The organism is Shewanella sp. 4t3-1-2LB (genome assembly GCF_017368415.1).
Taxonomy (GTDB): Bacteria; Pseudomonadota; Gammaproteobacteria; order Enterobacterales; family Shewanellaceae; genus Shewanella; species Shewanella fodinae.
Genome location: NZ_JAFNJD010000029.1, coordinates 1 through 55,693, shown reverse-complemented (window position 1 = coordinate 55,693; position 55,693 = coordinate 1). Strand labels below are relative to the sequence as shown.

Annotated in this window: 50 protein-coding genes, 3 tRNA genes and 1 rRNA gene; 29 read left to right on the top strand and 25 right to left on the bottom strand. The window is 48.6% G+C overall.

Going from position 1 to position 55,693, the window contains the following annotated elements:
- Positions 1–146: 146 nt before the first annotated feature.
- The 5 genes from J3L11_RS11910 (at position 147) to J3L11_RS11890 (ending at position 1,583) form a co-directional block, all read left to right on the top strand.
- A tRNA-Val gene (locus tag J3L11_RS11910) sits at positions 147–222 on the top strand.
- Between the two features lie 36 nt (positions 223–258).
- Positions 259–374 (top strand): 5S ribosomal RNA (rrf, locus tag J3L11_RS11905).
- 55 nt (positions 375–429) lie between these two features.
- Positions 430–506 (top strand) — tRNA-Asp (locus J3L11_RS11900).
- A 353-nt stretch (positions 507–859) separates the two neighbouring features.
- Positions 860–1,114, top strand: coding sequence for a YkgJ family cysteine cluster protein (locus J3L11_RS11895; RefSeq protein WP_189618980.1), 255 nt, complete (start codon positions 860–862; stop codon positions 1,112–1,114).
- A 16-nt stretch (positions 1,115–1,130) separates the two neighbouring features.
- Positions 1,131–1,583: an Rrf2 family transcriptional regulator gene (locus J3L11_RS11890; RefSeq protein ID WP_133038979.1), complete on the top strand. Its 453-nt coding sequence runs from the start codon at positions 1,131–1,133 to the stop codon at positions 1,581–1,583.
- Between the two features lie 13 nt (positions 1,584–1,596).
- Here the strand turns inward: J3L11_RS11890 and J3L11_RS11885 are convergent, their stop codons facing one another.
- The 4 genes from J3L11_RS11885 to gpmM are packed head-to-tail and all read right to left on the bottom strand — an operon-like array spanning position 1,597 to position 6,297.
- Positions 1,597–2,352, bottom strand: coding sequence for a divergent polysaccharide deacetylase family protein (locus J3L11_RS11885; RefSeq protein WP_207571121.1), 756 nt, complete (start codon positions 2,350–2,352; stop codon positions 1,597–1,599).
- Positions 2,353–2,363: 11 nt separating this feature from the next.
- Positions 2,364–3,572: a S41 family peptidase gene (locus J3L11_RS11880; RefSeq protein WP_207571120.1), complete on the bottom strand. Its 1,209-nt coding sequence runs from the start codon at positions 3,570–3,572 to the stop codon at positions 2,364–2,366.
- Positions 3,573–3,608: 36 nt separating this feature from the next.
- On the bottom strand, positions 3,609–4,745 hold the full coding sequence (locus J3L11_RS11875) for a peptidoglycan DD-metalloendopeptidase family protein (protein WP_207571119.1): 1,137 nt from the start codon (positions 4,743–4,745) through the stop codon (positions 3,609–3,611).
- Positions 4,746–4,755: 10 nt separating this feature from the next.
- Positions 4,756–6,297, bottom strand: a complete 1,542-nt coding sequence (gene gpmM, locus J3L11_RS11870; RefSeq protein ID WP_207571118.1) for a 2,3-bisphosphoglycerate-independent phosphoglycerate mutase — start codon at positions 6,295–6,297, stop codon at positions 4,756–4,758.
- Between the two features lie 227 nt (positions 6,298–6,524).
- Here gpmM and J3L11_RS11865 point away from each other — a divergent pair, with 227 nt between their 5' ends.
- The 3 genes from J3L11_RS11865 (at position 6,525) to gpsA (ending at position 8,622) form a co-directional block, all read left to right on the top strand.
- Complete coding sequence (locus tag J3L11_RS11865) at positions 6,525–6,959, top strand: rhodanese-like domain-containing protein (RefSeq protein WP_133038974.1); 435 nt, start codon at positions 6,525–6,527, stop codon at positions 6,957–6,959.
- Between the two features lie 158 nt (positions 6,960–7,117).
- Positions 7,118–7,600 (top strand): protein-export chaperone SecB, encoded by a 483-nt coding sequence (gene secB, locus J3L11_RS11860; protein ID WP_207571117.1) that lies wholly within the window; start codon positions 7,118–7,120, stop codon positions 7,598–7,600.
- A 5-nt stretch (positions 7,601–7,605) separates the two neighbouring features.
- Complete coding sequence (gpsA, locus tag J3L11_RS11855; protein ID WP_207571116.1) at positions 7,606–8,622, top strand: NAD(P)H-dependent glycerol-3-phosphate dehydrogenase; 1,017 nt, start codon at positions 7,606–7,608, stop codon at positions 8,620–8,622.
- A 51-nt stretch (positions 8,623–8,673) separates the two neighbouring features.
- Here gpsA and J3L11_RS11850 read toward each other — a convergent pair whose 3' ends face one another.
- From J3L11_RS11850 to J3L11_RS11825, 6 genes are all read right to left on the bottom strand, one after another.
- Complete coding sequence (locus J3L11_RS11850; RefSeq protein ID WP_207571115.1) at positions 8,674–11,814, bottom strand: efflux RND transporter permease subunit; 3,141 nt, start codon at positions 11,812–11,814, stop codon at positions 8,674–8,676.
- Positions 11,795–13,336: an efflux RND transporter periplasmic adaptor subunit gene (locus tag J3L11_RS11845; protein WP_207571114.1), complete on the bottom strand. Its 1,542-nt coding sequence runs from the start codon at positions 13,334–13,336 to the stop codon at positions 11,795–11,797. The genes J3L11_RS11850 and J3L11_RS11845 overlap by 20 nt, the downstream gene beginning before the upstream one ends.
- Before the next feature lie 26 nt (positions 13,337–13,362).
- Complete coding sequence (locus tag J3L11_RS11840; RefSeq protein ID WP_133038969.1) at positions 13,363–13,698, bottom strand: heavy metal-binding domain-containing protein; 336 nt, start codon at positions 13,696–13,698, stop codon at positions 13,363–13,365.
- 110 nt (positions 13,699–13,808) lie between these two features.
- On the bottom strand, positions 13,809–14,234 hold the full coding sequence (locus J3L11_RS11835) for a hypothetical protein (RefSeq protein ID WP_133038968.1): 426 nt from the start codon (positions 14,232–14,234) through the stop codon (positions 13,809–13,811).
- 126 nt (positions 14,235–14,360) lie between these two features.
- Entirely contained in the window at positions 14,361–14,810 is a 450-nt protein-coding gene (locus J3L11_RS11830; protein ID WP_165900111.1) for a DUF2057 family protein, read from the bottom strand.
- A 75-nt stretch (positions 14,811–14,885) separates the two neighbouring features.
- Positions 14,886–15,254, bottom strand: coding sequence for a hypothetical protein (locus tag J3L11_RS11825; RefSeq protein WP_133038966.1), 369 nt, complete (start codon positions 15,252–15,254; stop codon positions 14,886–14,888).
- A gap of 332 nt (positions 15,255–15,586) precedes the next feature.
- Between J3L11_RS11825 and J3L11_RS11820 the strand changes: the two genes are divergently transcribed.
- The gene (locus J3L11_RS11820) at positions 15,587–16,150 is read left to right on the top strand and encodes a NapC/NirT family cytochrome c (RefSeq protein ID WP_207571113.1); all 564 of its coding nucleotides are present in this window, start codon (positions 15,587–15,589) and stop codon (positions 16,148–16,150) included.
- Positions 16,151–16,313: 163 nt separating this feature from the next.
- Positions 16,314–18,683 carry a Tex family protein gene (locus J3L11_RS11815; RefSeq protein ID WP_207571112.1) on the top strand — a complete coding sequence of 790 codons (2,370 nt, stop codon included), beginning with the start codon at positions 16,314–16,316 and terminating at the stop codon, positions 18,681–18,683.
- A gap of 49 nt (positions 18,684–18,732) precedes the next feature.
- Here J3L11_RS11815 and J3L11_RS11810 read toward each other — a convergent pair whose 3' ends face one another.
- The gene (locus J3L11_RS11810) at positions 18,733–19,233 is read right to left on the bottom strand and encodes a hypothetical protein (protein WP_133038963.1); all 501 of its coding nucleotides are present in this window, start codon (positions 19,231–19,233) and stop codon (positions 18,733–18,735) included.
- A 37-nt stretch (positions 19,234–19,270) separates the two neighbouring features.
- Positions 19,271–20,056, bottom strand: coding sequence for a pimeloyl-ACP methyl ester esterase BioH (bioH, locus tag J3L11_RS11805; protein WP_207571111.1), 786 nt, complete (start codon positions 20,054–20,056; stop codon positions 19,271–19,273).
- Between the two features lie 24 nt (positions 20,057–20,080).
- On the opposite strand from bioH, the gene J3L11_RS11800 reads away from it, so the two are divergent.
- Positions 20,081–20,809, top strand: a complete 729-nt coding sequence (locus J3L11_RS11800; RefSeq protein WP_207571110.1) for a ComF family protein — start codon at positions 20,081–20,083, stop codon at positions 20,807–20,809.
- Positions 20,810–20,951: 142 nt separating this feature from the next.
- Positions 20,952–21,530, top strand: coding sequence for a Fe-S biogenesis protein NfuA (gene nfuA, locus J3L11_RS11795; RefSeq protein WP_207571109.1), 579 nt, complete (start codon positions 20,952–20,954; stop codon positions 21,528–21,530).
- Between the two features lie 53 nt (positions 21,531–21,583).
- Here nfuA and J3L11_RS11790 read toward each other — a convergent pair whose 3' ends face one another.
- Positions 21,584–22,945, bottom strand: coding sequence for an MATE family efflux transporter (locus J3L11_RS11790; RefSeq protein WP_207571108.1), 1,362 nt, complete (start codon positions 22,943–22,945; stop codon positions 21,584–21,586).
- Between the two features lie 19 nt (positions 22,946–22,964).
- On the opposite strand from J3L11_RS11790, the gene J3L11_RS11785 reads away from it, so the two are divergent.
- The 4 genes from J3L11_RS11785 to J3L11_RS11770 all read left to right on the top strand — a co-directional run bounded on the left by J3L11_RS11785 (position 22,965) and on the right by J3L11_RS11770 (position 27,367).
- Positions 22,965–24,020, top strand: coding sequence for a polysaccharide deacetylase family protein (locus J3L11_RS11785; protein WP_207571107.1), 1,056 nt, complete (start codon positions 22,965–22,967; stop codon positions 24,018–24,020).
- 215 nt (positions 24,021–24,235) lie between these two features.
- Positions 24,236–24,964: a glycosyltransferase family 2 protein gene (locus J3L11_RS11780; RefSeq protein ID WP_207571106.1), complete on the top strand. Its 729-nt coding sequence runs from the start codon at positions 24,236–24,238 to the stop codon at positions 24,962–24,964.
- The gene (locus J3L11_RS11775; RefSeq protein WP_207571105.1) at positions 24,945–25,649 is read left to right on the top strand and encodes a VTT domain-containing protein; all 705 of its coding nucleotides are present in this window, start codon (positions 24,945–24,947) and stop codon (positions 25,647–25,649) included. The genes J3L11_RS11780 and J3L11_RS11775 overlap by 20 nt, the downstream gene beginning before the upstream one ends.
- Positions 25,646–27,367, top strand: a complete 1,722-nt coding sequence (locus J3L11_RS11770) for a glycosyltransferase family 39 protein (protein WP_133038956.1) — start codon at positions 25,646–25,648, stop codon at positions 27,365–27,367. Before J3L11_RS11775 ends, J3L11_RS11770 begins: the two co-directional genes overlap by 4 nt.
- A 70-nt stretch (positions 27,368–27,437) precedes the next feature.
- Here J3L11_RS11770 and J3L11_RS11765 read toward each other — a convergent pair whose 3' ends face one another.
- On the bottom strand, positions 27,438–27,923 hold the full coding sequence (locus J3L11_RS11765) for a SulA-like leucine-rich domain-containing protein (protein WP_133038955.1): 486 nt from the start codon (positions 27,921–27,923) through the stop codon (positions 27,438–27,440).
- Positions 27,920–28,540, bottom strand: a complete 621-nt coding sequence (lexA, locus tag J3L11_RS11760; protein WP_133038954.1) for a transcriptional repressor LexA — start codon at positions 28,538–28,540, stop codon at positions 27,920–27,922. Before lexA ends, J3L11_RS11765 begins: the two co-directional genes overlap by 4 nt.
- A gap of 151 nt (positions 28,541–28,691) precedes the next feature.
- Between lexA and plsB the strand changes: the two genes are divergently transcribed.
- The 5 genes from plsB (at position 28,692) to J3L11_RS11735 (ending at position 35,373) form a co-directional block, all read left to right on the top strand.
- On the top strand, positions 28,692–31,109 hold the full coding sequence (gene plsB, locus J3L11_RS11755; protein WP_207571104.1) for a glycerol-3-phosphate 1-O-acyltransferase PlsB: 2,418 nt from the start codon (positions 28,692–28,694) through the stop codon (positions 31,107–31,109).
- Positions 31,109–32,356, top strand: a complete 1,248-nt coding sequence (gene mtr, locus J3L11_RS11750) for a tryptophan permease (protein ID WP_207571103.1) — start codon at positions 31,109–31,111, stop codon at positions 32,354–32,356. Before plsB ends, mtr begins: the two co-directional genes overlap by 1 nt.
- 105 nt (positions 32,357–32,461) lie before the next feature.
- Positions 32,462–32,535: transfer RNA gene (locus J3L11_RS11745), tRNA-Gly, on the top strand.
- Between the two features lie 279 nt (positions 32,536–32,814).
- Complete coding sequence (locus tag J3L11_RS11740) at positions 32,815–34,161, top strand: HEPN domain-containing protein (RefSeq protein WP_207571102.1); 1,347 nt, start codon at positions 32,815–32,817, stop codon at positions 34,159–34,161.
- Between the two features lie 435 nt (positions 34,162–34,596).
- Positions 34,597–35,373 (top strand): VOC family protein, encoded by a 777-nt coding sequence (locus tag J3L11_RS11735; RefSeq protein ID WP_207571101.1) that lies wholly within the window; start codon positions 34,597–34,599, stop codon positions 35,371–35,373.
- On the opposite strand, the gene J3L11_RS11730 is transcribed toward J3L11_RS11735, so the two are convergent.
- The 3 genes from J3L11_RS11730 to J3L11_RS11720 form a co-directional block, all read right to left on the bottom strand.
- Positions 35,370–36,386 (bottom strand): ribonuclease T, encoded by a 1,017-nt coding sequence (locus J3L11_RS11730; RefSeq protein WP_207571100.1) that lies wholly within the window; start codon positions 36,384–36,386, stop codon positions 35,370–35,372. The two genes, J3L11_RS11735 and J3L11_RS11730, sit on opposite strands and share 4 nt — an antisense overlap.
- A gap of 190 nt (positions 36,387–36,576) precedes the next feature.
- On the bottom strand, positions 36,577–37,071 hold the full coding sequence (gene greB / locus J3L11_RS11725) for a transcription elongation factor GreB (RefSeq protein ID WP_133038949.1): 495 nt from the start codon (positions 37,069–37,071) through the stop codon (positions 36,577–36,579).
- A 23-nt stretch (positions 37,072–37,094) separates the two neighbouring features.
- On the bottom strand, positions 37,095–37,874 hold the full coding sequence (locus J3L11_RS11720) for a TOBE domain-containing protein (RefSeq protein WP_207571099.1): 780 nt from the start codon (positions 37,872–37,874) through the stop codon (positions 37,095–37,097).
- A gap of 169 nt (positions 37,875–38,043) precedes the next feature.
- Here J3L11_RS11720 and modA point away from each other — a divergent pair, with 169 nt between their 5' ends.
- The 5 genes from modA (at position 38,044) to envZ (ending at position 42,849) form a co-directional block, all read left to right on the top strand.
- A complete protein-coding gene (gene modA / locus J3L11_RS11715) occupies positions 38,044–38,814 on the top strand; it encodes a molybdate ABC transporter substrate-binding protein (protein WP_207571098.1) in 771 nt (256 codons plus the stop codon).
- Positions 38,815–38,827: 13 nt separating this feature from the next.
- Positions 38,828–39,526: a molybdate ABC transporter permease subunit gene (modB, locus tag J3L11_RS11710; protein WP_207571097.1), complete on the top strand. Its 699-nt coding sequence runs from the start codon at positions 38,828–38,830 to the stop codon at positions 39,524–39,526.
- Positions 39,520–40,608 carry a molybdenum ABC transporter ATP-binding protein ModC gene (modC, locus tag J3L11_RS11705; RefSeq protein WP_207571096.1) on the top strand — a complete coding sequence of 363 codons (1,089 nt, stop codon included), beginning with the start codon at positions 39,520–39,522 and terminating at the stop codon, positions 40,606–40,608. Before modB ends, modC begins: the two co-directional genes overlap by 7 nt.
- A gap of 199 nt (positions 40,609–40,807) precedes the next feature.
- On the top strand, positions 40,808–41,533 hold the full coding sequence (gene ompR, locus J3L11_RS11700) for a two-component system response regulator OmpR (protein WP_133038944.1): 726 nt from the start codon (positions 40,808–40,810) through the stop codon (positions 41,531–41,533).
- Positions 41,530–42,849: a two-component system sensor histidine kinase EnvZ gene (gene envZ / locus J3L11_RS11695; RefSeq protein ID WP_207571095.1), complete on the top strand. Its 1,320-nt coding sequence runs from the start codon at positions 41,530–41,532 to the stop codon at positions 42,847–42,849. Before ompR ends, envZ begins: the two co-directional genes overlap by 4 nt.
- Before the next feature lies 1 nt (position 42,850).
- On the opposite strand, the gene J3L11_RS11690 is transcribed toward envZ, so the two are convergent.
- The 3 genes from J3L11_RS11690 to J3L11_RS11680 all read right to left on the bottom strand — a co-directional run bounded on the left by J3L11_RS11690 (position 42,851) and on the right by J3L11_RS11680 (position 44,759).
- The gene (locus J3L11_RS11690) at positions 42,851–43,324 is read right to left on the bottom strand and encodes a peroxiredoxin (RefSeq protein ID WP_207571094.1); all 474 of its coding nucleotides are present in this window, start codon (positions 43,322–43,324) and stop codon (positions 42,851–42,853) included.
- Between the two features lie 30 nt (positions 43,325–43,354).
- Positions 43,355–43,876, bottom strand: coding sequence for a DUF2937 family protein (locus tag J3L11_RS11685; RefSeq protein WP_133038941.1), 522 nt, complete (start codon positions 43,874–43,876; stop codon positions 43,355–43,357).
- A gap of 259 nt (positions 43,877–44,135) precedes the next feature.
- A complete protein-coding gene (locus J3L11_RS11680) occupies positions 44,136–44,759 on the bottom strand; it encodes an efflux RND transporter permease subunit (protein ID WP_207571093.1) in 624 nt (207 codons plus the stop codon).
- Positions 44,760–45,240: 481 nt separating this feature from the next.
- Here J3L11_RS11680 and J3L11_RS11675 point away from each other — a divergent pair, with 481 nt between their 5' ends.
- Positions 45,241–45,525, top strand: a complete 285-nt coding sequence (locus J3L11_RS11675; RefSeq protein ID WP_133038939.1) for an EF-hand domain-containing protein — start codon at positions 45,241–45,243, stop codon at positions 45,523–45,525.
- A gap of 184 nt (positions 45,526–45,709) precedes the next feature.
- Here J3L11_RS11675 and J3L11_RS11670 read toward each other — a convergent pair whose 3' ends face one another.
- The 3 genes from J3L11_RS11670 to J3L11_RS11660 are packed head-to-tail and all read right to left on the bottom strand — an operon-like array spanning position 45,710 to position 52,918.
- Entirely contained in the window at positions 45,710–48,754 is a 3,045-nt protein-coding gene (locus J3L11_RS11670) for an efflux RND transporter permease subunit (RefSeq protein ID WP_207571092.1), read from the bottom strand.
- A 2-nt stretch (positions 48,755–48,756) separates the two neighbouring features.
- On the bottom strand, positions 48,757–51,813 hold the full coding sequence (locus J3L11_RS11665; RefSeq protein ID WP_207571091.1) for an efflux RND transporter permease subunit: 3,057 nt from the start codon (positions 51,811–51,813) through the stop codon (positions 48,757–48,759).
- 13 nt (positions 51,814–51,826) lie between these two features.
- On the bottom strand, positions 51,827–52,918 hold the full coding sequence (locus J3L11_RS11660; RefSeq protein WP_207571090.1) for an efflux RND transporter periplasmic adaptor subunit: 1,092 nt from the start codon (positions 52,916–52,918) through the stop codon (positions 51,827–51,829).
- Between the two features lie 253 nt (positions 52,919–53,171).
- Here J3L11_RS11660 and J3L11_RS11655 point away from each other — a divergent pair, with 253 nt between their 5' ends.
- Together J3L11_RS11655 and J3L11_RS11650 are read left to right on the top strand one after the other, a co-directional pair.
- The gene (locus tag J3L11_RS11655) at positions 53,172–53,894 is read left to right on the top strand and encodes a response regulator (protein WP_133038935.1); all 723 of its coding nucleotides are present in this window, start codon (positions 53,172–53,174) and stop codon (positions 53,892–53,894) included.
- Positions 53,887–55,209 carry an ATP-binding protein gene (locus tag J3L11_RS11650; RefSeq protein WP_207571089.1) on the top strand — a complete coding sequence of 441 codons (1,323 nt, stop codon included), beginning with the start codon at positions 53,887–53,889 and terminating at the stop codon, positions 55,207–55,209. The genes J3L11_RS11655 and J3L11_RS11650 overlap by 8 nt, the downstream gene beginning before the upstream one ends.
- 367 nt (positions 55,210–55,576) lie before the next feature.
- Here the strand turns inward: J3L11_RS11650 and J3L11_RS11645 are convergent.
- Positions 55,577–55,693: IS3 family transposase (locus tag J3L11_RS11645; protein WP_207571122.1), on the bottom strand; the 117-nt coding region annotated here is incomplete at its 5' end.

Genomic DNA, 55,693 nt, shown 5'->3' with positions numbered 1-55,693 from the left:
TAAAATGCTCCAAGCATTTAAAGTATTTCCTACATCCTTGTAGGTCACCACATTTTCTAGCACTTCCTCCATCCCTGGAGGTCGTCCCTTGAAAGAATTGCAAGACTTGGTTGAAGTAAGAGAACCAACTACTACAGACAATATAAGGTCGCTTAGCTCAGCTGGGAGAGCACCTGCCTTACAAGCAGGGGGTCACTGGTTCGAACCCAGTAGCGACCACCATTATCAAAGCAACAGCTTTCCGAATTAACGAATTTGCTTGGTGACAATAGCATTGTGGTACCACCTGACTCCATCCCGAACTCAGAAGTGAAACACAATCGCGCCGATGGTAGTGTGGGGTCTCCCCATGCGAGAGTAGGTCATCGCCAAGCGCCTATTTTGTCAGATGCGTAGCGTCTGATAGTAAGAATTGGGCTTCGGCCCAGTGGGGTGGTAGTTCAGTTGGTTAGAATACCGGCCTGTCACGCCGGGGGTCGCGGGTTCGAGTCCCGTCCATCCCGCCACTAATAGCAAGGCCTCGTCAACAGACGAGGCCTTTTGCTTTTTATCCTTTCTATTTTCAGCATGCCTATTTTCCAGTTACAAACCATACCTAAATAATCAAAACCGCTGCCGATTGCCTTTAAAGGTCATTTTGGGTTAATAACAAGATTTTCTAGTCCTGTATGCTGCGGTTTGTGGCAAAATCATACATTTGCGGATTTTTATATAACGTTAATGCTTTCAGTGTCAAAAAACTCTGTTACAAATCAGATGAGTTATTGGCGTATGTTATATAACAACACTGTGACTTACATAGTTATCCACCAACTTAAAGGCGCTATAATGCCTTCAACTGAATTAAGGTAGTGCTCAAGTGGATTGCCGATTAGGGTGTGGTGCATGCTGTATTGCACCATCAATCACCAGTGCGATACCAGGAATGCCAAATGGTAAGCCTGCTGGCGTGCGATGTGTTCATCTGGATCAGCGCAATTTATGTCGTTTGTTTGGTAAGCCAGAACGTCCGGATGTTTGCAGCCGGTTTCAGGCTTCGACGGATGTTTGCGGTGATAGCCGTGACCAGGCACTATGGCTGTTAACTAATCTTGAACAGCAAACTTGTTCTTAACTGTGTAGGGTGAGTCATGCAATTAACACGTTATACCGATTTCGGCGTGCGCACTCTGATGTATCTTGCGATGCAGCCTAATCGGGAAAGTCTATTCCGAATCGCTGAAATCACGGATGTTTTTGATCTGTCCTCTAACCATGTTTCTAAGATTGTGCATCATCTAGGTAAGCTGGGGTATCTACAGACTGTTCGTGGTAAATGTGGTGGTTTTCGTTTAGGGATGGCTCCCGAGGCGATTAATATCGGGCAGTTGGTACGTTCGCTGGAACATTCGTTAGCACCTATTGATTGTGGTAAACCATACTGCCGTTTTGCTCCTGCCTGTAAGCTGCAGGGGATTCTTGGCCGAGCGGTGAAGGCCTATCTGGCGGTATTGGATCAATATACCTTAGCTGATATTGTGACAAACCGTGATGAGCTAGCGGCACTGTTGCCTGAGTTCACCTTGCTTGAGCTTGAGGACTAATCCTCCTTTCTGTTCATAGCCGTTCTTTATTTTCTTCTGGCATCTCAGTTTTTTGTGCCATTTGTAATGGTAGCAAGCTGGATGCCCGGACGAGTTGTATTCCTTCAGTTGATAATTTCTTTAGCTGTGTTTTGAGAAATGAGATTGTTTCTGGATAGGGATGCGCAATCAGCACGACCTGTCCTTCGGTTTTTGCTAGATGAACCGCTTGCTGCAGTTGTTGTGTCAAGGCGGATGTCGAAGTCTGATTATCTAGGAACACTTGACGACGCAGCAAAGGCACTCTGTAAGCATCAGCTTCTTCGCCGGCTTTGGTGTAACGGGTCGTGATACTGTCAACAAAGTAAAGATCCTGTTGTTTAAGCACCGACATTAACCAACTCATTGGTTGATCTAATTGTGTAAGCAGGCTCCCCATATGATTATTGCTACCCTTGGCAAAGGGAACACTACTGATGGCATCCTCCACCCGTTGTTTAAATTCGCTTTCGCTTAGTTGATTGTCGAGTCCGCCTGGCCCCATTGTTTTGCCATTCAGTGCTTGCATAGGTAAATGCACCATGATCTCATGGCCTTTGGCATGAGCTGCTGTGGCTAAACGTGCCCCAAGTGGGGTATGGGGTAACACAGAAAAAGTGACATCTGCGGGCAACGACAGCGCCGCCACATCGGTATGGCGGTAGCCAATATCATCCATAATAATCGCCAACTTGGCGGCCATTAGTTGGGTGCTGCAAGTGAGCAGCAGGCACAAAAGCAATAGGCGCACGTAGATTTTATTTATTGGTTGTGGGTTTCAATCCAACTGATGGCGGCATTGAACTGCTGATCCTGTTTTACAGGATAGCCGGCTCTAGCGATATTGGTTGCCATCGTCAGTGAATCATCACCGTCTTGTAATGTGACTTTTATATCAGGTTCTATCCCCTGAGTGTCAAGCATTTTACCATTAGGTGTAGTGTATCGGGCGGTAGTCAGTTTAATCATGGAGCCACGATCATAAAGATTTGGGATTAAGCTTTGCACCGTGCCTTTGCCAAAGCTGGTCTCACCAACAACTGTCGCGAGCTGGTGATCATGTAGTGCTGCGGTGAGGATCTCAGCCGCTGATGCGGAGCCTTTGTTGATAATGATGACTACGGGTACCTTTGATATCTGTGTACCAGCGGAAGCATAGAAAACTTCGTTAGCATTTATGTATCGTCCTTGTGTCGCCACTATTATCCCTTGGTCAAGAAACATATCGGCAATAGCCACAGCTTGTTCCAGCAAACCACCGGGATTGTCCCGCAGGTCCAGCACCAATCCGCTTATTTTGAGTTGCTGCCAGAGCTGCAGCCAGCGTTGGACATCTCGAGCAGTATCTTGTTGGAAATGAGTAATGCGTAAGTAACCAATATTATCGGCGAGTAATTTTGCTTGAACGGAATGCAAGCGGATGCTGGCAGGCTTAATAGCAACCTCAAACGTAGTTTGACCGCGTGCCATTTGTAAAGTGATCGGTTGCTTTTGTTGCGCTGCAAGTTTTATCTGCTCCAGAATTTGTTGCTGATTGTTCCCGTTGACTGCTTGTTGGTTACAGGCGAGGACTTTATCTCCTGTTTGCAGCCCCGCTGTTGCAGTTGGGGAGTCAGGGAATGCGGTTTGAATAATGAGCGCTTGTTTATTTGCCGCTAGCTCAAAACCGAAACCATAATATTCACCTCGATTGCTGCTTTGCATATCATTGGCTTGCTCAACATTCAGAAAGGCAGAATGACTGTCGAGCATGTTAAAGATGCCGCCAATTGCTGCGTTGACCAGTTGCTCATGGTTTAGTTGATCAACATAGTAGGTTTCGACGGTATCAATGACTTCACGCAGCAATATCAAGTCGCCGGCTGCAGTTGTGTGACGTGGATTTTGGGGGCTATAGCTGGCAACACTCAGCGATATCCCTATCACAATGCCGGTCGTCAGGATGAGCACATAGCGCATCAGTCTGGTCATATGCAGCTCCTGATAGGTTGTGTGAAATTATGTGGGTCAGCGGCGACAGTATTGCGCCGGATCGACGGCTTCCCCCTTGTGACGTATTTCAAAGTATAGGCCAGGTTCGGCTTGACCTCCTGAGCGTCCGACCAGTGCAATAGCATCTCCTGCATGAACTGTGTCACCAACGTCTTTCAGCAGTGCCTGCGCGTGGCCGTAGAGACTCATAAAACCTTTGCCATGGTCAATCACCAGCAGTAAACCAAAACCGCGGAGCCAGTCGGCGTAAATTACTTTGCCAGGGGCAATGGCGTTGATGGCTTGACCTTCAGCGGCACCAATTATCACACCTTTCCAGTTAACGTTGCCGGAACGACGACTACCGAAACTGCTTTTCAAGCTGCCTTTGGTTGGCCAAGATAGCTTACCGCTCAGTTGATCTAATCCGCTCATTGATGGTGTATCACGCATCGCCTTCATGGCTGCTTCAACCACCCGTTTCAGCGAGGCTTCTTCTATCTGTAACTGCTCCAAACCGGAAGCCTTACTGTTGATGACTCGCTGCAGTTCACTCAAGGTATTTTGTCGTTGTTGCTGCTCTTGTTTCAGTTGTGCTGACTGGGCGCGTTGTTTCATTGCCAGTTGATTGAGCTGCTCATTCTCCTGCTGTTGCTGCTGCTGTACGCTAACTAACTCTTCACGTGTCTTTTTCAACTGGTTAATCGCATCCATTCGCGCCTTATTGAGAAACTCATAATAAGCCAGCATACGTTCTACAGTGGTGGGATCTTCCTGATGTAACAGCATTTTGCTGTAGTCGTGATTGCCAGCAAGAAAAGCACTTTTCAGCTGTTTGGCAAGCGTCTGTTGCTGACCCTTTTGTAATTTATCCAGCTCAACAGCGCGCTGGTCCAACGCCATCAGTTTTTTCTGGCTGTCAGCTAAACGTGATTCGGTCTCTGTCACTTGCCGAGCGGCTGTGCCAATCGCCTGTTCGTCTTGTTTGAGCAATGCCAGCAACTGTTCACGTTGCTTACTGCTATCTTTAAGTGCGTTTTGCTGGGCAGCAATCTGCTGCTGAATTTGCTTCAGTTCCGATTGCCTACGCTCCAGATCTGACGCCAGCAGCGAGTGGCTGAATATAAGAAAGCCAGCAATAATGCTGGCTTTGGCTATGACATGCTTATGCACCAGTCTGTATTTACTCTTCTGTATGGATCAATGGATGACCGGTCATCTCCGCCGGAATTTTCTGTCCCAGTAATGTTAATATGGTCGGTGCGATATCACTTAAACGACCACCCTCGTCGATACGGGCTTTACGTCCCATATAGATAAACGGCACTAAGTCACTGGTGTGTGCTGTATGCGGCTGACCCGTGATCTCGTCTACCATCTTTTCAGCATTGCCATGGTCTGCGGTGATAATGCATTCTCCGCCCACGTGCTGTAGCGCGGCTACCACACGTCCCAGACAGGCATCTACCGCTTCACAGGCTTTGACTGCAGCATCAAAGTTGCCGGTGTGGCCTACCATATCACCGTTGGGATAATTGCAGATGATGACATCATATTGAGTTGATTCAATGGCTTCAACCAGCTTGTCGGTTAATTCTGTAGAACTCATCTCCGGTTGCAGATCATAGGTCGCCACTTTGGGGGAGTTGATCAAAATACGATCTTCTCCGTCAAAGGGGCGCTCCAGCCCACCATTGAAAAAGAAAGTGACGTGGGCGTATTTTTCTGTCTCGGAAATACGTAACTGGCGCATCCCCAGTGTCTGCAGGGTTTCACCAAGGGTATTGACCAGTTCTTCCTTAGGGAAAGCGATCGGCGCTTTGATATCAGCGGCATATTCTGTCAGTGTGACAAAATGCAATTGGCATACGCGCTGTCGTTGGAAGCCATCAAAATCTGGGTTGATAAAGGCCCGGGTTAACTGTCGCGCACGGTCGGCTCGGAAATTCATAAAAATCAGCGCATCGCCGTCATGTAATGCGGCGGTCTTTCCCGCTGCCGTGATAGCGGTAGCTGCGACAAATTCGTCATTTTCATCACGTTCATAGGCCGCGTCCAACGCTGCAACAGCGGTGTCAGCTGTATATTTGCCTTTGCCATCGGTGATTAACTGATAGGCCTGTGCCACACGGTCCCAGCGATTGTCTCTGTCCATGGCATAGTAACGGCCAATAACAGAGGCGACGCGACCAACGCCCAGTTCGGTAAATAACTGCTCAAAATGTGCCAGACTGGGGCGGGCGCTGCGTGGCGGCGTATCGCGGCCATCAAGGAAAGCATGCAGATACACCTGCTTGGCTCCTCGCCGCACCGCCATGCGACACATAGCCTCGATATGCTCCTCATGACTATGTACTCCGCCTGGCGACAGCAATCCCATAATGTGCACTGCACCGTTGGCCTGAATGGCATCATCTATTGCTTGCACCAGTGCTGGATTTGTAAAAAATTCACCATCATCAATCGCGTTACTGATGCGGGTCAGTTCTTGATAAACGATACGACCGGAACCGATGTTGATGTGGCCAACTTCAGAATTGCCCATCTGTCCTTCCGGCAGCCCCACATCAATACCTGAGCCGGAAATCAAACTGTGCGCATACTCGGCGTTTAACTTGTCTAGCACGGGGGTTCGCGCATGGTGGATAGCATTGCTGCGAGTTTGTTCTGAATAACCCCAGCCATCAAGGATCAATAACGCCAGTGGTCCTTTAATCGTCTTCATGTGGATACCCGTTAAAATCAAAAACTGTATATAAACTGCCAGCATGGTACTACAGACCTGACAATATAAAAAAGTCATCTGCAAGCGATTGTCCTGATAGCTTTAGTCGCATTGCTCTGTAAGTCAGACCGCTATTCTGCGGCTTAAACAGCTGCAATCTACATTGGCTATGGGTATACTCTGCGCTGGTTCTTAGCTGCCCAATAACAACACAGGCTGTCATAAACATGCAGGAATATATCGAATTTTTCAAAGCCCATCCGATTTTGAGCATGGCATGGGTGGGATTATTTATCGCGCTGCTGGTTACTTGGTTTAAAGGCGCTGTATCCAAAGTTAAACATGTAAACCCCCAAGAAGCCGTGCTAATGGTCAATAAGCAGGATGCGCAGATGGTGGATGTGCGCTCGAAAGAGGATTTTCGCCGTGGACATATTGTTAACGCCGTTAACATTCCGATGGCAGAAATTAAAAATAATACCAACACTCACCTTGAAAAGCTTAAGGACAAACCCATTATACTGGTATGCAATGCTGGGATGACTTCAGCGCAAGCTGGGGAATTGTTGGTGAAGCAAGGTTTCGAACAGGTATTCAGCCTTAAAGGCGGAATGGGTGAGTGGCAATCTGCTAACCTGCCAGTGTCGAAAAGCAAACGTTAATTTTTGTCGGTGGCCGTATGGCGGCTGGCGTCCAGCGCTGTTCCGGCAAACCCGGAGCGGCTAATCAAAGGATGGTGGCCGTTTCTCGGTATCTTTAACACCGTCTTCCGTAATAACAACGGCTCAAGAAAGCCGGGACCAATTGGATAGGTAGCATTATGGCTGAAGTAGCAAATAACGAACAACAAGCCCCACAGTTCAACATTCAACGCGTATATATCAAGGATGTTTCTTTTGAAACACCTAACAGTCCAGCGGTGTTCCAGAAAGAGTGGGCCCCTGAAGTGAAATTGGATCTGGATACTCGCAGCGCTAAGCTGGCAGATGATGTTTATGAAGTGATCCTGTCATTGACAGTCACTGCGCAAAATGGCGAAGAAACAGCGTTTTTGTGTGAAGTTCAGCAGGCGGGTATTTTCACTATTTCCGGTCTGACCGAGCCACAGATGGCTCACTCCTTGGGGGCTTTTTGCCCGAACGTACTATTCCCTTATGCGCGCGAAGCGGTTTCCAGCCTGGTTTCTCGTGGCACATTCCCACAGTTGAATTTGGCTCCGGTTAACTTTGACGCGCTATTTGCCCAGTACGTGCAGTCTCGTCAAGCCGATAACGCCCCATCGACTGAAACTGCTGACGCTTGATACTGATGGCTGATACTGCAGATATCACAGTGCTTGGCGCAGGTTCCTATGGGACTGCGCTGGCCATTTCTCTTGCCAGTAATGGCCATAAGACCGTGCTTTGGGGCCATGAACCCGAGCATGTTGCAAGATTAACTGCTGCCCGTAGCAACGAAGAGTTTTTGCCAGGTATCCATTTCCCAGCGCAACTGGTCATGGAAGCGGATCTTGGCAAGGCATTAGCGGCATCTCGCAACATCCTGTTGGTGGTGCCTAGCCATGTGTTTGCAGACGTGCTGCGAACTGCCAAACCATTATTGCGGCAAGATGCGCGTATTGTCTGGGCGACCAAAGGCTTGGAACCGCACACTGGCAGATTATTGAAGGACGTTGCCCGAGATGTGCTTGGTGATGAATACCCGCTAGCGGTACTGTCTGGTCCCACTTTTGCCAAAGAGTTGGCGGCGGGGCTGCCAACGGCCATTTCGATTGCGGGGACCGATGCTAACTTCACTGCTGATTTGGTGGAGTTGTTGCACAGCCCAAAAAGTTTGCGTGTATATGCCAATGATGATTTTATCGGCCTGCAGCTTGGTGGTGCGGTAAAAAATGTGATTGCCATCGGTGCCGGTATGTCTGACGGTATAGGTTTTGGTGCCAATGCACGTACAGCGCTGATCACTCGAGGTTTGGTGGAGTTAACTCGTCTTGGCTGTGCGCTGGGCGCTAAAAGCGATACTTTTATGGGAATGGCAGGCCTGGGCGACTTGGTGTTGACCTGCACTGACAATCAATCCCGCAATCGGCGTTTTGGCTTGGCGCTAGGGCAGGGTTGTGATGTAGACTCCGCGCAGCAGCAGATTGGTCAAGTAGTTGAAGGCTATCGCAATACCAAGGAAGTCTACACATTAGCGCAACGATTAGGCGTGGAAATGCCGATTACTGAACAGATTTACCAAGTCTTGTATCAGGGCAAATCACCATTAGATGCCGCTAAAGAATTACTGGCTCGTGAGAAAAAATCAGAGACGCCTGGTGAGTAACAGCACAATAAAAAGGATGCTCAAGGCATCCTTTTTATTGTCTGACAGCACTCAATCAGCGCTTTTTTGTAATTTTCGGCGATATAACAGCAGGTATAACGCTGGCAACACAAACAATGATAGCAGCGGTGCCGTGATCATCCCGCCGACCATCGGGGCGGCAATTTTCTGCATCACATCATTACCTGCGCCAGCTCCCCACATGATGGGCAACAATCCAAAGAAGATGGTCGCTACTGTCATGGCTTTCGGGCGAACACGCATGACGGCACCTTCTATCAAGGCAGCCTTTAGGTCGCTGACGCTGTGATACATATTGTGTTGCTGGCGATGCTTAATGGCATTATCGAGGTACACCAACATCACCACTCCAAATTCTGCAGCGACACCTGCCAATGCGATCATTCCCACCGCCACTGCGACAGACATGTTGTAATTCAGTGCGTACAGTACCCAAGCACTGCCTACCAGCGCAAATGGCAGCGACAACATAATCATGCTGGCCTGCAGCGCTGAATTAAAGGTCAGCATTAGCAGGATGAAGATCACCGCCAATGCCATTGGGATAACCTGCTCCAACTTATCGGCCACACGCTGCATGTACTCATATTGTCCGGCAAAACTGTAACTGTAGCGTGGCGGTAGTTGCACCTGACTGGCGAGGATTGGTTTTACTGCCGCAATGTACTCACCGATGGAAGTGCCCTTGATATCCACAAAAACCCAGGAGATCAGGCGGCCATTTTCACTTTTGAGCATTGGTGCGCCGTCAGTGATTTCAATATCGGCCAGATTGCGTAGTGGTAGATAGTTGCCGGATTTTGTGATCACCGGCAAGTCCCGCAACTTTTCGATGTTATCACGCAGATCTCGTGGATAACGCAGATTGATCGGGTAGCGCTCTGCGCCCTGCACTGACTCACCAACATCGGCACCGCCAATGGCATAGCGCACTACATCCTGAATATCGCTCAGCGTCATACCGTAACGTGATGCCACATCCAACTTGGGCGTAATGTCGATATAACGGCCACCACCCACACGTTCGGCATAGGCTGAACGGGTATGGGGCTGTTGTGATAACAAGGCTTCTATCTGCGCCCCAATACGCTGTAACTCTTCAACGTCATCGCCGGTGATCTTGATCCCGACCGGGGTTTTAATGCCAGTAGACAACATGTCTATACGGGTTTTAATGGGCTGAACCCAAGCGTTAGTTAATCCCGGCACTTTTACCGTTTTCTGCAGTTGCTCAATGATGTCATCCAGCTTTATGCCTGGACGCCACTCATCTTTGGGTTTCAGCATAATAGTGGTTTCCAGCATAGTCAGCGGTGCTGGGTCAGTTGCGGTTTCAGCTCGGCCTACTTTGCCAAATACCCGTTTAACCTCGGGCACCGTTTTTATCAGGCGGTCTGTTTGCTGCAGCAGTTCTGACGCTTTGCCTGCACTGATGCCAGGTAGTGTGGTTGGCATATACAGCAGATCACCCTCCTCCAGATCTGGCATAAATTCACTGCCCATATGGCTGGCGGGATACCAAGCACTGGCCAATGCGATTAATGCGGCCAAAATGGTGGTTTTCGGAAAGCGCAGTACCAGCGTCAGCAACGGTTTGTATCCGGCTATTAGCACCCGGCTGATAGGGTTGGCGGTTTCCGAGGGAATTTTCCCTCGGATGAACAGTCCCATCAGCACCGGCACCACCGTGATTGACAGTATTGCCGCAGACGCCATCGCAAATGTCTTGGTGTAAGCCAAGGGTGTAAACAAGCGGCCTTCTTGATCTTCCAAGGCAAAGACTGGCAGGAAACTCAATGTAATAATCAACAGTGAGAAGAACAGCGCCGGCCCTACCTCTTTGGATGCTTCAGCCACAATTTGCCAGTGCTCATTTCCTTGTGGCCCTCGCTCATGCTCATGTCGGAAATGTTCCAAGTGCTTGTGCATGTTTTCAATCATCACGATTGCCCCGTCCACCACCGCGCCAATGGCGATAGCGATACCCCCTAGGCTCATGATATTGGCATTAACGCCCATATGGCTCATCACAATGAACGCCATCAGGATAGACATTGGCAGGGTGATAATGGCTACTAATGTGGAGCGGGCATGCAGCAGAAATAGCAGACACACCAAACTGACCACAACCATTTCCTCAATCACTTTGTGAACCAGATTGTCGACGGAACTCTGGATCAAATGGGAACGATCGTAAGTCGGTACTATCTCCACTCCTGCGGGCAGACCCGCTTTTAACTGTTCCAGTTTTGCCTTAACCGCTTTTATGGTTGCCAACGCATTTTCGCCGTAACGCATCACAATGATGCCGCCCACGGTTTCGCCTTCGCCATTGAGTTCAGCAATACCACGGCGAGCCGCCGGGCCTTTGCGAATCGTGGCAATATCGCGAAGCAATAGTGGGGTGCCAGATGGACTGGTAACCCCCAGCGGAATTTCACCAAAATCTTGTAAGGTTTGGCGGTAGCCCTTGGCGCGAACCATGTACTCGGCCTCCGCCATCTCTACTACCGAGCCACCCACTTCGCTGTTGGCCTTGTTAATCGCCGATTTCACGCTGGCGATATCCAGTTTGTATATCGCCAATTTATCTGGGTCCAACACTATCTGATAGGTTTGTTCCATGCCGCCAACGGTGGCAACTTCAGATACCCCAGGCACGCTCTGCAACTCGAGTTTCAAGTACCAATCTTGTAGGCTCTTGAGCTGTGAAAGATCAAATTTGCCGCTTTTGTCCACTAATGCATATTCAAAAATCCAGCCAACGCCGGAGGCATCAGGCCCTAACGACGGTTGTACACCTTCCGGCAGTCTGCTGCTGATCTGGCTTAGGTATTCCAGTACCCGAGAACGAGCCCAGTAGATATCGGTGCCATCTTCGAAAATCACATAGACATAGGAATCACCAAACATGGAGTAACCGCGGACGGTTTTGGCGCCAGGCACTGCCAACATGGCGGTGGATAGTGGATAAGTGATTTGCTCTTCCACCAATTTTGGGGCTTGCCCAGGATATGCAGTCTTGATGATCACCTGCACATCAGACAAGTCCGGCAACGCATCCAAAGGGGTCTTTTGTAGGGCATGAACACCCAGTGCTGCCACTATCAGCGCAATGATAAGGACCATCACCCGCTGGCGGATGGCCGCATCAATGATGGTCTTCAGCATTGTGTGCCTCCTGATGTTGGCTGCTCAAACGCATCAAGCTGCCTTTCAGGCTGGCTTCTGAATCCAGCAGGAATTGCCCAGAGATCACCACATTTTCACCATCACTGAGGCCGTTGAGGATCTGTACCATGCCTCGGCTCATCATGCCGACATCAACACGACGGGCAACAAAGCTGTTATCGGCAGCTTTAACGATGACGCGGTTCTCTTTGCCGGTTTGGATCAGTGCTTCTTGTGGGATCACCAAAGCATTTTCGTTGGCACCCCCGAACAGCGAAACCTTGGCAAGGGTGTTGGGTCGCAGGTGTGAGCCTTTATTGGATAACACTACCCGAACCCGTAAACTACGGGTAACCGGGTCCAACTCTGGATAGATGTAGTCGATTTTGCCTTGTAATCCCTTAATACCCATGGCGGGAACACTAACCTCTGCTGGTTGTCCTACCGCCAGCCAGCTTTGCTCATTCTCGAACACATCCGCTATTACCCATACCTTGTTGAGATCCACCATCGACAGTATCTCGGTTGCGGGTTGCAGATACATGCCATCACGAATGTCCAGCGTTTTCACGTAGCCGCTGGATTCTGCATAAAAGGGGACTCGATATAAGGTCTTACCGGTTTTAGCCAGTTGTTTTATCTGCTCTTGATTCAGCCCCAGCAATTCAAGGCGCAACCCGGCTTTGCGCAGCAGTTCTTGGTAACGTTCACTGTTACCAGAACGTTTCAGCGTATCTTGGGCTAACAGAAAGTCATCCTGTGCATTGACCAGATCCGGCGAGTAGATTTCGTAAAGTAGTTGACCTTGTTTTATCTCATCGCCTGCCGCTTGTACCGAGAGATTTTCGACCCAGCCATTGACGCGGGAATGTATGTGGGTGATCTGACTTTCGTCATAACCGACTTCACCTACCGTATCGACAAAACGCCACATGGTTTGCCGCTGAGCCTTGGCCACTTTCAGTGCCAGCGCTTGCTGCATTTGCCCAGAAACATCGACCTTCACGGTATCCTGGTGGGCTCCCATTTCTACTTTTTCCAGCGTCATGCCACAGATGGGACAGGTACCGGGAGTATCGCTGACGATCTGGGGGTGCATTGGGCAAACATATTTAATAGTGCCGCCATGTGTTCCCTGGGTACTGTCAGCATTGCTGAATACTTTTTGGGTATTGGCAGCTTGTTTAGTTGTCATTGACTTATTGCCGGACATATCCATTGCTGGTTGCGTAGCGGACTGTTCAGCGGAGTTTGTCGCGTTGACGGATGTAGGCGACTGCTCTGGCTCAGTGGCTTCATCCTTTACCAGAAACATACCACAAATTGGGCAACGACCTGGTTTATCACTGCGTTCTTGCGGATGCATCGGACAATAATATTCTCCTTGGGCGGTTGCACTGGCTTGGTGCTGATGTTCCTGATGTTCATCAGTCACCGCCTGTGCTTGCAGGCTCCATTGCGAGCCTGTAGCCAGCATCAAGCTCAGGATACAGGCTAGGTTACGACGGTTGTTGTTGCTCATATGCCTCATCTCCACCTGCTGTATGATTAGTGCTGATGCATATGCATGCTGTCTTCGCTTGGTGTTTCAGCCGGTACCAGTTTCATGCCGCATTTAGGGCAGGAGTCGCCTTTGTGGCCAGTGACTTCAGGATGCATCGGACAGTGGTAAACCACGGCATCGACTTTAGCCTTAACCAGTTTCATGCCGCATTTGGGGCAGGAGTCGCCTTTGTGACCGGTGACTTCAGGATGCATCGGGCAATGATAAACTTCTGCAGTATTAGCAGTTGCATGCTGGTGTTGGGTATCAGCAGCGTAGCTGTAACCGGTCAGACCCAAACTCAATAGCACAGCAAAAAATAGGGTAATTACAGATTTCATATGTCACTCCATAAGCGGGCCGCACTGAGCGTTAATATGTCAGTGAGCAACCCAAAAAATTAATTCAGCTTGTGTTTTAGTAGATTTCAGGCACACGTGTGCCGTAGCAGTTACGCAATAGGTGGTTTGAAGCTGGGATTAATATCAACAGAGCGGAAATGAGGCATCGGCGTTGCAACGGCAACTTCAGGCTGTTTGGCTGTCGGCCAGGAAACGGCAGCCAATAGTGTGCCTGCTACAGATATCACCAGACAGTGGCCCCCTTTGCAGAATCCATTGCCGTCACAGCAGTGATGGGTTGCAGCGTTGGGAAGCACTTTTGCAACATTATGCCCATCACAACATTGGGGAGCTGTGGTCTGTTGAGGATGACAATCCATAGATGCGGCCATTTGGTGATGACCGGTTGCCGACATCATCATTGCGGAATCTGCTTTTGCAACAGGGATCATCCAATGGTCGTTAGATAGCAGTCCCTGCCCGACAAATGCGAGCAAGGTCAGTATCAACCCCATATGACGACGAACCAATTGCATAAGATTCCCCAAAATAATGATCGTCTAAATCATACCATGTCAGCATATAGCTACCTTGATGAAATTCACAGTTATTTGAATTTCATCAAGTAACTCAGAACCATGCAACGCCAAGCCTCCTGACTATTAGCGTTGGGCGGATAACAGCTCGGCAATCACGCTGGCTTGTGTCCGTAGCGGCAACTGGTCAGTATGGCCGTTTGCTGTGCCTACGGTTAAGTACGGTTGATGGAGATAAGTCTTAGCTGCACTGGCATCATCAATTACCGGTATGTGTAGTTGAACAGGTTGCTGGTCTTTTATGGCAAGATTTAAATACAAAGGTTCGGACGTTACCCAAGCACCTGAATCATCGGCACTATCAGCAAACAGATCGCGGTAGCGAACCACCAAGACGTGCGTGCCGTTCGATAGCTGTAAATCGGTATGAGCGGCGTTTTGTGGCTGGCCATCAATATCAAGAACTTGTAATGATGCCGGGACAGTGACCTGGGCTGCCAGAGTCTGTGGGATAACGAACAAGTAGCTAGAAAATATAGCAGCGCTAAGTGCTGCGAAAGCAGTTTTTGAGAACATAATGTGACTCCAGATATTTCTGTAAACAACAATCATTTGGTGTAGGCAAATTGCCTAAGGTTTTGCGATTGAATGTTACAGACTATCGGGCGGTGGCGTTTGCACACCGAGAGTCGTGGTCTGGCTGCTCCAACCTTTATGTAAAATGACGTCACTGGATGCAGACATCTTGGTGGTTTGCGGCAGAAGTGTGATAACTGATGCCAAATGACTACAGTGATTCAGACAATTATTCATCTGGTTACAGTGTTCAACACTCATATCACAGTGCTGACAGGCGATGTTACCCGAGCAACAAGAATAAGGTTCGCTCGCGTTAATAGCGTTACTGACTGATTGGGTTGCAACATGCTGTGACATCGGCATAGCTGCCGCGAGTCTAGGCGCAACCGCCTGACTTAACAGCATTACTAGCACGGTAAATGTCAGCAGCAGATTTCGCATGCAATCCTTCAAATTATTTTTTAAGCCCATGCTTAAGATGTTCTAAACTCAAAAAGGTTTCATGTATAAAAAATAAATCTTAAAGGGTGATTGTTTGAGCAAGATCACTGAATAATTTTTCGCTTAAGGTAGGCATGCAGATAATTGGCATAAGCAAAAAAGTAAGCAGTAGCACCTACTTACTAAATTAGCTAAGTTAACATTGTAGAGTTAGAGGTCTGTCGCATTTTAGCTTATTTAGGTCAGATTAATTAAAGAAAGTTGGTTTATAATCCGAACCGGATAAAGAGTCAGCCCAATTATTAAAATAAAGTATTTATTGGAGAAGAGTGATGAATTGGCGTGCACTATTCAAACCCAGCGCAAAGTATTCCATCCTGTCACTGTTGGTCGTCGGTATCGTCGTCGGTGTGATAGGTTACTTTGCAACACAGCAAACATTACATGCAACAAGCTCTGATGCATTCTGTATGACTTGTCACAGCAACCATTCATTAAAAGATGAAGTGCTCGCTTCAGCCCACGGCGGCAATGAACATGGTTTCACTGTACAGTGTCAGGACTGCCATCTGCCACACAGTCCAATCAAGTATCTGATGAAAAAAATCGTGGTATCCAAGGACCTGTATGGTTTCCTGACTATCGACGGTTTCAACACTCAGGCATGGTTGGATGAACATCGTAAAGAACAGGCTGACAAAGCACTGGAATACTTCCGTGCGAATGATTCTGCTAACTGTCAGCACTGTCATACTCGTATTTATCAGAACCAGCCGGAATCCATGAAGAAGATTGCTGTAAGAATGCATACCATGAATTTCCAGAAAGAGCCTGATAAGCGTAAGACTTGTGTGGATTGCCACAAGGGCGTAGCTCACGTCTATCCTAAGGGCTAAGCGATTATTGCTCTTCATTGAAAGCCGGTGCAGCGCACCGGCTTTTTTTTATGTGGCGCCACCAACACTCTGTTATCTGCGATAAACAAGCCATAAAACTTTGTTGAACTCTGTGGTATCGTTGGCGCATTTATCGTTAATCAACAAACTAATTGTTGGATTTATGCACAATATTGCTCAACTCATTGCTCAGGAACTGGATGTTCGCGAGCAGCAGGTCGCAGCGACTATCACGCTGCTGGATGAAGGTGCTACGGTTCCGTTTATTGCCCGTTATCGTAAAGAAGTGACTGGTGGTTTGGATGATACCCAATTGCGAACGCTGTTCAGCCGTTTGGGCTATCTGCGAGAACTGAACGAGCGGCGAGAGGTCATCCTCAAGTCGATTGACGAACAAGGCAAGTTGACCCCCGAATTGGCCAAAGCACTTCATGACGCTGACACCAAGACGCGCCTCGAAGACCTCTACTTACCCTTCAAACCTAAGCGTCGTACCAAAGGCCAGATAGCCATCGAAGCGGGAATTGCACCATTGGCTGAACAGTTGCTGGCAGCGATTGGTGACGCCAGTGTTGAGCCTGAACGCGAGGCAGCCCAATACCTTAACGCTGACACCGGCTTTACTGATGAGAAGTCCGTGTTGGACGGTGCACGTTATATCCTGATGGAACGTTTTGCTGAAGATGCGGATTTGTTAGCTAAAGTACGCCATCATCTGGCAGAACATGCGTTACTGGAAAGCAAAGTGGTCAGTGGTAAAGAGCAGGAAGGTGCCAAATTCCGCGACTATTTCGCCCACGCCGAACCTATCAGCCAAGTTCCATCACATCGGGCGCTGGCGATGCTACGCGGTCGCAATGAAGGCGTGCTGGCGTTGGCGTTAAATGCCGATCCGGGGAGTGAAGCCAAAGAGGGCAGCTATTGCGAGCAGATCATCACTGACCATCTGGGTTGGCAACTGTCTGACACCGCAATTGATCGCTGGCTAAGAACCGTTGTGACCGCAACTTGGCGCATCAAAATTGCGCTGCAGATGGAAACTGAATTCATTGCCCAGATGCGTGAGGCTGCTGAAGCTGAGGCCATCAAGGTATTTGCGCGCAATCTTGGTGATCTGCTGATGGCACCGCCAGCGGGGGCCAAGGCAACGATGGGGCTCGATCCCGGATTGCGTACCGGCGTGAAAGTGGCGGTGGTAAACGATACCGGTAAGCTGGTGGCGCATACCACCATTTTCCCTCATGCACCGCAAAACCAATGGGATAAATCAGTTAGAACGCTGGCAACCCTGGTCAATATGCATCAGGTTGAACTGATTGCCATCGGTAACGGCACCGCTTCCAGAGAAACCGACAAACTGGCCGCAGATGTGATTGCGGCGGTTAAAGAGCAGCAACCAAGACTCACTAAAGTGGTGGTGAGTGAAGCGGGGGCTTCGGTTTATTCTGCGTCTGAGTTAGCGGCCAACGAGTTTCCAGATTTGGATGTCTCGCTACGCGGAGCTGTGTCCATTGCCCGACGATTGCAGGATCCGTTGGCCGAGTTGGTGAAGATTGAGCCTAAGTCCATTGGTGTGGGACAGTATCAGCATGATGTGAGTCAGAGTCAGTTGTCCACATCGCTAGAAGCCGTGGTGGAAGACTGTGTTAACAGTGTCGGCGTGGATGTCAATATGGCCTCGGTGCCACTGCTAAGTCAGGTGGCGGGGCTCAATCGCACGCTGGCAAAAAATATTGTTGATTACCGCGATGAAAATGGCCGTTTTAATGATCGTAAGACCTTATTAAAAGTACCACGGCTCGGGCCGAAGGCGTTTGAACAGGCGGCGGGCTTTCTACGAATTCACGGCGGTGATAATCCATTGGATGAATCTGCGGTGCACCCAGAAGCCTATATGCTGGTGGAAAATATCTCTCGCGCTAAAAATACACCGCTGACTCAGATGATAGGTAACTCCACGCTATTAGCGAGCTTGAACCCTGCCGATTTCATTACCGCGGAATTTGGTTTACCGACAATCACGGATATCCTGAAAGAGCTGGATAAACCCGGGCGTGATCCCCGCGGTGAATTCAAAACCGCACATTTTAAAGATGGGGTGGAAGCGATAACCGATCTGCAGCCCGAAATGGTGCTTGAAGGCGTAGTTACCAACGTGACCAATTTTGGCGCTTTTGTCGATATTGGGGTACATCAGGACGGATTGGTACACATCTCATCGCTTACGGATAAATTTGTCAGCGATCCCCATACCGTGGTGAAAGCTGGCGATGTGGTAAAAGTGAAAGTGCTGGATGTTGATGTTCCGCGCAAACGCATCAGTTTAACGATGCGGCTTGATGAAAAGCCTGAGCAGCCTAAGTCAGTGTCATCGAAACCTGCGACTAAAGCTACGGCTAAACCAGCGGCAGCTAGAACAGACACTAAGCACAGTAAACCACAACCTCATAACAAGCCGCAGGAAAAAACAAAACCGACGAATGCGGCTATGGGAAATGCGTTTGCGGAGGCATTTGCCAAGTTGAAGAAATAAGTAGCTATGATGAATAAACCGGGGATTACCCCGGGTTATTCATGGTTAGCTAGGCTTTTGCGTCAAGGCTTGCGGCGGATGCCGGCGATGTTTGCTGCCGGTAATAGTCACCGATGCGACTGCCGAGATCACGGTAGAAATCATCGGATTGTCCAGGCAGGGGATGTTGTTGCTTATCCTGTTGTTGGGCTGCCTGAGCCGTTGGTGTATTTACCGCGTTACGAATATCTTTTCTATCTAATGCGGGCTTAACCAGCATGGCGGCAAACAAGGATTTGCCTTGCTGTTTCTGTTCTTGAGAGTTTTGTTGCTGTTGCTGCTGGTTAGATTGCTGTTGCCGTTCATGCACTTGTGAGGCTAAACGCGCATTTTGCTGGGCGGTATCGGCCGTACGTTCGTTTTGTGGGTTAAAGGCGCGTTCTTCATGGCCCTTCGCTGGTTGCTGCGGCGGAATAACCGGAGGCCGTTGCTGCCCCTCAACCCTTGCGGCATCAGTCGCCGGGTTGCTGGTGGCAAGTGGAACTTGTGGGTAGTTAGAAACAAGTTGCATGGCAATTCCTTTCGGTTATTGCACAAATTGTAGGCAACTATTGTCCAGAATTAAACCCCTTTATTTGCAGCCAACTACGCAAATTGTATAAAAAATCCTCAGAATGCGAAATGAAAGGGGCATGAGACGCCTTCGGTAGGAGAATATCCTGCGATTGTGGCGTTTGCGGCAACAGGGTCGCTATCTTCCTCGGCACTAAACCGTCAAGTTTCCCCCAAAGTCTTAGCCACGGCAGCGTTATCAGTGATAGATCGCTGCGCAAGTCAACCTGTTGCAGCATGTTTAATCCCTGAGCCAAGGCCAAGGCATCGGGCTGCGGTTTTGATAAAACCAACTCTTTGATATGGCGAATATCATCCCGGGCAGTGGCGCTGCCCATGGCCTGCAGTGCTAGGAATCTTTCTACCGTCCGTTGTAAATCCTGCTGTAATTGCTCAGCAAACTGCTGCATTACCGCTGCAGCGATGCCAGGCCAAGGCGGTGTTGCTTGCGCCATAAAGCGGGGGGAGGATGCAATGGTGACTAAACCGCGTACTTGTTGTGGCCAACGCTGAGCGATACGGGTGGCGACTAGCCCGCCGAGCGACCAACCGAGCCAAATAGCGTTAGTTGGCAGCTGCTCGAACAGCCGCTCTGCCCAGTCATCCAGGGTTCCCGGCTGTGGTTGGCTGTCACCAAAACCCGGCAGATCAACACAGTAGCTTCTATACTGGGGAAGTTGCGCTACTGTAGGCAGAAAAATACTGCCATTGACGCCCCAACCATGCAGCCACACCAGTGGCTGGCCGTCTCCAGAAACGTGATAAAACAAGGAAGATGTCATGATTTACGGCCTGAATACAACACAGTGAATATCTTTGACTCATTAGTGGCAGGATGCCGCGCATTAATCGCCAGTTTACCTAATCGTTGTCTGTTGTGTCATCAACAGCTGTGTCCGCCTGGGTCCGGTATCTGTAAAACTTGTCTGCAAGCCTGTCTTTATCCCTGCCCAGTTTGTCTCGGGTGTGGCCGACCGCTGCAAACGTTACAACGTTATTGCGGCGATTGCTTAACATCGCAGCCCGTACCCGTGGTCGCGCCAGCGAGTTACCACTCGCTGCTGGGGCCTTTAATTCCTAGGATAAAATATCAGGCGCAATTTACTGCATTACCCCCCTTGGTACGGGCTTTGGCAGATAGCGTATCAACGTTGGTTTCCCATAACATTATTGCGTTACCCCAGGTGCTACTACCGGTGCCTTTGCATCCGCAAAGAATACGCGAACGAGGCTTCAATCAAGCGTGGATGATTGCCAATATGCTGGGGCAACAACTACAGCTGCCGGTGGACGATAGTCTATTGCAGCGAGTGGTGGCAACCGTGCCGCAGGCTGGACTGGATGGTCAAGCGCGCCGGCGTAATCTGCGCGGCGCTTTTGTACTGAAAGCGGCACTGCCTTATCAACGTATCGCCTTAATTGATGATGTGGTCACCACCGGCACCACGGTTGACGAAATTGCCAGGACACTAGCGCCCTGGACGCCAGATCTGCAGGTGTGGTGTCTGGCTCGGGCAGAAGCTCCTGGAATGTGATCAAGATGCCAGGATAGTTCAAAGCTCAACGGGAAAAATAAAACCTGAGATTAAAGGGACTACAAAGCCAGCGTTATCAGGAGTATCATTAGCCTAATTCTTACCAATTCACTCAGGTTTATCCTGACGGAGCAGGTTTTTCATGATTAGTATTTCCGAATCAGCACAGGCCCACTTTGTCAAACTGTTGGCTGACCAACCGCAAGGTACCAACATCCGCGTATTTGTTATCAGCCCTGGTACCGCCCAAGCTGAGTGTGGCGTGTCTTACTGCCCACCAGACGCGATTGAAAGCGATGATATTGAACTGGAGTTCAATGGTTTTAAAGCCATGGTGGATGAAAAAAGCGCGCCATTTTTGGAAGATGCGAGTATCGACCTAGTGACCGATCAGCTCGGTTCGCAGCTAACGCTGAAAGCGCCAAATGCTAAGATGCGTAAAGTGGCAGACGATGCGCCACTACGTGATCGGGTGGAATATCTGATCCAATCTGAAATCAATCCACAATTAGCCAGCCATGGTGGTCATATCATGCTGGTGGAGATCACCGATGATGGTATTGCAGTGTTGCAATTCGGCGGCGGTTGTAATGGATGTTCTATGGTCGATGTTACCCTGAAAGATGGTATCGAAACTCAGATGCTGGAACGTTTCTCTGGCGAGTTGACTGGGGTTCAGGATGTGACTGAACATCAACACGGCTCACACTCATACCAGTAAAAGTTGGGTTTCGTGGAGAATGGTGCCTGATGGCACCATTTTTTTGGGTGATGCTAAGTTAGGCTCGCTGTGACATGGCTTTTACCGCGAGTAAAGTGATTGCGGTTAAGCCAATAGTGGCCGCCCAGTGTCAGGCTGCGTGCTAACATAAAACAGCTGAGCGCCGCCCATAATCCATGATTGCCGAATGGCTGTAATAACCACCATACTGGCAAAAAACAGCCCAGCGTAGCCACCAGCATACTGTTGCGCATCACCGCCCCATTGGCGGCACCTATGTAGACACCGTCAAACAGATAGCAGCCGAACGCCAACAAGGGCATTAGGGCTAACCAGGGCAGATAGTTGTCTGCCGTTTCTCGCACGCTGCTGATATCTGTTAGTAGCCCTATCAACGGTTGCCCTGCCGCAAAAAACAGCACACAAAAACCGCATGCTGCCAGTAGCGACCAACTAAATGCCAGTGTTACTGCAGCTTTCACTGCTTGGTCTTGCCCTTTACCACAGGCTTGGCCTACTTCTGCTTCAGCATAATAGGCAATGCCATCTAACGCGTAGGCGATCAGTAACAGCAGATTCAGTAATACCGCATTGGCGGCAACTGTTTGGTCACTGATGCCAGCGCCTTTGAATGTCATAAAAGCAAAGGTGCCTTGCAAACATAAGCTGCGGATAAAGATATCGCGGTTGAGCTTTAACAATTGCATGAAGCCTTGCAGGTGCAACTGTTCTAATAAGGTGTTGAGTTTGACTACTGGCATCAGTCGGAACTCTTTTAGTACCACATAAAGAGCCACCGCACAGGCAATGATATCCGCCGCGACTGATGCCAGCGCCGCACCAGCGACGCCGAGATCTAGGCCAAGAACCAGCCACAGATCCAAAAAAATATTGGCAATATTGGCGATAATCAGCTGCCACATGGCGGCTCTTGGTCGTTGTCGCCCCAGTAGCCAACCCAACAACACCAAGTTGAGCAGTGCAAAGGGTGCAGACCAGATGCGGATCAAAAAGTAACTTTTGGCCTGGGTTACCACTTCAGTGCTAGCGTTGTTCAGATAATCCGCCACTGCCCAAATCGGGTTTTGCAGTAACAACAGCACAATACCTAAGCTAAGTGCCAGTAAACCAGATTGCAGTAGCAGCAGTTGTTGTTTGCTGCTGTCAGCTGCCCCGAAGGCCTGCGCTGTCAATCCGGTGGTTGCCATGCGCAGAAATCCCAACAACCAGAACAGCAATGTTATAATAGTGGACCCAAGTGCCACACCGCCGAGAAACCAGGCATTGCTTAGGTGACCAATGACGGCGGTATCCACCAGCCCCAACAAGGGAACGGTGATATTGGACAGGATCATGGGTAGTGCCAACGCCCACAAGCGTTGGTTTTTTTGCCGGTCAAACGGGCTGAAGCTCATAACTCTCCGGAGGTTGGTAATGTTGTGTGGTTTACGTGTGTTATTCACTCTGGCATTGCTGCTGACAACACAGTGCAGTTGGGCGGCAATTATTTTACAGTACCACCATGTCTCTGAAACTACACCTAAAGTGACCAGTGTAACGCCGGCACAATTCAAGCAGCAGATGCAATATCTCGCAGACAATGACTTTCGTGTTGTGCCGTTAGCTGATGTCGTGCAAGCAATAAAAAGCAAGCAGGAACTACCGGCAAAAACGGTCGCCATTACCTTTGATGACGGCTACCGCAGCATTTTTGAAACAGCACGTCCTATCCTCAAGTCGTTTGGTTTCCCCTACACGCTATTTGTATCTGTTACGCCAACGGCCAAAGGTTACAGTGAAATGATGAGTTGGCAGCAGCTACGGCAGCTAGCCGACGATGGTGTAACGATTGCCAATCACAGTTATGGGCATGAACATCTGATCCGTAAACTGGCAGGTGAAACGGAAGCGCAATGGTTGGCGCGGGTGAAGCAGAACCTGCTGGACACCGAAGCCGAGTTACTCGCCAAAACCGGACAGGATGTGAAAATGCTGGCATATCCGTATGGTGAATATAACGCTGCACTACAGCAGTTATTGTCAGAATTGGGGTATGTTGGCTTTGGTCAACAATCTGGTGCCGCTGGTCCCTATTCATCGCTAACGGCATTACCTCGGTTCCCGGTCGCGGGCGTATACGCCAATATGGCGTCACTGCAGGTCAAACTGCAAGCACGCAATATGCCGGTGATCAGCAGTTTCCCCACTGATCCAGAACTCCGTGATGGCCGTTGGCGGCCGACATTACAGGTGACGTTGGATATGCAGGATATTAACCCGGCGCAGCTGCTTTGTTACTTACCGGGTCAGGACGCGGTAAAGCCCGAATGGACCAGTAATGACAGCTTCCAGATCCAGGCGGATAAGCCGCTGCCAGCGGGGCGCTCTCGTTACAACTGCACCGTCCCGAGCAAGCATGGCAGTGGTTTTTATTGGTTTTCTCAGGCGTGGGTGCGTCCAGATGATCGAGGACAATGGCTGGTTGAATAATGGCGTGTCTGATTAGCCATGCAGAGAGTAATCAGAGTAAGTTGCCGCAATTATCGGAAAAGCGTCATAAAACCGAGATAGTATCGAGGCTTAGTACTTGCTCCGTGCCATGAGTTTTAGGCATCATATGCGGATCATAATATTCCGCTAATAAATGGCCTTTAAGCTTATCAGTGGAAGCGCAGATACCCGCAATGAGGGTCAGGAGCAACTTTTTGATTTCAGTAGTAATACCGGCCAAAGATGAAGCAGGCAATATTGGGCCGCTGATGGATGAAATTTGTCAGTCACTGCAGGGCTTGACTGAATTTGAGATCCTGGTGGTGGATGATGGCAGCAGTGACGGCACTGCTCAGGAAGTGATTGACACCGCCAATAAAAATGGTTGTCTTGCCAAGGCAATTGTTCATCGCCATAGCACCGGTCAGAGCACTGCAGTTTGCACCGGTGTGCGTCATGCGTCCGGTAAGTACATTGTTACTCTGGATGCAGACGGGCAAAACGATCCGGCTGATATTCCCGCAATGTTAAAGTTAACAGAACGTATTACTGCTGAGCATTTCTGTATTGCCGGTTATCGCAAAAATCGTAAAGACACCGCTTGGAAGCGTTTTCAATCGCGCTTTGCCAATAAAGTCCGCGATGCCATGCTGCATGATGGCGTCCCAGACACTGGCTGCGGCTTGAAGCTGTTCCCTCGTGAGACCTTTTTACGGCTACCTTATTTCAACCATATGCATCGCTATATCCCGGCGTTAGTGCGACGTTTGGGCGGTGAGGTATTCATTTCGGTGGTGAATCACCGAGATCGTGGTGTCGGCGTGTCTAAATATACGGCATGGAACCGGATGTGGGTCGGCATTGTTGACATCCTTGGCGTCATGTGGCTGATCCGTCGTGCCAAAATTGCGGAGATAGAACGCGTTGACACCAACCAGTCATAATGGTCTCAAACGCTTGGCAAAAGCCGGCGTTGTCGTACTTATCTTGTTGTTGCTGACTTGGGCCGTAAAAGAAGGCTGGTTTGAGCACCTCACTGACAGTAATTGGGTTGCTCGCTTTGTAAAATCTCATGGCCTTTATGGCTGGGGATTATTGTTGGTCGCCGGTGGCTTATTTACTGCGGTGGGTGGGCCTCGGCAGGTGATTGCCTTTGTATTTGGCTTCGCTATCGGTGGCTGGCAAGGCGCATTGTACTCAACATTAGCCGCATTAGTGGGTTGTGTTATGAGTTTTTATGTGGCGCGCCTGACTTTTCGCACGAGTTTGCAAAAACGCTTTGGGCGTAAACTGCTGAAGTTTGAAGCGTTGGTTATCCGCAATACTTGGCTTAAAGTTCTGATGATCCGATTATTGCCGGTGGGTAGTAACCTGTTAACCAATCTGTTTGCTGGCGCCACCCATGTCCCCGCACGCGGTTTTTTGCTGGGAAGTGCCATAGGTTATCTGCCGCAGATGTTGATATTTGCTTATGCCGGAGCCGGACTTGGTCTGTCTGATCATGTGCAATTGATCATCAGTATCGCACTGTTTTTGATTTCCAGCATTATCGGCGCTTACCTGTATCGCAGTCGCTTGCAGCGGCAGGTGGACGAACTGATTTCCGAAGATGAAGAGACCGCGCAATGAATTTCCTGTTAAAACCGTTTGATTCGGATGATTATCGCCGAGTGTTCTGGGCATTGTTCTGGCTGACACTGGTGGTGATGTTGTTGGGCATTGGTTTCCGCTCTCCCTGGCCTGCAGATGAACCAAGATTTGTGGAAGCCGCGCGTGAGATGGTCTCCAACGGGCAGTGGCTGTTCCCTAGCCGTGGCGGTGAATTCTATCCTGATAAACCACCAGTGTTCATGTGGGCGATTGCGCTGTGCTATCTACTCCTTGGCAATCTCAAACTGGCATTTCTACTACCCAATGCATTGTGTGGCTTATTAACCGTGATGTTGGTGTTTGATCTCGGGGCCAGACTGTGGAATGTGCGTACCGGTCGCAACGCCGCCTTATTGCTGATGTTGGTGCCGCAATTTCTGGTGCAAACTAAAAATGCCCAAATAGATGCGATGGTGATGTGCTGGATCACGGTCGGTTGTTATGGGTTAGTTCGCCATTTTATGGTGGGGCCAAACTGGCGCTGGTATTTTGTCTCTTGGGCATTTATGGGGCTCGGTGTCATTACCAAAGGCGTGGGTTTTCTACCGCTGTTGATGTTGATACCGCTGGCTGTTTACGCTTGGCGTCAGAAGCTGTATTTGCCGAGCTGGAAATGGAAGGCCGCACTTGGGCCATTAGTGATGCTGGCGGTCATCGCCGCTTGGCTAGTGCCTATGGTATTGACGGTGTTACACAATGGCTCTCCAGAGTACACCGCCTATATGAATAATATTCTGTTCAAGCAAACTGGTCACCGTTATGCCAATGCTTGGCATCACATCAAACCGTGGTACTTCTTTATTGTTAGCGTTATCCCTTGGTTGTGGTTCCCGTTGCCCTTTTTGGCAATTGCACACTGGAAAACATTTGTCTCACGCCTAAAGTCAGATCCGCAAATTGCTATTCTGTTGCTGTGGGTCGCGTTGGTGATAGTGTTTTTCAGTATCAGCCCTGGTAAGCGTAATCTGTATATTCTACCGGCCTTACCTATGGCGTCGTTGGCGATAGCTGCTGCGTTACAGGGGGTTGGTCAGCGGCGTTGGTTTGAATGGTTAGTGACTGGTCTGATGTGGCTGGTCACCGTAGTGACTTTAGTACTTGGTGGCTTGGCGGTAGCAGAATCACCATGGTTACTGGACAAGCTTGCCGACTACACCGACAACCTCGCGCGGTTCGGATACTTTCTGCTGAGCATGGGGTTGCTGTTTGCTCTGGTATTACTGGTAACTCGTCGCTCATTTTCATTGATACGAGCTGGCGTAATGACCTTTATTGGATGGGTGCTGTATGCCAGTTGGGGCTACCTGTTACTGGATTCCGTAAGAACGCCCAAAGCGGTATTGCAGCATACCGCCGAGGTGATTGGGACGGATGCCCAACTTGGGCTTATCCATTTCAAGGAACAATTTATTCTGTTTTCGCCGCTGGATATCACCCATTTCAGCTATCTGGCTCCGGTTGCAGAGCAGGAGCGTAATGCTTGGCGGTGGATGCAGCAGGGGACTCAGCACTACCTGTTGGTACCTGGTGGTGATAAGTTGCAATGCTTTGATATGAGCAAAGGTCGCAACATGGGAACCGCTCACCGAGAAGATTGGTATCTGTTAGGACCTGATGCTATGAATGCGAGTTGTCCTGAGCCGGAACAGGTAGAGGTTTATCATACCGAGCGTCCGGGACAATGGATGCGTGAATAGTGAAATGCACATAATAAAAAACGCAGCATAAGCTGCGTTTTTTATTGCCAGTATGGAATAGGGCAGGAGGTTAGTGAACGGCTTGCAGTTTGGGAAGTGAGTCAGTCGTTTCTGTGCTAGCGTTGGTCTCCAGTACAAAACCCATGGCGCGCGCACTTTTCGCCACCAATTGCAACCGACGTTTGTCTTTATGATCTAACTGTTCGACCCAACTGATCACGGCACTAGAGGTGCCACTAGTCAGTGCTTTCTCCATTGCCCACAACGCTTCAACTTCATCGCGGGCGCGTACTTGCAACACTCTGTCCATTCTCACGCCGGCACGAGCTAGCAACGCTTTGTAACCTATGTTGTTTTCTGGATTAATCAATACAATCCAGCGGCCTTGTTGGCTCAGTTGGGCCAATTGTGCACTCAACTGCTGTAGTTCCTGTCGTCCCAAAGTGCGCGTTGCTAGATTGGATATGCCAGTACGTTGCCACGGGGTACTTGTTGCATATACGGTTTCCTGCCATAGCCCTGGATGGCTGGGAGCATTACCCATCAGTATACTCATAGCCAATCTCCATTACGGATGACACCTACGGCCAGACCTTCAATGGTCAATGGCTGTTGTGTAAGATCCACTCTGATCGGCTGATAATCGTCATTTTCAGGGTGTAAAAGTACAATATTACCTTTCTTTTCAAAGCGTTTTACTGTGACATCGTCTTCGACTCTGGCCACCACCACTTGGCCATTACGGGCATCTTGTACTTTGTGTACTGCCAGCAAATCGCCTTCTAGAATGCCAATGTTCTTCATACTGTCACCCCGAACGCGTAGCAGAAAATCTGCACTGGGATGAAACATAGCCGGATCTACCTGATAGTACTGCTCGACATGTTCTTGCGCGAGAATGGGCTCGCCTGCAGCCACTTGGCCGATCAACGGTAATCCCAGTTCTTCTGTATTGTCTTCGTCCATTGGCAAACGAATACCGCGTGATGTGCCCGGCATAATTTCAATGCAGCCTTTTTTGGCTAACGCCTTCAGATGTTCTTCGGCGGCGTTTGCACTTTTGAAGCCAAGCCGACTAGCAATTTCAGCACGGGTTGGTGGCATGCCAGTTTCGGCAATATTGTTCTTAATCAGCTCCAGGATTTGCGCCTGTCGTGGTGTCAGCGGTCTCATGTCGATTCCTGTTTTTCCATACAGTAACTGTTAGTATATACAGTATTTTGGGTAGCGCAAGTATTAACCAGTTATCAGACTGTTGGCTAAGGGTTGGTTTATTCTGGTATTCTACAACGCTATTGACTGAGGTTTAGATTCTATACAAACGATGTCCAAACAAGACTCTCTCTGGCGTACATCTCTGCGTTGGTTGCAGCGGCAACTGGTGCACTCAGTGGTTGTACCGCAGGATCCATTCACTGATCTGAATCTGGATCCATCAAAGCCCATGGCTTATGTGATGAAAACGGAATCGCAAAGCGATATTGCCGCACTGGCGGACGTTACCGATAAGCTGGGCTTGCCTAGTCCTTACGAACCCATGCAAGTGGCTGACGTGCAACTACCTCGAGTTGTGTGTCTGGAAGGTGCCAAACCACTGCTGGGGGCCCGTAAAGATGATATGCCATTTCTCAACAGCTTCACGCTGCTGCTGAATTTACACCAGGCTGATACTTCGCTGGACATTCAGTTGGTCCCCGTAAGTTTGTACTGGGGGCGAACACCCGGTAAAGAAGATGATTCTATGCGCGCCGCCGTTTTTGAGCGGGAGAGTCCGACCTGGTTACGCAAATTTCTGATGATTCTGTTTTTGGGGCGCGACAACTTTGTGCAGTTTTCCAATGCGGTGTCCCTACGTTGGATGGCCGACCAGCATGGTACTGACAAAGCGATAGCACATAAGTTGTCACGGGTGGCGAGAGTTCATTTCAGTCGTCAGCGAAAAGTGATGACAGGGCCGGTTCTCCCTAATCGGCAGGCATTATTTGCGGATCTATTACAGTCAGCCCATCTGACCGAAGCGATTCAGGAAGAAGCCAGCAGTAAGAAAATTCCAGAGGCGGAAGCCCGCGCGCAAGCGGAGGCCTATCTAGAAGAGATCGCGGCCGACTACTCAGATGGTCTGATCCGCATTTCCAAGCGGTTACTGACACTGCTGTGGCACAAGCTGTATCGTGGTATCTCGATTCGCGGTGCTGAGCATGTGCGGCAGTTGCATCATGATGGTCATGAAATCGTTTATGTGCCGTGCCATCGTAGCCATATGGACTATTTGTTGCTGTCCTATCTATTGTATTTCGAAGGCATGGTGCCACCGCACATCGCCGCGGGTATCAATCTTAATTTTTGGCCAGCAGGGCCATTGTTCCGCCGTGGTGGCGCGTTTTTTATTCGTCGCAGCTTTAATGGTAATAAATTGTATACCGCGGTGTTTAAGGAATATCTCGATCAGCTGTTCGCCAAAGGTTATTCCGTGGAGTATTTCACCGAAGGTGGTCGTTCTCGCACTGGCCGGCTGCTGTCGCCCAAGACCGGTATGTTAGCGATGACAGTGAACTCGGTGCTGCGGGGGATTGACCGGCCAGTAACCTTGGTGCCGGTATATCTGGGGTATGACCATGTGATGGAAGTGGCGACCTATCTTAAGGAACTCAGTGGCCGTAAAAAACAGAAAGAATCGGTATGGCAAGTGCTCGGCGCGGTGCGCAAGCTGGGGAACTTTGGCCGGGTCTATGTGAATTTTGGTGAGCCAATTAATCTACAGAACTTCCTCTCTACATATGCGCCCGGTTGGCGTGAAAGCGTGACACAGGATCTAGAGCAGAAACCCGTCTGGCTAACTCCCGCAGTAAACAATCTGGCGACCAGCGTCATGACTCATATTAACGATGCGGCAGCGGCTACCGCTGTGTCATTGATCAGTCTGGTGCTGTTGTCGACCAAACAACACGCATTGGAACGGCAGCAATTGGAAAAACAGCTGGATTTTTATCTGGATCTGTTACATCAAGTGCCGTACACAAATTTTGCTTCTGTGGCCGAGGGTGACGGTCGCGAGCTATTGCGGCAGGGGATAGAACTCAACAAGTTTTGTCTGGATAACGACGGCTTGGGCGATATTGTTTCCATTGATGAAAAAGTCGCTATTACCATGACCTACTACCGCAACAATGTGCTGCATCTGTTTGCCGTGCCCGCATTACTGGCGAGCTGCTTGTTGAATCTGGAACACTGCAATCGTGAACAACTCTCAACCGTGGTGGCAAAGTTCTATGCGCTGCTGCAGGCAGAGCTGTTTATGGGGCAAAGAACATTGACGGCTTATATAGAACAGATGCTGCAACGGTTTGAACATGCGGGTTATATCTCGCCAGAATTAGTGGTTAGCCAGAGCGGCGTGAATGCCTTAGGGCTGCTGGCGGAAACCATGAGTGAAACTTTGCAGCGTTATGCCATTATTTTTAACCTGTTATCAGCACGTCCAGACATTGAGCGCGGCGATCTGGAAAGTGAAAGTCATTTGCTGGCCAGTCGTTTGGGCGCTTTGCACGGTATTACCGCGCCTGAATTTTACGATAAAAAATTATATGCCATTCTCAGTATCCGTTTGAAGGAACTGGGGTATTTGTGCGGTTCTGACAATCAATCGGCTATTCATCAGATGCGAGATTACAGCAATCTGCTGCTGCGGCCGGAGATCCGTCAAACCATAGAAGATAGTATCCAGAGCAGACAGGAGTCTTGATGAACACAAAGGATGTCAGCGGCAAAGCTCCCTCGTTGCTCGGTGGGGCAATGATCATCGCCGGTACGACTGTTGGTGCCGGTATGTTCTCGCTGCCGGTTGTCAGCGCGGGTATGTGGTTTGGCTATTCGGTGCTGATGCTGTTGGTGGTGTGGTTCTGCATGTTGATGTCGGGACTGTTGTTGCTGGAAACTAACCTGCATTTCGAACCGGGGGCCAGTTTCGATACGCTGACGCGAAAAACCCTCGGGCAGTTTTGGCGGGTAGTCAACGGTGCCTCAATCGCTTTTGTGCTCTATATCCTCACGTATGCCTATATCAGTGGTGGTGGCTCCATCGTCAATCATTATCTGGCGGGGGCCGATGTCAGCTTACCGCAAAGTGCTGCCGCGCTGTTGTTTGCATTGGTACTGGCCGTCATTGTTTTTATCAGTACCAAAGCGGTAGACCGGGTTACGTCGATTATGATTGGTGGCATGGTGATCAGCTTCTTGCTGGCCATCGGTCACCTGTTTAGCGGCGTGGACAGCGTAAAATTGTGGCAACCTGATGGACCGCAACAGTTTACCCCTTACATCTGGGCCGCCATTCCATTCGGTCTTGCCAGTTTTGGTTATCATGGCAATGTCCCATCGTTGGTCAAATACTATGGGCATCGCCCAGCATTGATTGTCAAAGCATTGTTTATTGGTACTTTTGTCGCTTTGGTTATCTATCTCGGCTGGTTGGTTGCAACCATGGGCAACCTGTCACGCAGCAATTTCAGTGAGATCATTGCGCAGGGGGGCAATATGGGGGTGCTGGTGGAAGCGTTGGGGAAAACCATGCCTTCCAGTTTATTGGACTCCCTGCTAACACTGTTTGCCAACCTAGCAGTCGCTTCCTCTTTTCTAGGGGTTACCTTGGGGTTGTTTGACTATGTCGCGGATCTATTTGGTTTTGATGATAGCCATAATGGCCGAATCAAAACCGCGGCCGTCACTTTCTTGCCGCCTGCCATTATGGGGGTGTTGTTTCCCAACGGTTTTTTGGTGGCGATTGGTTTTGCTGCATTGGCTGCAACGATCTGGGCGGTGATTGTGCCAGCACTGATGGCCTATCGTTCGCGGCAGATGTTTGCTGAGGCAAAACGCTTCCAAGTGCCTGGCGGCACGCCGCTGATAGCACTGGTGATAGCGTTTGGTGTCCTCACCGCCGTGTGCCATCTATTGGCTCTGGCCGATATTTTGCCGCAATTTCGGGGATAATTTGAGCGGTTGTTTGCCGTGACAGTCAGAGCCACTGCAAGCTGCTTGACTTTACTTCTAAAGTCAGTAATTTATGGTGCCACTGCTGAGGCAGTCATATCTTCTGCGGGTGTAGTTCAATGGTAGAACGGCAGCTTCCCAAGCTGCATACGAGGGTTCGATTCCCTTCACCCGCTCCATACATCTTATTAAAATCAACACGTTATCATAGGATGAAATTCAGATTTAGTCATTTTTTAGTCATAAGCTAGTCATTGGTCTGCTTTTAAAACACCTCTAAAGGTATAGGTGTCCTCTCAAATTTGTTCCAATTTCTTATCTATCGAGAGTATTCATCCCGCAGCGCTATCAATATGCCCGTGTCGAAGCATTAAATTGTTATCATCAGGTAAAGTTAATTTCTGTGATGTTGCTTTATGACGTTAAGTGATTAGTGGAATTTTAAGATTAGGGGATATATGGAATTTACAGGAACCTTTAAAAGGAAGTTTGAAGCCCTTCTTGAAGAGTTTGGTAGAACGCATCTGTTGTGGTGTGAAGACCACAAAGCCTATTTTGAGGAGACTAGGCAAGACGGCTTAATTTTTTCGACAATAGATGCACCAGAGGACATGAGGGAAGATATTGCTACTAGACGTAAAAACGATGAACCGCATGTACCTCAGCTCTATGGGACGAAGTTAACCGAGAGCTTAATTGCTGGCTTATCTGAGATACTTCATAAAACGAATGATATTAAGTGTCTTGATTGGGAATTGAACACAATAGTTAAGGATTGTGCTTACGAGCTTATAAATACTCATTTTCTCGACAAGAGCACCGAGGGGGAGGATTACTTCAAAAAGCTTTCGGTTATTTTCGAAAAGAGGCTACATGTCTTTAAAACAGGTTTTAAGCGATTTCGTTTTCAGTTCCCTGTAAAAGCCTTTCAGGGGGCTAGAGAGATGAGACTCACTAAAAACATTCAGATGATATCTATCGACCCAAACGAGTTAGTTAATCAAGAGCTAGAGAGTTACAAAAGGACAAGGTTATTTGGGTGTAATTTTTACATTGAGGTTACTGTTCCCTGCAAATGCAGTCTTGAGCTTTCAAAGACATTAGCTAAGAGGTCTATGCTAGCTATGTGCAACTCCCTAAAGCTATTGTCTGCAGGTTTGTTTGGCGGTGGTGTACCGATAATTTCGTCCATAGATACTGGATTTCATATGTTCGATTTTTATAGGTTTGGTGAGGTTGGTGGTCAACTTGATAGTTCTAGGACAACGACCTTCCTTGACCGTAAAATTGAGGAGTTTTGGGACGAACTGGCAAAAAGTAAAGATGACCCCAATCTAGTGTTTCACGTTGTCCTGAATATTCCTGAATTGCTACTTATCCCTAACTTTAAGGAGGCCAATGTCTTAGAGTTGATTGAACGTTCATTGATTTGGTTTGGAGATTCTGTTTCTGAAAGCAATGAACTGCAACGAATCCAGAAAATTGTTACCTCTATAGAGACATTAGTAAATTTCAAAGAACATGACACTACAGAGACATTTAAGTCTCGTGTAAAGGACTTGAATCTGGCACAACCTAGCATAGATGGGGATGTATATGCCTATTCAGGCCTGTTGTATGGCGCTCGTTCTGATATTGTGCATGGTGAGCCATTCAAAAATACTTTGAATTTTGACTATGTAAGGTTGTGTTCTGGAACCTTGATAAATGCCATCTGTTACTTCAGTTTATTTGGTCTAACGGCTACTGGCTTTAAGAACAAACTTCCAGCGTTTATTGATGATATTAAAAACCGAATACCATAAGTGCCTTGAAAGGAAGCTTGAGTATTTAGCGCGTTACCCATTCGTTGTGAGTCGAAATTTGAGAATTTTAAAATCCCACCGAAAAAGCATGTGATGGTATCGAAAAACATTAGCTTAATGACTCCAGTGTTGTTCGTTCAAAAGTAGTATCAATAATCACTAAAGTAGATTTTACGATACCAGTTACTGATGATGCAGTGTTAAATGATCCTAAATGGGGTGAAGGGTTTATATAGAAAGGGGCTTTTTGTAGCGTGAGTACTTCGAAACAGACTTTAGAAACCCAAGTTCTGGCAGTTGGAAGCCGAGTGATTCTCGTTACTTGCTCCAATTCAATTCGTTTTTTCCGTTAACGCTATTCATCAATCCGTCACGTGCACTGTTGCTATCTTCTGCTTTAATAAAAGCTCAGCGGCGAGAATCAGGACGGCAACGATGAAAATCACAAAGTATCAACATGGGCAACCTTGCTGGAGTGAGTTGGCCAGCAGTAATAGCGAGCAGGCGAAGCATTTTTACCAGCAGTTATTTGGCTGGGATTATCTGGATATGCCGCTGCCGGAAGGATGTTACTCCATGAGTCGCTTGCATGGTGATGATATCGGCGCCATTTATCCGTTAGCACCGCAACAACAGCATATGCCCAGTCACTGGACCTGCTATTTTGCTGTTGATGATGTGGATGCAACCATCAACGCTGTGCAAATGGCTGGTGGTCAGTTACTGATAGGGCCTCATGATGTTGCTGATGCTGGCCGTATGGCTCTGTTTGCTGATCCAGAGGGCGTCAGCTTCGCAGTCTGGCAGGCCGGGGCTCATCCGGGCGCGAAGCGCTTTGATGAGGTTAACAGTTTATGCTGGGTTGAGTTGGCTTGCTGTAGTGCCAAAACGGCACGGGATTTTTATCCTCAGATCTTTGGTTGGCAGGTTAGGATCAGCAGTAATCCAGACTTTGACTATACCGAATGGCAATTGGGCGATGCTAGTCTTGGTGGCATGATGCAGATGGATGAACAATGGGGCGATACCCCACCCCACTGGATGCTGTATTTTGCGGTGGAGGACTGTGATGCGACGGCGGCACAGGCGGTAGCGCTGGGAGGCGACGTTTGTGTGCCTCCCACTGACATTCCCGAAGTAGGGCGTTTTGCCGTACTTAAAGATTGCACTGGTGCGGTATTTTCTGTAATCCGCTTGTCGCCAGTGCTTTAAGGCCGGTCAATACGGAATTTGCGGCCACAATTACCGGGACGCACCGTTGCCGCTTGTTGCAATAGCTGGGGCAACGTTGCGCCATCAGCAATGGTCGCTGGCAATGACAGGCGAATTTCGGTGAGCATATCCTTATCGCATTTTAATGTCAGTTTATGTTCACTACCTTCGCCAAATGCCCGTTTCCAAGCATGCAGAAAATCCTGCTTTTTCACTGTACCGCCCAAATGCGCATTGATGAAACTCACTATCGGTGCCGCATCATTAACCTGTCCGGCCAGGCGAATTGCCAACTGGTAGTAGTTGTCTGGCTGCGTGTCGCGACAACTACCATGTTTCCACCATTCGTGTCGCTCCAGACAACTACCAAACGCATAGCTTGGCATCAGTTGTTTCAGCGCGGTGGATGTCTGTTCGGTTAACTGCAGCGCCGGATAATCACAAAAATTACGGGGTTGCTGTTTCACATCGCCACAGTAGCCATAATTGCTGCCACAGCTGCTTTTGTTAGGCCACAGGCCGTGCAGGGTAAAGTGTCCTGCGGCATAACTTTTACGATCTAGGGTTTTGCATTCTGGTTTATTGCTACCACGTAACTCGCAAAAAGCGCTTTGCCAAGAGAGTGCCAGCACTTGGCCGTCAAAACTCTGTTGCAAGTCGCAGCTACCGTTTGTTGCTATAGCTTCGGGGGCCGGGGTTGTCAGATGACCGCATTCTGCGGCTATCCAGCGCAGTGGTGCCTGTGGTTCCGTCGTAGTCACTCGGAACCAGTGGGGGTTGGGAGTCCCCAGCACCTCTTTAACCACAAACGCCTGTCCTGGGGTGCTGCGCAGGTTACCCGGATTGGTGTGTTTATTTTTGGATTGATATAACGGACAGGAACGGTCGGCCACAAATGTCCCGTCATCGACAGGGGCCGCCAGACTGCTGTGGCTGAAAGTAAACAGCAGGATAATTCCCAATATTGTTTTAACCATGCCGCCCAGATTAAAACGATATTCAGTGCTTGGCATTCGTGAAATCCTGATTTCAAGTAACTGATAAAGCCAATTAATATTTTGATTTGCCTTAAATTTATAACTCCGTAAACAGCGGGCACTGATTTTACGGTAACGGTATTTCGGTGGTTCTGATAGCGGGCGCAATCTTGGTCTTGCGGCGTTACTGAAAGCAGTCGCTGCAGATTGCGCTGTAGTTACGGCATCACTCCTCTTCGGCTGTAAAAGGTTGATACTGAATGGCATTGATATACCACTCTTTGAGCCCAGACGGTGTCTGAACTCTTACCTCGTCATCCACCTGTTTGCCAATTAACGCTCGAGCCATTGGCGAATCAATGGTGATGTAACCTTTCTTGGTATCAATCTCGTCTTTACCTACAATGCGGTATCTGACTACAGTTCCTTCATCGTTTTCCAGCTCTACCCAGGCACCGAAATATACCTTTCCTTCCTGCTTCGGGGAGTAGTCCACAATACTCAGTTCATCAAGACGTTTGGCCAAGTACCGCACCCGGCGATCAATCTGCCGTAATAAACGCTTGTTATAGGTGTAATCAGCATTTTCAGAACGATCGCCTTGCGCGGCAGCTTCTTGAACTTTCAGGGTAATTTCTGGACGATATTGCTTCCAGAGGTATTTCAGTTCCCGGTCAAGAGCTTCCCATCCCTTACGGGTGATAAGAGGTGCATTGTTCATTGAGGTAACTTTTTGTGCTCCCGCTAATTCATTGTCGCGATGATGGTATTTTCTGGACTGAAGCCAGCATAAAAATAATCGCCCAACTGCAGTTCAATGCCGGTAAGTGTATCGTTAGTCACCGACGCGTACACCTTCTCACCATTACCAATATCCAGCGTGATTTCACTTTTGTCGTCATTGCGCTTGATATCCAGTAGCTGTCCTTGCAGACAATTGCCATGAGTCACGGCGTGTTTATGGATCAACACCGCTGGGGCTTTTACAAGTAACAACACTTTTTTACCTGGTTGCAATCCCAGACGATCAGTGCTGGCATGGGTGATAGCGGCCTGCACTTGCTGACCATTGGTCAGTTGCACCAGCACATTATCGCTGAGTGTATCACCTTGTAAGGCGACTATCTCTCCGGTTAACTGATTGCGAGCACTGGTTTTTAATGAGAAATGTGCCATCAGCTCCAACAGATTATCCATGGGTACCGCCTCATCCAGTAAGGCTTCCAGCGCCATATCTTGCATCTGTTCCATCAGTTCATACACTTTCAGCAACCGATGGCCAAAAGGCGTGAGCTGCGCACCGCCGCCGCCTTTGCCGCCTTTTTCACTCGTCACCAGTGCGGCATCGGCTTGCTGGTTCATATCGTTGACGGCATCCCAGGCGGCCTTATAGCTAATTCCCGCTTCGCGAGCGCCTTGACTGATGGAGCCGCTATCCCGGATTTGTAATAACAGCTTGATACGCCGCGGATTCGCAAACAGCTTTTGTTGATCATTCAGTGTCAGCAGGGCTTTAAGATTCATCGCAGTGATTACCAGCCAAATGTTAGCGGTATTTTCGTTCAAAGCTGACTGAAAAACCACCTCGGATCACGAAACTTGTGGAATGAGTTGTTTAACGTTATGTAGTGATGTATATAACGATATACGTTTTACGCAGTATCCTAACTTCGGCTTCATAAAAAAAGGGAAAATGATGAAATCACTGATGCGTGTGTTGCTGGCCTCGGCGTTGGGGCTGGTATTGAGCTTTGGTGTCAGTGCCAAAGAAAAAGTGACAGTGTTTGCGGCTGCCTCATTAACTAATGCTCTGACAGATATTGGTCAGAACTTCGATAAAGAACACGGTACTGAAACTGTGTTTTCGTTTGCTTCATCCTCGACGTTGGCGCGGCAGATTGCCCAAGGTGCGCCAGCGGAGTTGTTCCTGTCTGCAAACCAAAAATGGATGGATTATCTGGTTGAAAACAAGGCGGTAGACAGCAACAGTCGCGTCACTTTGTTACATAATGCGCTGGTGCTGATTGCGCCTAAGAGTAGCACAGCCAAGGACGTTAGCATTTCTGCCTCTTGGGACGTGAAAGCGGCAGTTGCCGATAGCCGTATAGCGGTAGGGGATCCAGATCACGTACCTGCGGGCCGTTATGCTAAAGAATCGTTGGAAAATTTGGGACTGTGGGCGCAAGCAGAGCCATTGTTAGCCCGGGCTAACAATGTCCGTGCCGCGTTAGCACTGGTAGAACGTGGTGAAGCGCAATTGGGTATTGTGTATGCCACCGATGCGTTGGTTTCTAATGAGGTCAAAACGCTGGCTGTCTTCCCAGAAACCAGTCATAAGCCGATTGCTTATCCGTTGGCACTGGTCAACAGCAAACCGTCAGCAGCGGCCAAGGCGTTCTATGATTATCTGCAAACAGACGCAGCTAAAGCCGTGTTTGTTAAATATGGTTTTATTATCAAGTAAAAGGCATTGACGTTTGGCGTTACTGACAGAGTATGAAGTCGCCGCATTGCTACTTAGCCTGAAAGTGTCCCTGACGGCAGTCTGTTGCAGTCTGCCGGCAGGGATTTTCATCGCTTGGGTGCTCGCTCGGTTTGATTTTCCTGGTAAATCTTTGCTGGATGGGGTGATCCATTTACCCCTAGTGTTGCCGCCTGTGGTTGTCGGTTATCTATTGTTGATCTCCATGGGGCGCGCGGGTTGGATAGGGCACTGGCTATACGAGACCTTTGGCATCAGCTTTGCGTTTAGCTGGCGCGGTGCGGCATTAGCAGCGGCGGTGGTATCGTTTCCGTTGATGGTCAGAGCGATTCGACAGGCATTCGAAGCCGTGGATACTCGGCTAGAGGAAGCGGCCCAGACCTTAGGAGCCGGTAAACTACGGGTATTCTTTACCATCAGTTTACCGTTAACCGCGCCGGGCATTGTATCGGGCATGGTACTGGCCTTTGCCCGCAGTTTGGGCGAATTTGGCTCCACTATCACTTTTGTGTCAAACATTCCCGGCGAAACGCGCACAATCCCCTTAGCCATGTATTCGTTTATTGAAACCCCGGGCGCGGAAGCGCAAGCCGGGCGTTTGTGTGTTATCGCCATTGTCATTTCATTGTTGTCGTTAGTGGCGTCGCAATGGTTGAGTAAAAGGGCACAGCAGAGGGCTCACGGACAATGCTGAGTGTTAAGGTAAAACGGCAGTTGGGTGAGACTTTGCTGGATGTTGATGTGGCTTTGCCGTTGCAAGGTGTTAGCGCTGTTTTTGGGCGCAGTGGGGCCGGTAAAACTTCATTGGTGAATATCCTCGGCGGATTAGCTGCGCCAGACAGCGGTGAAATCAGGCTGGGGGAGCGCTGGCTTTACCACTCGGATAAACACATTAATTTGCCACCGGAGAAACGCAATGCTGGCTTTGTGTTTCAGGATGCTCGGTTGTTCCCGCATTATCGGGTGCGCGGCAATCTGAACTATGGTCGTAAAGGCAGCAAATCGGCAAAGCAGTTTGATAGCGTGGTGCAGTTGCTAGGGCTGGAACAGTTGTTGGAGCGTTACCCTGCGAGCCTGTCCGGCGGTGAAAAACAACGTGTGGCTATTGGCCGGGCGTTGCTGACAAATCCAGAGATTCTGCTGATGGATGAGCCCTTAGCTTCGCTGGATTTACCGCGTAAACGCGAGTTATTACCCTATTTACAACGGTTAACCCGAGAGCTAAATCTGCCCATCGTCTATGTCAGCCACAGTCTGGATGAAATTCTGCAATTGGCCGACCAGATGTTAGTGATCGATCAGGGCAAGGCGGTGATCTGCGGTCCACTAGAGCAGGTATGGGACAGTTCAGAATTAAGGCCTTGGCTGAGTCCGCAAGAGCAAAGCTCGTTGTTGCTAGCAACGGTGGCAGAAACACATCCCGATTACGCGATGACCCGGCTGCAGTTAGCAAACGGTGCCAGCCTCTGGGTTAATCGGACGCTGCGTGAACAAGGCGAGCGGATCCGGGTGCGCATTCATAGCAATCAGGTGTCTGTGTGTACCGAAAAGCCAGTGGGCAGCAGCATTCGCAATGTGCTGCCAGTAACGGTAGAGCAGATTAATACGTCAGACGACAGCAACTATGTGCAGCTGCGATTACAACTGTCAGGCATGCCATTGTGGGCAAATATTACCCGTTGGTCACTGGACGAGCTGGCACTGAAGCCGGGGTGTGCCATGTATGCACAAATTAAAGGGGTCAGTCTGACTGAGGCCGATTTAGCTCATTCTTAGACCTCTATCACCAAAACCTGAATAAAATGAACGAGCTTTGGCGTAGCTGGCTTAAAATTCCTGTTACAAAGTCTTGGGTAGTTTTTTGCGGCTTTAACCGCTAAATTTTGGCCTGACTTTCCACTTTTCGGTTACTATGGTGCAAAATCAGGCCTTATGATGCCGTTCGGCCTTCCGTTTGCTTTAAAGGAACTCTCGCATGGGACAAGAAACTTCCAAAATTCTGGTGGTTGACGATGATATGAGGCTGCGTGCCTTGTTGGAACGTTATCTGGTAGAGCAGGGATTCCAAGTGCGCAGTGCCGCCAATGCGGAGCAGATGGATCGTTTGCTGGAGCGGGAAAATTTTCATCTGTTGGTATTGGATTTGATGTTGCCGGGTGAAGATGGCTTGTCAATTTGTCGCCGTTTACGTCAGCAAGGTAGTACCTTGCCGATTGTGATGCTGACCGCGAAGGGCGATGAAGTTGATCGCATCATTGGTTTGGAGTTGGGTGCGGACGATTACCTGCCAAAACCTTTTAACCCACGGGAATTGCTGGCGCGGATTAAAGCCGTGATGCGGCGCCAGTCGCAGGAAATTCCAGGGGCACCATCACAGCAGGAAGAATTGGTTGAGTTTGGCGAATTCAGTCTCAACCTAGCAACTCGCGAGATGTACCATAACGATGAGTCCATTTCGCTTACCAGCGGTGAATTTGCAGTGTTGAAAGTGCTGGTGACACATCCCCGCGAGCCATTATCCCGTGACAAGCTGATGAATCTGGCGCGTGGCCGCGATTACTCCGCGCTGGAACGTTCAATTGATGTGCAGGTTTCTCGGCTACGACGTCTGATTGAAAAAGATCCGGCCAACCCGCGTTATATCCAGACGGTCTGGGGGCTCGGATACGTGTTTGTTCCGGACGGTGCACAGCGTAAATGAAGCTTCGCTGGTGGCAGCGGCTGCTGCCGCGTAGCGCCTTTAGTCAGACGGTCATGCTGATTGGTTGTTTGTTGCTAATCAATCAGCTGGTTTCCTACCTCACTGTTACAGTTTACTTCATTAAACCCAGCTATCAGCAAATCAACCAACTGATTGCCAGGCAGATCAATTTGTTATTTGCCGACGGCGTCGATATTGGCCGGGAACATCTGACAATGGTGGATGCCCTCAATGCCAAGGTTCACGGCGATGAGATGCAGGTATATAACCAGCAGCAAGCGCGTGAGGCCGGCATCGAGCACACCACTTATTACGGATTTCTTTCCAGCCAGATGTCGCAATATCTCGGGGGCGAAGCAGAAGTGCGTATCTCCCAACATGATAATGGTTTGCAGATCTGGATCCGCCCGCCACAAGCGCCGTCCGTGTGGATCAAAGTGCCGCTGAATAGTTGGAATGAAAATGCTTTATCACCGTTAAACCTGTATTTGATGGTTATTGGTGCATTGAGTGTTGCCGGTGGCTGGTGGTTTGCGCGGCAGCAGAATCGGCCGTTACGGCGATTGCAAAAAGCGGCAGTAGCGGTATCGCGTGGCGATTTCCCTGAGCCTTTGCCGCTCTCTGGTTCATCCGAGATCATTGAGGTGACCAGTACCTTTAATCAGATGGCGCGCAGCATGAAACAACTGGAGCAGGATCGGGCGTTACTGATGGCTGGGATTTCTCATGACTTGCGCACACCTTTGACCCGTATTCGACTGGCGTCGGAGATGATGGCCCCCGAGGATGCGTATTTGCAGGAAGGGATCATTAAAGACATTGAAGATATGGACGCCATCATCAATCAGTTTATTGCCTATATTCGGCAGGATCAGCAGGCGCACGAGCCGATGCAGATAAATCAATTGATTGAAGATTTAGTGCAATTGGAAGCCAAGCGCACTGATGGGATAGAAATGGTGCTGAGCCCCGATTGTCCGGTCATCAATATGAATATTATTGCGGTCAAGCGAGTACTCGCCAATCTGGTGGAAAATGCCAGACGTTATGGCAATGGTTGGATACGTATCACCAGTGGCTGGGATAAGGAATGGGTACGGTTTTGTGTCGAAGATAACGGCCCAGGGATCCGGCCAGATCAGATCCAGACCTTATTCCAACCTTTTACTCAAGGCGACACCGCCAGAGGCAGTGTCGGTTCCGGGCTCGGACTGGCCATAATCAAGCGGATTGTTGAACGCCATCAAGGGCAAATATTGCTGGATAATCGCCGTGAAGGCGGCTTACGCGCCACCGTCAGGTTACCCCGCGACTAAATTACAATGTGGCCAAAATAGTACGGGCATCGCTGACTTCAAAGGCTTTAGGCGCTTCGACGTTCAGCAATGTGACGACACCATCGTCCACAATCATGGCATAGCGGCGTGAACGGATACCGCCGAAGTTACCTGTGTCAAATTCTAACCCCAGCGCCTTAGTGAAGGCGCCGCTGCCATCAGCCAGCATCATAAGTTCGGTGGCGTTTTGATCTTTTCCCCATGCCTGCATTACGAAGGCGTCGTTGACGGCCAGACAGGCAATCATGTCAACGCCTTTGGCTTTGATTTCATCGGCGAGCGCGACATAGCCGGGTAGGTGAGCGTTGGAACAGGTTGGGGTGAAAGCGCCGGGCACTGCAAATAACACAACCTTTTTCTTGGCGAATAATTCACGCACTTGATGCTCCACAACACCGTCTGCCGTGAGTTCACTAAGGATGCCTTCTGGCAACCGCTGACCTTGTGCAATCATAATGCAACTCCTTGTAAAAGTTATCGAAGTCTAACTTTGCTGTGGCCTACGGAATGGCCAGCATAACAGCATCCATAACAAGCTGAACAGGGCCTCAATCACCATCGCCAGCAGTAATCCTGATAATAGGCCGAAGGCCATCGCATCGGGTTTCAGCAACACATTATGGCTGTAATGTTGCCAGACTTCCTCGCGGATATCCGCTAAAGGATGCAGTAGCAGCTCACTGTATGGACTGTAAACCGAGGCATTAAAGCGTTGCAGCGCATCTTGTAATTGATACCGCCGCTTTGCCATAGCGCTGAGATTATTGCCCCCTGCACTGAAAACCGGGTCTGAACTGGTAGCATAATGAGCTATCAGCTGTTCAAGATTACCGCCAAAATAGCGGTCGGCATCGCGTTGAAAGCCCGCCAATTGTTGGTTAGCTTCCGCCAGATGCGCCTGCAGACTCTTGCCGTATTGATCAACAAACCCAGGAATTTGCAGACCAGCTAGCGTTCCAGCAAAAAACAGCAATAGGCGCAGATAATCTCTCAATATTTTCAGCATGTCGTTTTAACCCTAAGCCGATATCGACCATCCGTAAAATTATCCGGTTAAGAGCAGCACATCCTTATGTTGACATAAAATGCAATCAGAAGCTGTAGTGCGCTGTTGTTAAAACATACGCTGGCATAACACTGTGAAGTGTCGTTTTAATCATAGCGTGACACAGCCCTATGACGCATATCATCAATTTACAGCTTTATTGCGAATAAATAATGGCAACAATATTCTTAAAATTGATGTCTGTTGCGCGGGTAGGTGTCTATGCGTAAATTTTATGCATAGACACCTTTCCCAGCATTTTTAAAATAGTGGATTTCATGTCGTCGACGAGTGTGTAAATCACAGACACAACAACAAGACTTAACAAGGTGGACATGAGAAGACCCGCAATAACCACAATCGCCATAGGCTGGCTGAAACTTGTATCGTTACCCCATCCGAGAGCATTCGGTAGCATGCCAAATGTCATTGCTAACGTCGTCATAATGATCGGCCTTGCCCTTTTTTCACAAGCATTAACCAGTGCATTAAAACGGGATATACCGTTGTTTCGTTTCTCTGCGATTGCATATTCCACAAGCAAAATTGAGTTTTTTGTAACTACGCCCATCAGCATCAATATGCCGATAATGACAGGCATTGTGAAATCGGTATGAGTGACAAATATGCCGATAATAGCTCCCCCAAGTGATAACGGCAGTGCAGACAAAATAGTGAAGGGCTGCATAAAGTCATGGAATAAAAGTACCAAAACGCAGTAGATACAGAAAATGCCAATGATCTGTACTTGCTCTGCCTCCAAGCTGCTAACCGTACAAATCGTTTGCCCCAAAGTATGATAGAGCCAGCAGAGCAGGCTGTGTCTGAGCGATTGGCCAAACAAGGCAACTCTTTATGTCGGTATATACCATGCTCAAATTCATTACCCCCAACACGGGTAGCAGGCTTAGTTTCTAATCGTTTGTTAATCCGTCTATCTGCGGTCCATTTGGCAGCTTGAATGCACTTTGGCGATAAACTATTGATGTGTAGTGAGCAAGAAAACGGCATAGGGCTGGCGAAGTAGATCTCAGTAAACGAGCTTAGTTTGCGCTGGCTAACCCCACTAGAACGTCAAGTACCTTCATTAATGGTGAAAAAGCTTATTACAACGACTTGCCATCTGTTGCTGAGTGCCAGTGCCAGATAATAATCAGACATTGGCGTTGTCGGTGATCTGCTTGTCTGCCACTGGGCTTTGGTTGTAACCAACTGAAATAAATCTCAGTGAATATGCAATCAGTCAACAACATTTCCTGCGTATGCTTTAGTCCATGGAGCGCCAGATCTGGAGCTCTGTTCCCGACGATAAATAAGGAGAGTTTATGCAACGTTATTTGTTGGCGTTATCTCTGCTGTTGCCAACGGCTTGTATGGCAGCCAATCAACCGCAACAGGGTTACTTTGCCAAAAGAGCTGAAGCCGCATTGGCGGAAAGGTTTTCCCAAGCTGATAGTAACAAGGATGGCAAGCTCACGCTGGAAGAGGCCAAGAAAGGCATGCCGCGAGTGGCAGAGAATTTTGACTCAATAGACACCAATCACCAAGGCTTTGTGACGCTGGAACAGCTGAAAACAGTCATGGCGACCCGGGCGTCACAGAAATCATAAGGAGGTGCCAGATACATTAGTCATGCTGGAAGTTTGGACAGAAATTTCCAATCCCTCGATTGTTGAACCCTGATGATTTTTCGCCTTCAAGTCCTGAACTCGAAGGCGCTTTTTTATGTAATTCAGATAGTAACCTCAAATGATGTAAAAGCATCCTTTACTGACATTACCATGCACCAAGTTATCAGCGTTGCAGCTTATTTTGTAATCTTGAGATGTACAGATAGATTGCGGGTGTGGAGTACAACGTCAGTAATTGGCTTAAGAGCAACCCTCCTATGATACTGACGCCTAAAGGGTGTCGAAGTTCAGCACCATACCCGTGACCAAACACCAATGGTAAGGCACCGAATAATGCCGCGAGTGTTGTCATCATTATTGGTCGAAATCGTGTAAGACATGCCTGATATATGGACTGTATTGGTGAAAGTTGTTGTTCTCTTTCCAATGTAAGGGCGAAATCAATCAACATAATCGCGTTTTTCTTCACTATGCCAATTAATAAGATGATCCCAATGAGCGCAATTATGCTGAATTCAAATCCACAGACAAATAGCGCTAGTAATGCGCCTAATCCGGCAGATGGCAAAGTCGAGAGAATAGTTAATGGATGATAGAGATTTTCATAAAGCATCCCTAACACAATATATACAGCAACGATAGCAGCTAGCATTAATATCGGCATGCTACTAACTGTTGCTGCAGAGGCTTTGGCGGTACCACTGAAGCCAGCAATAATCGTATCGGGCAATTGCAGTGTCGATATTTTCTGTTCAATGGCGTTAATTGCAGCACCAATAGCCACGCCTGGTTGCAGGTTAAAGCTCAATGTTACCGATGGAAAGAGTCCTTTGTGAGACAACGATATAGCGGAAGGTATTACCGCAAAATGCGCTATTGCTGATAATGGCACCAAGGTCGATGTGTTTGTGGCAGTGACATAAATATTGTCCAGTGCGCTCGGTTCTTGCCAGTATTGAGGTTTTAGCGCCATAACCACATGGTATTGATTCATTGGCTGATAAATAGTGGAAACTTGGCGCTGACCGAACGCATCGTACAGTGTTTGGTCAATATCACTGATACGGACTCCAAGTCTTGCGGCAGCCTGGCGGTCAATATCGATTTTAAGTGTGAGGCTCTGATCCTGCTTATCACTATTAACACCATTAAGCAGTGGAATATCCTTTAATGCTGCTTCCACTTGGGGCGCCCATTTATCTAACGCCACCATGCTATCTGCACTAAGGGTATATTGATACTGCCCGGCAGTCTGCAAGCCACCGACGGCAATGTCCTGAATTGCCTGTAACTGGAGCTTTAGCCCCGCTTGAGCGGCAAATTGATGCTGCAATCTTGCCACTATACTCGTGGCTGATTCGCGACGAGGTTGGTTCAGGGGTGTTAATGTTGCATAGATAACACCAGTATTATTAGCGTTCACGCCATTACCACCGATAAACCCGAATACATTCTCCAGCGCTGGGTCTTGTTTGAGAGTGTCGATCACTTGGGTGAATCGTTGTTGCATATCCGTAAAAGAAATATTCTGTGGCGCCTGAACGCGGCCAAACAAGAGACCAGTATCCTGTTGTGGGAAAAAACCTTTAGGGATAACAGCTAACAGTACAACAGAACCGAGGAATGCTGACACTGTCAAAAGCATCATCAGGCGTGGATGCTGTAATGATTGCTGCAGGCTAGTTGCATACCAACGCGGACAACTGACTTGATGAGAGTGAGTGGGTGATTTGAGGAAAATACGGCTCAGGGTAGGCGTAATGGTCAGCGATACCAGCATTGATACAAGAATTGCTACCGATAACGTTACTGCAAATTCTCGCAGTAGTCGCCCCGCCAAGCCACTCATTAGCAGTAAAGGGATGAATACTGCCACTAGCGAAATACTGATAGAAAACACAGTAAATCCTACCTCTCGGGTTCCATCCAGTATGGCTTCAATTCTGGATTTCCCCAGCGCTAGATGCCGCATAATGTTTTCGACGACTACGATTGCATCATCCACGACAAAACCGGTGGCAATAGTAAGTGCCATCAGCGACAGAATATTTAGGCTGTAGCCAATAGACCACATTATGGCAAAAGTGCCCAGCAACGATAACGGCACTGCGATAGCTGGCAGTAGCGTTGCTCGCCAATCACGGAAAAATAACCAGGTCACACCTACCACCAGCAATATGGCGACTAACAGGGTAAGTTCTACATCGAATAAGGAAGCGCGTATCGTTTGTGTTCGATCCAATGCCACGCTAAGTCGCATTTGAGCTGGCAACATCGCATTTAGTTGGGGCAGTGATTGCCGAATACGATCTACAGTGGCGACGACATTGGCACCAGGCTGTTTACTGATGATAATAGCCACAGCGTTGCGACCATTGATTAGTCCGAAATTGTGGACATTTTCATTACCATTATACACATCAGCAACATCCCTAAGCCGGGTAATGGCCCCGTCATCACTACGGATCACTAATGGGGCATAGTCAGCTGCATTTGCAATATTATCGTTGGCCGTTAGTGTATAACTGCGGTCAAGAACATCTAAGTTTCCTTTGGCGCCATTGGCGTTAGTCTTGGCCAATGCAACTCGAATCTGTTCCAAACTGATTCCTTGTTGCTGTAGCTGCTTAGGGTCGAGTTCTACACGTACTGCTGGTAAAGACCCGCCTCCTACCATCACGTCACCGACGCCTTCAGTCTGAAGTAGTGTCTGTTGCAGTAACGTAGTGGCTTTATCATACATGGCTGCGGAGCTGGCAGTGTCTGAGGTGAGAGCCAACACCATCACCGGCGCTTCAGCGGGATTGACTTTACGATAACTGGGGTTGGTTTTCATTTCGTCGGGCAATTGTGCCCGCGCCGCACTAATAGCAGCTTGAACATCTCTGGCAGCACCGTCGATATCTCTAGAAAGCTCGAATTGCAATACGATACGTACCGAACCTGTATAGCTGGTGGACGTCATTTCAGTGATCCCCGCAATGGCGGAAAACTGATGTTCTAATGGTAATGCCACGGAACTAGCAATGGTTTGCGGGTCAGCCCCCGGGAGCACCGCAGTGACGGCTATCGTTGGAAAATCCACATCAGGAAGTGACGATACCGGTAATGCGCGAAAAGCTAGAAGTCCGAAGACTGCCAGAGCAACGGCAATCAAGGTGCTTGCAACCGGGCGGCGAACAAACGGCGCCGAAAGATTGAGCCACATAGTTAAATTCTCCGCGCCAAAGCAGCTTCAGCGCGGTGTAGCCACAAGTAAAATACTGGGGTGGAAAATAGCGTTAATAGTTGACTCACCAACAGCCCACCAATAATGGCAATTCCCAGCGGTTGACGCAGTTCTGATCCGATCCCTGAACCAAATGCCAGCGGTACTGCGCCTAATAATGCTGCCAACGTGGTCATCAGAATAGGCCGGAATCGTTGCTGGCAGGCTTGTTTAATAGCTTGTTGCGGTGACAGATGCCGCTCACGTTCCAGTGCAATGGCAAAGTCGATCATCATAATGGCGTTTTTCATGACAATGCCGATCAATAACACGATGCCAATTAGACTGATCACATCAAATTGTTTACCACTCAACCCAAGTGCCAACAATGCCCCCAATGCGGCAGACGGGAGTGTTGATAGAATGGTTAAGGGATGGATAAAACTTTCATACAGCATTCCCAACATCAGATAAACCACAATAATCGCCGCGCACATAAGGGTTAACTGACTATTGGTACTTGCGGCCATATCTTCGGCAGCACCTTCAAAATGGAGTTGTACCGCAGCAGGCAACGCCAACTGCTTTTTCATCTGATTGATAGCAGAGATCGCATCCCCCAGACTATAACCAGGCGCTAGATTGAAGCCGATGTCGGCGTAGGGAAATTGTCCCTGCCGGAAAAGCATCAAAGGAGCTTGTCCCTGCTTTATTGTTACCACAGATGCTAGTGGTACTGGAACGCCATCACTGCTGGCGATATGCAGTTGATTGACCATCTGTTTAACATCTGCAGTATGTATAGATGCACTGAGAACTACGTGGTACTGACTCAGATCGGTATACAGGGTTGAAATTTGGCTCTGACCAAATGCCGCATATAAAGCATCATCAATGTCTTTTACTGTAATGCCTAAACTTGCGGCTCGAGTACGATCAATATCTAGTTGCAGTTGAGGCGCTTGCTGTTGGGCCATGCTGTATACATCGCGGAACGGAGTTTGCGTCAGTATCATGTTGATAATCAGTGGTGTCCAATAGTGTAATTCAGCATTATCGGTACTGGAGACACCCAGACTGTAGGCACTTCCACCAGAGCGTGCGTCTAGAGTCAGATCTTGTACTGGCCGCAGGTATAGCCTTAGTGCTGGTAGTTCTCGGGCCACCTTTTGCTGTAACCGAGCAATCACCGAAGCGGTTTCATCACTGGTCGTTTGTGCAGATTTTAATTGGATCAACAACGACCCCTGATTGATAGCGGGATTCGTCTGCATCACACCTAGGGAAGATGATAATTTGGCTACCGAGTGGTCATGTAGTATCAGTTCGCTAAGTGTCTGCTGCAGTTGTTGCATATTGCTAAAGGTAGTGCCTGGTGGTGCCACCATAACGCCTTCTAATAAGCGTGTATCCTGTTGTGGAAAGAACCCTTTGGGTAAAAAAATAAGCGTCGCTATGGTGACAATGGTGGTGATAATGACACTCAACAACACCAGTTTTTGATGACTAATTACCCGGTTCAACATTTTGTCATAGCCACTTTGCAGGCGTTGAAAAATAGAAAATGAAGGGGGTTCTCCGTGTGAGGGTAGCAGTTTCATACACATGACCGGTGTCAAGGTTAACGTCAGTACTGCGGACACCACGATGGCTGCGGATAATGTCAGCGCAAATTCACGAAACAATCGCCCTACGACATCCCCCATAAATAGCAGAGGGATCATCACTGCGATAAGCGATACGGACAGCGAAATAATGGTGAAGCCTATCTGTCCAGCACCGCGTAAAGTGGCTTCGCGAAGCGACATTCCCTGTTGGGTATGGCGGCTGATGTTTTCAATCATCACAATGGCATCATCAACGACAAATCCTGCTGCAACCGTCAATGCCATGAGTGTGAGATTGTTAAGACTAAACCCCAAAGTGTAAGCAACCGCCAGTGTGCCCAGTAAAGATAAAGGTACGGTGATCGCTGGGATCACGGTTGTCCGCCAACTACGCAGAAACAGGCGGATCACCAATACCACTAATATGATTGCCAGCAGTAATTCCCATTGCACATCGGCGACAGAAGCTCGAATAGTTTCGGTCCTATCGTTGATGACATGTAATTTGACGGATGTGGGTAAGGTTTGTGTTAACGCTGGCAGAGAGGTTCGTATACGATCAACGGTTGCAATTACATTGGCACCAGGCTGTCGTTGAATACTTATCAAAATGGCTGGGGTAGCGTTATCCAATGCAGATTGTCTGATATCTTCCGCACTGTCGCTAACCTCTGCTATGTCTCCTAAATATAAGGCTCGCCCTTGATGCCAAGTAATCACTAATTGGCGAAATTCGGCGGCATCCGTCAACTGATCATTGGCTCCAATAGCATAGGATAGAAAACGCCCATCCAGACTACCTTTAGGTGCGTTGATATTGGCGTGTTGAATAGCAGATTCAACGTCGGTGAGGGTGAGACCGGCCTGTTGTAAAGCCCCGGTATTGACGGCAACTCTAACTGCTGGGCGTTGACCACCACTAATACTCACTAAGCCAACGCCCTCCATCTGCGATATTTTCTGTGCTAAGCGAGTCTCTGCCAGTTGCTGCACCCGAGTCATTGGCAGCTCATCAGATGTCAACGCCAGGGTTAGCACAGCGGTGTCTGCGGGATTAACTTTGCTGTAAACCGGAGGATAGGGCAGCTCACTGGGTAAGAGAGCCATAGCGGCATTGATGGCTGCTTGTACTTCCTGCTCAGCTTCATCTAAAGAGGTTGTCAGTTCAAACTGCAATGTGATGATGGATGCACCATCGGCGCTAGTAGATTGCATTTTTTGTAACCCTGCCATTTGACCAAATTGTCTTTCTAATGGCGCAGTTACACTGGTACTGGTAACGTTTGGAGCACTGCCTGGATAGCGGGTATAAACCTGAATAGTCGGATAGTCAATTTGCGGTAAAGCGGACACTGGCAACAGACGGTAAGCAAGCACTCCAATTAACAGCAAGCTGATCATGAGCAACAAGGTCGCAATTGGACGATTAATAAAGGGGCGGGAAATGTTCACCAATTGCCTCCGCTCAACGATTTACAGCTGTCGGGGTGTCATTAGGCGAGATAACCACTTGCGCTTGTACACCATCATGTAACAAATCAGCACCATCAACCACGACCAGATCGCCTAAGCTGAGGCCTGAACCTTTACGATCAATAGCTTCAACAGAACTCAGCTCCCCAACTGTTGCATCGCTATGAATAAACTGCTGTAAGGCCAAGCCACTATGTAACACAAAGATGTAGTCTCCATCTTTACTGTGTTGAATCGCTCTAGTAGGTAACAACAGTGAATTGTCTATGGTGTGGATGTGTATTTGTACGTTTACAAATTGATTGGGAAACAATCTCTGGTGACGGTTATTACAGCGGGCTTTTGCCATGACTGTTCCGGTGAAAGAATCTAATTGATTGTCAATAGCAGTGACTGTTCCGCTGTCTAATAAGTTGTTTTGTCGGTCGTAAATCAATACCGTAGGTTTACCGTTATCCATTGCGGGTAGCAGTTGATTTAACTCGGTTTCAGTGAGTGCAAATTTGATATCCACGGGAGTAACAGCTGTGAGTGTAACAATGCCATTGGTATCACTGGGTTGCAGCAAGTTCCCGATATCGACAGCTCGCAGGCCTGCAATACCACTGATTGGAGCACGTATCTGGGTATAACTCAGTTGGACTTGCAGATTATCCAGAGTCCCCTGATCGGCTTTGACGATGCCTTGATACTGCTTTACCTCAGATGCTTGGGTGTCCAACTGTTGTTGCGTCACCAGTCCTTTTAGCTGTAACTGCTGATATCTTTGCAGATCTTTTTTGGCATTTTGCAGCAAGGCTTCATCTCTCTGCAGATTACCTTTCGCAGTAAGCAATTGGGCTTGGATTGCACGATCATCAAGAGTGGCAAGTAATTCGCCAGTGCTAACGAATTGCCCCTCCTGAAAGTATATGGCTAACAATGTAGCGCTGATTTGGGGGCGTACGACAACGGTTCCAGAGGCAGTCACGGTACCGGTAGTTTCAATGTAAAGTGGTACTTGGCCGTGCGTCACTGTTGCTACTGTTACGGATACTGGCGCTAATTGTTTTTTCCCAGATGTTGGATGTTGTCGTAATATCATCACTAGCACTAGTATTACTAAACTCAGCCCCAGCCATACCCACTTTTTTTGTATCTTCTGAAACACCCACCTTCTCCCGGTTGCTACTGAAACAGTTGCCTATGCTAGATGAAAGCAGTTACTGCAATGGTTACGTGCATGAAGCAAATTATTACAACGGGTTACATTCTCTGATTTAGCAAAGCCAAGTGCTGGAAAAGCAGCTAACATTTGGCTCATGTTTAGGGTTTGGCGTGGTTGTTTAGGAGGGGCTGTGACAGATCATCTGCCGCGGATCATTATTTTGGATGACGATCCAGAACTGCGAACTATGTTAAAGCATTATGTCAGTGACCAGGGATTTGAGGTGCAGACCGTTGCAAACGCTGAACAACTGGACCGTTGGTTACAACGCGAGCCATTTGACGTATTGGTGCTGGATCTGATGATGCCTGGTGAAGACGGCCTTTCCGTTTGTCGCCGCTTACGGGCGGCTGGACAGAATATCCCGATCCTGATGTTAACCGCGAGAGGTAACCCAATAGACCGAATCGTCGGTTTAGAAATGGGGGCAGACGATTACCTGAGCAAACCTTTTGAACCTAGAGAACTTACAGCCCGTCTTAATGCAATGGTAAGGCGTCAAAAGATGCTCCATGACACTAATATTTGGGGGATGGAGGAACTGTCACGTTTTGGCCCCTTCACCCTCAATATTTCGAGGATGGAGTTGAATCGTGATGAAGAAGTGATCCCGCTATCCAACCTGGAATTTCAACTACTGCGTGTGTTTATTGCTAATCCTCGGCGGCCGATGAGTCGTGAACATTTGTTGGATAAAGTGAAAGGTCGGGAGCACCAATCTTTGGATCGTAGTTTGGATGTTCAGGTTCTGAGACTGCGTCGCAAAATAGAAGATGATCCCGCGGAGCCTGTGTATATCAAAACTGTTTGGGGCGTAGGTTATATTTTCATGCCAGAAGGTGATCATGCGTAAACTATGGCCGCGTTCGCTGTTCGGACTGAACTTGTTATTGTTACTAGGATTAGCATTGGTGGTGATGGTTTGTTCTGTTGCCGTATATATACAGATGCAGCGGCCTAGGGTAATTGAACTGGGAAGTCTGGTGGCTGGTCAGGTCAATACGCTAGATTCAGTCCTATCGCAGATTGCGCCAGCTAACCGTGAAAATGTTATTCAGCACATTAATCAAGCTGATCAAATTGTCGTTCATGATCAATTACCGCCAGGCAAGCGCCATATTCCGCGTGCACCACTTATTCAACTATTTGTTGACACTATTCATCAAGAACTCAAACCTAATATTGATTATCGTTGGCTGGGTGATACTGATGCGAGGCTATGGGTTAATCTGAATATTGCTGGGCAGCGTAGCTGGGTATCCTTACCGGTAAGCCAAGTTCCACAACCTCATCGATTACTGACCAGAGGTTTGCTGTTGCTGATAATTATTGCATCTGTGGCAGTATTGTTAGCATTTGTGTTGCAGCGGCGACTGAATCGGCCTTTGCAACAGATTGCTGCTGCTGTCCATAAACTGGAATTGGGAGGCCGGCCGGAAAAACTACCTGAATATACCACTACTGAACTGGCATTATTGTCCCATCAGTTTAATGCGATGGTAGAAAGTCTCGATGCTATGGAGTCAAATAGAGCGATCATGTTAGCAGGTATCTCCCATGATATCCGCACACCTTTGACCAAGCTACGCTTAGGACTGGAGATGAGTAATCTTCAGGGCAATAAAGAGCTATACCGCTATCTGCGGCAGATTGACACCATCATCGATCAGTTTCTGGAGTATGGTCGTAGTGGCAATAGCGAGCCGGAATTTACTGGCGATCTCAACGTGCTAATACAACAGTTAGCGGCAGAGTTTGAAGGTCGAGATATTATGTTTGCTCTGGTACTAAATCCTTTACCAGAAACCGCATTTCAACCAGTGGCTATGCAACGAGTCCTGCGAAATTTGATGGAAAATGCGGTGAAGTACGCGGGTGGTAGTGAGCTGGTAATTACCAGCTATTGTCAACAGCACCAACTGTATATCGAAGTGGCTGACCGAGGCCCCGGTATATCACAGGACAAAATTAGCTTGATGCTAAGACCATTTGAACGTGGAGATGCTGCCCGTACTGGTGTTGATGGTACCGGCCTAGGATTGGCGATTGCGGAAGCGTTAATGCGACGCCAAGGCGGAAGCCTGCAACTGTTGCCGCGAGCGGGGGGGGGCCTTACTGCTCAGGTTATATTGCCGTTACGCAATACAGCCCAAATAAGTCGCGATTAGACAAAAGGTTCTATCTGATTTGTCGTTGCAAACCATAAGTTGACATTGAATCAATATATACATCAATGAGTTAGTGGTTATCTTTGACCATAAGCTGACATAATAATTTTGTCAGTATTTGTGTTCTGTTCTCTGAAGAGAGAAATTACCGGTTTAACTTGCTCTGCCTCCAAGCTGCTAATCGTACAAATCTTTCGTGCCCCTTTCTACGTTACAGGTGCGACTGACAACTAACATAGAGAGCGGTATGTTGACCAAAATTTAGTAATGAGCCAGAGTATCTCTTGAATCGCAGTGATTCATGGCTGTATGCGATTCCCTAGTTAAGGCAATTCTTGTAATGGTGATAGCAAGATTTGAATCGCCACTACTTCACTAGACGACTTTTAGCCTCATTAAAATACTGACGTTCATACTCTAACGGTGATAGTCCATCATTGGAACTATGCTGTCGTTTCGGGTTGTAAAACATCTCAATATAATT

Bases quoted from the DNA above. Each gene is read 5' to 3' on its own strand.
- J3L11_RS11890 (WP_133038979.1), top strand. From the start codon at position 1,131: ATGCAATTAACACGTTATACCGATTTCGGCGTGCGCACTCTGATGTAT.
- J3L11_RS11880 (WP_207571120.1), bottom strand. From the start codon at position 3,572: ATGACCAGACTGATGCGCTATGTGCTCATCCTGACGACCGGCATTGTG.
- gpmM (WP_207571118.1), bottom strand. From the start codon at position 6,297: ATGAAGACGATTAAAGGACCACTGGCGTTATTGATCCTTGATGGCTGG.
- J3L11_RS11865 (WP_133038974.1), top strand. From the start codon at position 6,525: ATGCAGGAATATATCGAATTTTTCAAAGCCCATCCGATTTTGAGCATG.
- secB (WP_207571117.1), top strand. From the start codon at position 7,118: ATGGCTGAAGTAGCAAATAACGAACAACAAGCCCCACAGTTCAACATT.
- gpsA (WP_207571116.1), top strand. From the start codon at position 7,606: ATGGCTGATACTGCAGATATCACAGTGCTTGGCGCAGGTTCCTATGGG.
- J3L11_RS11850 (WP_207571115.1), bottom strand. From the start codon at position 11,814: ATGCTGAAGACCATCATTGATGCGGCCATCCGCCAGCGGGTGATGGTC.
- J3L11_RS11845 (WP_207571114.1), bottom strand. From the start codon at position 13,336: ATGAGCAACAACAACCGTCGTAACCTAGCCTGTATCCTGAGCTTGATG.
- J3L11_RS11840 (WP_133038969.1), bottom strand. From the start codon at position 13,698: ATGAAATCTGTAATTACCCTATTTTTTGCTGTGCTATTGAGTTTGGGT.
- J3L11_RS11835 (WP_133038968.1), bottom strand. From the start codon at position 14,234: ATGCAATTGGTTCGTCGTCATATGGGGTTGATACTGACCTTGCTCGCA.
- J3L11_RS11830 (WP_165900111.1), bottom strand. From the start codon at position 14,810: ATGTTCTCAAAAACTGCTTTCGCAGCACTTAGCGCTGCTATATTTTCT.
- J3L11_RS11825 (WP_133038966.1), bottom strand. From the start codon at position 15,254: ATGCGAAATCTGCTGCTGACATTTACCGTGCTAGTAATGCTGTTAAGT.
- J3L11_RS11820 (WP_207571113.1), top strand. From the start codon at position 15,587: ATGAATTGGCGTGCACTATTCAAACCCAGCGCAAAGTATTCCATCCTG.
- J3L11_RS11815 (WP_207571112.1), top strand. From the start codon at position 16,314: ATGCACAATATTGCTCAACTCATTGCTCAGGAACTGGATGTTCGCGAG.
- J3L11_RS11810 (WP_133038963.1), bottom strand. From the start codon at position 19,233: ATGCAACTTGTTTCTAACTACCCACAAGTTCCACTTGCCACCAGCAAC.
- bioH (WP_207571111.1), bottom strand. From the start codon at position 20,056: ATGACATCTTCCTTGTTTTATCACGTTTCTGGAGACGGCCAGCCACTG.
- nfuA (WP_207571109.1), top strand. From the start codon at position 20,952: ATGATTAGTATTTCCGAATCAGCACAGGCCCACTTTGTCAAACTGTTG.
- J3L11_RS11790 (WP_207571108.1), bottom strand. From the start codon at position 22,945: ATGAGCTTCAGCCCGTTTGACCGGCAAAAAAACCAACGCTTGTGGGCG.
- J3L11_RS11785 (WP_207571107.1), top strand. From the start codon at position 22,965: ATGTTGTGTGGTTTACGTGTGTTATTCACTCTGGCATTGCTGCTGACA.
- J3L11_RS11770 (WP_133038956.1), top strand. From the start codon at position 25,646: ATGAATTTCCTGTTAAAACCGTTTGATTCGGATGATTATCGCCGAGTG.
- J3L11_RS11765 (WP_133038955.1), bottom strand. From the start codon at position 27,923: ATGAGTATACTGATGGGTAATGCTCCCAGCCATCCAGGGCTATGGCAG.
- lexA (WP_133038954.1), bottom strand. From the start codon at position 28,540: ATGAGACCGCTGACACCACGACAGGCGCAAATCCTGGAGCTGATTAAG.
- plsB (WP_207571104.1), top strand. From the start codon at position 28,692: ATGTCCAAACAAGACTCTCTCTGGCGTACATCTCTGCGTTGGTTGCAG.
- mtr (WP_207571103.1), top strand. From the start codon at position 31,109: ATGAACACAAAGGATGTCAGCGGCAAAGCTCCCTCGTTGCTCGGTGGG.
- J3L11_RS11740 (WP_207571102.1), top strand. From the start codon at position 32,815: ATGGAATTTACAGGAACCTTTAAAAGGAAGTTTGAAGCCCTTCTTGAA.
- J3L11_RS11735 (WP_207571101.1), top strand. From the start codon at position 34,597: ATGAAAATCACAAAGTATCAACATGGGCAACCTTGCTGGAGTGAGTTG.
- J3L11_RS11730 (WP_207571100.1), bottom strand. From the start codon at position 36,386: ATGCCAAGCACTGAATATCGTTTTAATCTGGGCGGCATGGTTAAAACA.
- greB (WP_133038949.1), bottom strand. From the start codon at position 37,071: ATGAACAATGCACCTCTTATCACCCGTAAGGGATGGGAAGCTCTTGAC.
- J3L11_RS11720 (WP_207571099.1), bottom strand. From the start codon at position 37,874: ATGAATCTTAAAGCCCTGCTGACACTGAATGATCAACAAAAGCTGTTT.
- modA (WP_207571098.1), top strand. From the start codon at position 38,044: ATGATGAAATCACTGATGCGTGTGTTGCTGGCCTCGGCGTTGGGGCTG.
- modC (WP_207571096.1), top strand. From the start codon at position 39,520: ATGCTGAGTGTTAAGGTAAAACGGCAGTTGGGTGAGACTTTGCTGGAT.
- ompR (WP_133038944.1), top strand. From the start codon at position 40,808: ATGGGACAAGAAACTTCCAAAATTCTGGTGGTTGACGATGATATGAGG.
- envZ (WP_207571095.1), top strand. From the start codon at position 41,530: ATGAAGCTTCGCTGGTGGCAGCGGCTGCTGCCGCGTAGCGCCTTTAGT.
- J3L11_RS11690 (WP_207571094.1), bottom strand. From the start codon at position 43,324: ATGATTGCACAAGGTCAGCGGTTGCCAGAAGGCATCCTTAGTGAACTC.
- J3L11_RS11685 (WP_133038941.1), bottom strand. From the start codon at position 43,876: ATGCTGAAAATATTGAGAGATTATCTGCGCCTATTGCTGTTTTTTGCT.
- J3L11_RS11675 (WP_133038939.1), top strand. From the start codon at position 45,241: ATGCAACGTTATTTGTTGGCGTTATCTCTGCTGTTGCCAACGGCTTGT.
- J3L11_RS11670 (WP_207571092.1), bottom strand. From the start codon at position 48,754: ATGTGGCTCAATCTTTCGGCGCCGTTTGTTCGCCGCCCGGTTGCAAGC.
- J3L11_RS11660 (WP_207571090.1), bottom strand. From the start codon at position 52,918: ATGATATTACGACAACATCCAACATCTGGGAAAAAACAATTAGCGCCA.
- J3L11_RS11650 (WP_207571089.1), top strand. From the start codon at position 53,887: ATGCGTAAACTATGGCCGCGTTCGCTGTTCGGACTGAACTTGTTATTG.